The 56,436-nt window shown below is 68.8% G+C and carries 53 protein-coding genes, 5 pseudogenes and 1 riboswitch (1 of these 59 only partly in view); of the genes and pseudogenes, 27 read left to right on the forward strand and 31 right to left on the reverse strand.

The genetic code is table 11. From position 1 onward, the window contains the following. Positions 1–204: hypothetical protein (locus DMP23_RS46815; protein WP_337825140.1), on the reverse strand; the 204-nt coding region annotated here is incomplete at its 3' end. A 786-nt stretch (positions 205–990) separates the two neighbouring features. On the opposite strand from DMP23_RS46815, the gene DMP23_RS46820 reads away from it, so the two are divergent. The 7 genes from DMP23_RS46820 (at position 991) to DMP23_RS46850 (ending at position 10,211) form a co-directional block, all read left to right on the forward strand. Continuing rightward, positions 991–1,248 (forward strand): hypothetical protein, encoded by a 258-nt coding sequence (locus DMP23_RS46820; RefSeq protein ID WP_051729097.1) that lies wholly within the window; start codon positions 991–993, stop codon positions 1,246–1,248. Then, positions 1,245–2,891, forward strand: coding sequence for a (2,3-dihydroxybenzoyl)adenylate synthase (locus tag DMP23_RS46825; protein WP_337820785.1), 1,647 nt, complete (start codon positions 1,245–1,247; stop codon positions 2,889–2,891). Before DMP23_RS46820 ends, DMP23_RS46825 begins: the two co-directional genes overlap by 4 nt. Further along, entirely contained in the window at positions 2,888–4,825 is a 1,938-nt protein-coding gene (locus DMP23_RS46830) for an FAD-dependent oxidoreductase (protein ID WP_337825141.1), read from the forward strand. Before DMP23_RS46825 ends, DMP23_RS46830 begins: the two co-directional genes overlap by 4 nt. Next, positions 4,822–7,731, forward strand: a complete 2,910-nt coding sequence (locus tag DMP23_RS46835; RefSeq protein WP_337820782.1) for a type I polyketide synthase — start codon at positions 4,822–4,824, stop codon at positions 7,729–7,731. The genes DMP23_RS46830 and DMP23_RS46835 overlap by 4 nt, the downstream gene beginning before the upstream one ends. Before the next feature lie 8 nt (positions 7,732–7,739). Beyond that, positions 7,740–8,750, forward strand: coding sequence for a pyridoxal-phosphate dependent enzyme (locus DMP23_RS46840; RefSeq protein WP_337820781.1), 1,011 nt, complete (start codon positions 7,740–7,742; stop codon positions 8,748–8,750). A 96-nt stretch (positions 8,751–8,846) separates the two neighbouring features. Further along, a complete protein-coding gene (epsC, locus tag DMP23_RS46845) occupies positions 8,847–9,356 on the forward strand; it encodes a serine O-acetyltransferase EpsC (protein ID WP_337820780.1) in 510 nt (169 codons plus the stop codon). Between the two features lie 324 nt (positions 9,357–9,680). Then, complete coding sequence (locus DMP23_RS46850) at positions 9,681–10,211, forward strand: hypothetical protein (RefSeq protein WP_337825142.1); 531 nt, start codon at positions 9,681–9,683, stop codon at positions 10,209–10,211. A gap of 22 nt (positions 10,212–10,233) precedes the next feature. Here the strand turns inward: DMP23_RS46850 and DMP23_RS46855 are convergent, their stop codons facing one another. Both DMP23_RS46855 and DMP23_RS46860 read right to left on the reverse strand, forming a co-directional pair. After that, positions 10,234–11,205 carry a FecCD family ABC transporter permease gene (locus DMP23_RS46855; protein ID WP_337825143.1) on the reverse strand — a complete coding sequence of 324 codons (972 nt, stop codon included), beginning with the start codon at positions 11,203–11,205 and terminating at the stop codon, positions 10,234–10,236. A 367-nt stretch (positions 11,206–11,572) separates the two neighbouring features. Beyond that, complete coding sequence (locus tag DMP23_RS46860; RefSeq protein ID WP_337825144.1) at positions 11,573–12,520, reverse strand: FecCD family ABC transporter permease; 948 nt, start codon at positions 12,518–12,520, stop codon at positions 11,573–11,575. Positions 12,521–12,737: 217 nt separating this feature from the next. Here DMP23_RS46860 and DMP23_RS46865 point away from each other — a divergent pair, with 217 nt between their 5' ends. Both DMP23_RS46865 and DMP23_RS46870 read left to right on the forward strand, forming a co-directional pair. Continuing rightward, positions 12,738–13,706: an ABC transporter substrate-binding protein gene (locus DMP23_RS46865; protein WP_337825145.1), complete on the forward strand. Its 969-nt coding sequence runs from the start codon at positions 12,738–12,740 to the stop codon at positions 13,704–13,706. Between the two features lie 89 nt (positions 13,707–13,795). Continuing rightward, positions 13,796–14,818, forward strand: coding sequence for a pyridoxal-phosphate dependent enzyme (locus DMP23_RS46870; RefSeq protein WP_337825146.1), 1,023 nt, complete (start codon positions 13,796–13,798; stop codon positions 14,816–14,818). Between the two features lie 47 nt (positions 14,819–14,865). On the opposite strand, the gene DMP23_RS46875 is transcribed toward DMP23_RS46870, so the two are convergent. The 6 genes from DMP23_RS46875 to DMP23_RS46900 all read right to left on the reverse strand — a co-directional run bounded on the left by DMP23_RS46875 (position 14,866) and on the right by DMP23_RS46900 (position 20,050). Next, complete coding sequence (locus tag DMP23_RS46875; RefSeq protein WP_337825147.1) at positions 14,866–15,258, reverse strand: hypothetical protein; 393 nt, start codon at positions 15,256–15,258, stop codon at positions 14,866–14,868. A 119-nt stretch (positions 15,259–15,377) separates the two neighbouring features. Beyond that, a riboswitch (cobalamin riboswitch) is annotated at positions 15,378–15,612 on the reverse strand. Positions 15,613–15,659: 47 nt separating this feature from the next. Further along, a complete protein-coding gene (locus DMP23_RS46880; protein ID WP_337825148.1) occupies positions 15,660–15,911 on the reverse strand; it encodes a citrate/2-methylcitrate synthase in 252 nt (83 codons plus the stop codon). After that, positions 15,815–16,777, reverse strand: coding sequence for a citrate/2-methylcitrate synthase (locus tag DMP23_RS46885; protein ID WP_337825149.1), 963 nt, complete (start codon positions 16,775–16,777; stop codon positions 15,815–15,817). The genes DMP23_RS46880 and DMP23_RS46885 overlap by 97 nt, the downstream gene beginning before the upstream one ends. A gap of 38 nt (positions 16,778–16,815) precedes the next feature. Next, a complete protein-coding gene (gene prpB / locus DMP23_RS46890; protein ID WP_337825150.1) occupies positions 16,816–17,700 on the reverse strand; it encodes a methylisocitrate lyase in 885 nt (294 codons plus the stop codon). After that, entirely contained in the window at positions 17,700–19,181 is a 1,482-nt protein-coding gene (locus DMP23_RS46895) for an MmgE/PrpD family protein (protein WP_337825151.1), read from the reverse strand. Before DMP23_RS46895 ends, prpB begins: the two co-directional genes overlap by 1 nt. Then, a complete protein-coding gene (locus DMP23_RS46900; RefSeq protein WP_337825152.1) occupies positions 19,178–20,050 on the reverse strand; it encodes a 3-hydroxybutyryl-CoA dehydrogenase in 873 nt (290 codons plus the stop codon). The genes DMP23_RS46895 and DMP23_RS46900 overlap by 4 nt, the downstream gene beginning before the upstream one ends. 134 nt (positions 20,051–20,184) lie before the next feature. On the opposite strand from DMP23_RS46900, the pseudogene DMP23_RS46905 reads away from it, so the two are divergent. Next, positions 20,185–20,971, forward strand: a pseudogene (locus tag DMP23_RS46905) (short-chain fatty acyl-CoA regulator family protein). 332 nt (positions 20,972–21,303) lie between these two features. On the opposite strand, the gene DMP23_RS46910 reads toward DMP23_RS46905, so the two are convergent. The 6 genes and pseudogenes from DMP23_RS46910 to DMP23_RS46935 form a co-directional block, all read right to left on the reverse strand. Beyond that, on the reverse strand, positions 21,304–22,269 hold the full coding sequence (locus tag DMP23_RS46910; protein ID WP_337825153.1) for a hypothetical protein: 966 nt from the start codon (positions 22,267–22,269) through the stop codon (positions 21,304–21,306). Positions 22,270–22,403: 134 nt separating this feature from the next. Continuing rightward, a complete protein-coding gene (locus tag DMP23_RS46915) occupies positions 22,404–22,625 on the reverse strand; it encodes a helix-turn-helix domain-containing protein (RefSeq protein ID WP_337825198.1) in 222 nt (73 codons plus the stop codon). After that, the gene (locus DMP23_RS46920) at positions 22,625–23,539 is read right to left on the reverse strand and encodes a DNA-methyltransferase (RefSeq protein WP_337825154.1); all 915 of its coding nucleotides are present in this window, start codon (positions 23,537–23,539) and stop codon (positions 22,625–22,627) included. Before DMP23_RS46920 ends, DMP23_RS46915 begins: the two co-directional genes overlap by 1 nt. After that, on the reverse strand, positions 23,536–24,420 hold the full coding sequence (locus tag DMP23_RS46925; RefSeq protein ID WP_337825155.1) for a DNA-methyltransferase: 885 nt from the start codon (positions 24,418–24,420) through the stop codon (positions 23,536–23,538). The genes DMP23_RS46920 and DMP23_RS46925 overlap by 4 nt, the downstream gene beginning before the upstream one ends. A 44-nt stretch (positions 24,421–24,464) precedes the next feature. Then, positions 24,465–24,908, reverse strand: coding sequence for a site-specific DNA-methyltransferase (locus DMP23_RS46930; RefSeq protein WP_337825156.1), 444 nt, complete (start codon positions 24,906–24,908; stop codon positions 24,465–24,467). Positions 24,909–24,936: 28 nt separating this feature from the next. Next, a pseudogene (locus DMP23_RS46935) lies at positions 24,937–25,749 on the reverse strand (DNA-methyltransferase); the annotation flags it as partial. 406 nt (positions 25,750–26,155) lie between these two features. Here DMP23_RS46935 and DMP23_RS46940 point away from each other — a divergent pair. Then, a pseudogene (locus DMP23_RS46940) lies at positions 26,156–27,130 on the forward strand (VirB4 family type IV secretion system protein); the annotation flags it as partial. A gap of 377 nt (positions 27,131–27,507) precedes the next feature. Here the strand turns inward: DMP23_RS46940 and DMP23_RS46945 are convergent. From DMP23_RS46945 to DMP23_RS46995, 11 genes are all read right to left on the reverse strand, one after another. Further along, a complete protein-coding gene (locus DMP23_RS46945) occupies positions 27,508–27,693 on the reverse strand; it encodes a hypothetical protein (protein ID WP_337825157.1) in 186 nt (61 codons plus the stop codon). A gap of 145 nt (positions 27,694–27,838) precedes the next feature. Continuing rightward, positions 27,839–29,053 (reverse strand): 2-oxo acid dehydrogenase subunit E2, encoded by a 1,215-nt coding sequence (locus DMP23_RS46950; RefSeq protein ID WP_337825158.1) that lies wholly within the window; start codon positions 29,051–29,053, stop codon positions 27,839–27,841. A gap of 14 nt (positions 29,054–29,067) precedes the next feature. Next, entirely contained in the window at positions 29,068–29,811 is a 744-nt protein-coding gene (locus DMP23_RS46955) for an SDR family NAD(P)-dependent oxidoreductase (RefSeq protein WP_337825159.1), read from the reverse strand. After that, a complete protein-coding gene (locus tag DMP23_RS46960) occupies positions 29,808–31,313 on the reverse strand; it encodes an acyl-CoA synthetase (RefSeq protein WP_337825160.1) in 1,506 nt (501 codons plus the stop codon). Before DMP23_RS46960 ends, DMP23_RS46955 begins: the two co-directional genes overlap by 4 nt. Beyond that, positions 31,313–32,098, reverse strand: a complete 786-nt coding sequence (locus tag DMP23_RS46965) for an SDR family NAD(P)-dependent oxidoreductase (protein ID WP_337825161.1) — start codon at positions 32,096–32,098, stop codon at positions 31,313–31,315. The genes DMP23_RS46960 and DMP23_RS46965 overlap by 1 nt, the downstream gene beginning before the upstream one ends. 25 nt (positions 32,099–32,123) lie before the next feature. Then, complete coding sequence (locus DMP23_RS46970; protein WP_443111385.1) at positions 32,124–32,372, reverse strand: SDR family NAD(P)-dependent oxidoreductase; 249 nt, start codon at positions 32,370–32,372, stop codon at positions 32,124–32,126. Next, the gene (locus DMP23_RS46975) at positions 32,357–32,881 is read right to left on the reverse strand and encodes an SDR family NAD(P)-dependent oxidoreductase (protein WP_337825163.1); all 525 of its coding nucleotides are present in this window, start codon (positions 32,879–32,881) and stop codon (positions 32,357–32,359) included. The genes DMP23_RS46970 and DMP23_RS46975 overlap by 16 nt, the downstream gene beginning before the upstream one ends. Next, complete coding sequence (locus DMP23_RS46980; RefSeq protein WP_337825164.1) at positions 32,878–33,276, reverse strand: carboxymuconolactone decarboxylase family protein; 399 nt, start codon at positions 33,274–33,276, stop codon at positions 32,878–32,880. The genes DMP23_RS46975 and DMP23_RS46980 overlap by 4 nt, the downstream gene beginning before the upstream one ends. A 10-nt stretch (positions 33,277–33,286) precedes the next feature. Beyond that, a complete protein-coding gene (locus DMP23_RS46985) occupies positions 33,287–35,215 on the reverse strand; it encodes a hydantoinase B/oxoprolinase family protein (protein ID WP_337825165.1) in 1,929 nt (642 codons plus the stop codon). Between the two features lie 3 nt (positions 35,216–35,218). Next, a complete protein-coding gene (locus DMP23_RS46990; protein ID WP_337825166.1) occupies positions 35,219–37,249 on the reverse strand; it encodes a hydantoinase/oxoprolinase family protein in 2,031 nt (676 codons plus the stop codon). Between the two features lie 28 nt (positions 37,250–37,277). After that, positions 37,278–37,544 (reverse strand): hypothetical protein, encoded by a 267-nt coding sequence (locus DMP23_RS46995; RefSeq protein ID WP_337825167.1) that lies wholly within the window; start codon positions 37,542–37,544, stop codon positions 37,278–37,280. 135 nt (positions 37,545–37,679) lie between these two features. On the opposite strand from DMP23_RS46995, the gene DMP23_RS47000 reads away from it, so the two are divergent. Beyond that, the gene (locus tag DMP23_RS47000) at positions 37,680–38,456 is read left to right on the forward strand and encodes an enoyl-CoA hydratase/isomerase family protein (protein ID WP_337825168.1); all 777 of its coding nucleotides are present in this window, start codon (positions 37,680–37,682) and stop codon (positions 38,454–38,456) included. Between the two features lie 32 nt (positions 38,457–38,488). Continuing rightward, positions 38,489–39,148, forward strand: a complete 660-nt coding sequence (locus tag DMP23_RS47005; protein WP_275295726.1) for a TetR/AcrR family transcriptional regulator — start codon at positions 38,489–38,491, stop codon at positions 39,146–39,148. 13 nt (positions 39,149–39,161) lie between these two features. Here the strand turns inward: DMP23_RS47005 and DMP23_RS47010 are convergent, their stop codons facing one another. Then, positions 39,162–41,150 (reverse strand): alpha-ketoacid dehydrogenase subunit alpha/beta, encoded by a 1,989-nt coding sequence (locus tag DMP23_RS47010; protein ID WP_337825169.1) that lies wholly within the window; start codon positions 41,148–41,150, stop codon positions 39,162–39,164. A gap of 116 nt (positions 41,151–41,266) precedes the next feature. On the opposite strand from DMP23_RS47010, the gene DMP23_RS47015 reads away from it, so the two are divergent. From DMP23_RS47015 to DMP23_RS48210, 4 genes and pseudogenes are all read left to right on the forward strand, one after another. Then, complete coding sequence (locus DMP23_RS47015) at positions 41,267–42,325, forward strand: alcohol dehydrogenase catalytic domain-containing protein (protein ID WP_337825170.1); 1,059 nt, start codon at positions 41,267–41,269, stop codon at positions 42,323–42,325. Positions 42,326–42,389: 64 nt separating this feature from the next. After that, positions 42,390–43,568: an acyl-CoA dehydrogenase family protein gene (locus DMP23_RS47020; protein WP_337825171.1), complete on the forward strand. Its 1,179-nt coding sequence runs from the start codon at positions 42,390–42,392 to the stop codon at positions 43,566–43,568. A 906-nt stretch (positions 43,569–44,474) separates the two neighbouring features. Then, positions 44,475–44,708: a hypothetical protein gene (locus DMP23_RS47025; protein WP_337825172.1), complete on the forward strand. Its 234-nt coding sequence runs from the start codon at positions 44,475–44,477 to the stop codon at positions 44,706–44,708. Positions 44,709–44,806: 98 nt separating this feature from the next. Next, positions 44,807–44,863: pseudogene (locus DMP23_RS48210) on the forward strand (hypothetical protein); the annotation flags it as partial. A gap of 43 nt (positions 44,864–44,906) precedes the next feature. Here the strand turns inward: DMP23_RS48210 and DMP23_RS47030 are convergent. After that, positions 44,907–45,233, reverse strand: a complete 327-nt coding sequence (locus DMP23_RS47030) for a hypothetical protein (RefSeq protein WP_337825173.1) — start codon at positions 45,231–45,233, stop codon at positions 44,907–44,909. Between the two features lie 106 nt (positions 45,234–45,339). Further along, positions 45,340–46,101: a hypothetical protein gene (locus DMP23_RS47035; RefSeq protein WP_337825174.1), complete on the reverse strand. Its 762-nt coding sequence runs from the start codon at positions 46,099–46,101 to the stop codon at positions 45,340–45,342. A gap of 120 nt (positions 46,102–46,221) precedes the next feature. Here DMP23_RS47035 and DMP23_RS48215 point away from each other — a divergent pair. The 3 genes and pseudogenes from DMP23_RS48215 to DMP23_RS47045 all read left to right on the forward strand — a co-directional run. After that, positions 46,222–46,473 (forward strand): annotated as a pseudogene (locus DMP23_RS48215) (GP88 family protein); the annotation flags it as partial. Positions 46,474–46,922: 449 nt separating this feature from the next. Beyond that, positions 46,923–48,530 (forward strand): helicase HerA domain-containing protein, encoded by a 1,608-nt coding sequence (locus DMP23_RS47040; protein ID WP_443111386.1) that lies wholly within the window; start codon positions 46,923–46,925, stop codon positions 48,528–48,530. Between the two features lie 37 nt (positions 48,531–48,567). Next, positions 48,568–49,230 carry an iron chelate uptake ABC transporter family permease subunit gene (locus DMP23_RS47045; protein WP_337825176.1) on the forward strand — a complete coding sequence of 221 codons (663 nt, stop codon included), beginning with the start codon at positions 48,568–48,570 and terminating at the stop codon, positions 49,228–49,230. Here the strand turns inward: DMP23_RS47045 and DMP23_RS47050 are convergent. Further along, positions 49,169–50,011: an MFS transporter gene (locus DMP23_RS47050; protein ID WP_337825177.1), complete on the reverse strand. Its 843-nt coding sequence runs from the start codon at positions 50,009–50,011 to the stop codon at positions 49,169–49,171. The genes DMP23_RS47045 and DMP23_RS47050 overlap by 62 nt on opposite strands. 300 nt (positions 50,012–50,311) lie before the next feature. Beyond that, positions 50,312–51,004: a TetR/AcrR family transcriptional regulator gene (locus DMP23_RS47055; RefSeq protein ID WP_337825178.1), complete on the reverse strand. Its 693-nt coding sequence runs from the start codon at positions 51,002–51,004 to the stop codon at positions 50,312–50,314. Between the two features lie 156 nt (positions 51,005–51,160). On the opposite strand from DMP23_RS47055, the gene DMP23_RS47060 reads away from it, so the two are divergent. From DMP23_RS47060 to DMP23_RS47090, 7 genes are all read left to right on the forward strand, one after another. After that, complete coding sequence (locus DMP23_RS47060) at positions 51,161–52,432, forward strand: IS256 family transposase (RefSeq protein ID WP_337825179.1); 1,272 nt, start codon at positions 51,161–51,163, stop codon at positions 52,430–52,432. A gap of 569 nt (positions 52,433–53,001) precedes the next feature. Continuing rightward, complete coding sequence (locus DMP23_RS47065) at positions 53,002–53,229, forward strand: hypothetical protein (protein ID WP_337822036.1); 228 nt, start codon at positions 53,002–53,004, stop codon at positions 53,227–53,229. Between the two features lie 66 nt (positions 53,230–53,295). Beyond that, positions 53,296–53,700 carry a hypothetical protein gene (locus tag DMP23_RS47070; RefSeq protein ID WP_337822037.1) on the forward strand — a complete coding sequence of 135 codons (405 nt, stop codon included), beginning with the start codon at positions 53,296–53,298 and terminating at the stop codon, positions 53,698–53,700. A gap of 507 nt (positions 53,701–54,207) precedes the next feature. Continuing rightward, positions 54,208–54,345: a hypothetical protein gene (locus tag DMP23_RS47075; protein WP_337825180.1), complete on the forward strand. Its 138-nt coding sequence runs from the start codon at positions 54,208–54,210 to the stop codon at positions 54,343–54,345. A gap of 449 nt (positions 54,346–54,794) precedes the next feature. Continuing rightward, the gene (locus tag DMP23_RS47080) at positions 54,795–55,748 is read left to right on the forward strand and encodes a tyrosine-type recombinase/integrase (RefSeq protein WP_337825181.1); all 954 of its coding nucleotides are present in this window, start codon (positions 54,795–54,797) and stop codon (positions 55,746–55,748) included. Further along, positions 55,745–56,077: a helix-turn-helix domain-containing protein gene (locus tag DMP23_RS47085; protein WP_337825182.1), complete on the forward strand. Its 333-nt coding sequence runs from the start codon at positions 55,745–55,747 to the stop codon at positions 56,075–56,077. Before DMP23_RS47080 ends, DMP23_RS47085 begins: the two co-directional genes overlap by 4 nt. Continuing rightward, positions 56,074–56,436 carry the 5' end (the start) of a hypothetical protein gene (locus tag DMP23_RS47090; protein ID WP_337825183.1) on the forward strand. 594 nt of this gene lie beyond the right edge of the window, so only the first 363 of its 957 coding nucleotides appear in the window; it begins with the start codon at positions 56,074–56,076; its stop codon lies beyond the right edge, outside the window. Before DMP23_RS47085 ends, DMP23_RS47090 begins: the two co-directional genes overlap by 4 nt.

Here is a 56,436-nt window from a genome sequence, read left to right on the forward strand (position 1 = left end):
AACCTCGTGCTCGGCGGTTCGCCGCGGGTGGACGGCCCGGTCGCCGAACACGTCCGGATGCTGACCGGCCGCGATCCCGCGGTGCTGCCGCCGATCGTCGTGCAGCGCGACACGTTGCGCGTGATCGACGGCGAACACCGCGTGCGGGCGGGCGGTGCTGCGCGAGGACGAGCGGATCCGCGCGCGGGTGCTGTGCGAAGGCACCGAATCCGAGTGTTTCCTCTACGCGGTGCGGTCGAACATCGCGCACGGCCTTCCGCTGTCGCTGGAGAGCAGGCGGGCCGCGGCGGTGCGGATCGTGCGGGAATTCCCGGGCTGGTCGGACCACGTGGTAGCGGATCTGGCCGGGCTCTCGGACAAGACGGTGGGCGCGCTGCGGCGTTCGACCGCGGAAATTCCGGGGTCGAACACCGCGCGGGTCGGCCGCGACGGACGGGCGCGCCCGTTGTCCGCGGGCCGAGGGACGCCGCCAGGCCGGTGCGCTGCTGGCCGAGGAGCCCGGCCTGTCCCTGCGCGAGGTCGCCCGCCGCGCCGGGATCTCGCTCGGCACCGCGCACGACGTGCGGCGGCGGCTGGATTCCGGCCAGGATCCGGTTCCGGACCAGCGGCGTCCGCGCGCCGAGACCGTGCCGGAAGCCCCGCCGCGGGTGGATGCGGCGCTGTTGTTGCGCCAGCTCCGCACGGACCCGGCGCTGCGTTCGAGCGAACCCGGGCGAGTGCTGCTGCACCTGCTCAACCTGACCGGACAGGCGCTCGGGCGCCGGTCGGACATCCTCGGCGCGGTGCCGCCGCACTGCCTGCCCGCCGTGGCCGCGATGGCCGAGGCCTACGCGCGGGACCTGTCCGGGCTCGCCGAGCAGATCCGCGCGCGCTGCCGGATCCGCACTGAATGCCTTGCTGTGCCCCGCCGTCCGGAAAACCCCGGACAGCCCCTTCCGAACTCCCGCGGCGCCCGGACGCGGGACAAGACCGTGAAAGGTATGGAGAGCTGTGCCATCCTCGCACCCGGCCCCGGCCGCGGAAGAGATCTTCGACCTGCTGACCGAAATCGGCATCGACGCCGAAACCCTGGCCGAGGCGGACTCCTCGACCCGGCTCCGCGCGGACCTCGCGCTCAGCTCGGTCGAGACGACTGACCTGCAACTGGAGCTCACCGCCCGGTTCGGGCTCGCGGTGAACCTGTGGGACACCGAGGACTACACCCTCGGCCGGCTCGCCGAACTGGCCGGTGCGGCGGTGCCCCGATGACCGGGGTGACCGGAGAACGCGCGCGGCGGTACCGGGAATCCGGGCTGTGGAACGACGAACTCGTGGTGACGCCGATCCGCCGGCAGTTCGCCGAAGCGGCGGGCCGGTGTGCCGTGGTCGACGGTGCGCGCCGCCTCGGCTACGCGGAACTCGGCGACGCGGTGGGCGTCGCGCGGGACCGGCTCGCCGGGTTGGGCGTGCGTCCTGGCGATCGGATCGCGGTCGCGCTGACCAACTGCGCCGAGTACGTCGTGCTCGTGCTGGCGGCGCTTGAACTCGGTGCCGCGCCGGTGCTGATCCTGCCTGCCTTCCGGGAACACGAGCTGGACCACGTCGTCGCGGTGACCGGGCCGGTGCTGCTGGCGGTGGACGCGTCCGGCCGGCGCAAGGAAGCGCTGACTGTCGCCCGCCGGCTGCGAGAACGCCATGCCGGGCTGAAAAACCTGCTCGTGCGCGGTGCTGAGACCACCGGGGACGAGGTGGATCTCGCGCTGTTGTGCGAACCCGGCGAGGAGACGCCGAGCGCGTGGAAGCCCGCGGCGGCCCCGTCCGACCCGGCGGTGTTCCTGCTTTCCGGCGGCACCACCGGTCTGCCCAAGGCGATCGCGCGGACGCACGAGGGTTACGGCTGCATGATCCGGCACGCGATCACCGTGAACGCGATGACCCGGGACGCGGTGAACCTGGTCGTGATGCCCGCCGAACACGGCTTCGTGATGAACTGCCCGGGCATTCTCGGTGCGTTGTCCGTCGGGGCGACCGTGGTCCTGAGTTCGCCCGAATCTCCTTCGGGTGCTTTCGAAATCATCGAACGAGAGCGGGTCACGCACAGCACGCTGGTGCCCTCGGTCGCGCTGCGCTGGAGTGCCGAAGCGAAGCGGACCAGCCGCGAGCTGTCGTCCCTCCGCGTACTGCTGGTCGGCGGTTCCCGGCTCGCGCCAGGGACGGCTGACGAACTCCGCGCCGCACTCGGCGGCACCGTTCAGCAGTGCTACGGGATGAGCGAGGGGTTGCTCTGCTACACCCGCCTGGACGACCCGGACGACGTCATCCGCGACACCCAGGGAAGGCCGTTGCTGCCCGAGGATGAGATCCGGGTGGTCGCCGCCGACGGTTCGGACGTCGAGCCCGGCGAGGAAGGGGAACTGCTCACTCGCGGGCCCTACACCGTCGCCGGGTACTACGCCAATCCCGAAGCGACCGCCGAAGCGTTCACGCCGGACGGCTTCTACCGCACCGGCGATCTCGTGCGCGTCGATCCCGGCGGAAACCTGGAGATTCTCGGGCGGCTGCGGGACGTGATCAACCGCGGCGGCGAGAAGATCTCCGCGGAGGAACTGGAAGCGATGGTGCTGCGGCATCCCTCGATCGCCCAAGCGGCCGGGGTCGCCGTGCCGCACGAGATCCACGGCGAGACGGTCTGCCTCTGCGTGGTGCCCGCACCCGGCGCCGAGCGGCCCGGGCTGCGCGAGGTGCGGAAGTTCCTGGACGCCCAGGGCCTTGCCCGGTACAAGTTCCCCGAACACCTCGTCGTGCTCGACGCCCTTCCGCTGACCGGCACCGGCAAGGTCGACAAAGTGGCACTGCGCCGGGACGCGGCCGGGTTGCGCGACGCCGCGATGCTGAGCGGGGCGCGAGGATGACCGGTTCCGCGTGGATCAAACGGATTCCCGGCGAGGGCCCGGTCCGGCAGCAACTGGTCTGCCTTCCGCACGCCGGGGGCGGCGCGTCGGCGTTCCGGCCGTGGCGGCCGCTGCTTCCGCCGGAGGTCGAACTGCTGGCCGTGCAGTACCCGGGCCGGGAGGACCGGACCGGCGAGCCCGCGCTGACCGATCTGGCGGAACTGGCCGAAGCCGCGGCCGACGCGCTGGCCGAGGTGCTCGACGCGCCGTACACCGTGTTCGGCCACAGCATGGGCGCGCTGGTCGGGTACGAGCTGCTGAATGTGGTGCGGCAGAACGGTTTTCCGGCACCGCGCCGGCTGATCGTGTCCAGCCAGTTCCCACCCGGGCTGCTGCCGGACCGGGGCGTCCGCGATTTCGGGGACGAGGCCGTGCTGGACCTCGTCGACTGGCTGGCCGGCGGGGACCTCCGGCATCCGGGCCGATTCGCGGCTCAGCGCGTTCGTGGCCGGGCTCGTCCGCGCCGACTACGAGGCGGTCGAGACCTATCGGCCCGCGGCGGCGGAAATCACCGTCCCGGTCAATGCCTTCTGCGGGGCCGAGGATCCGGCGGTGAGCCCGGACGAGGTCGCGGGCTGGGCCGCGTGGTGCCGGGCCGGATTCGACCGGACTGTCTTTCCGGGCGGCCATTTCTACCTGCGCGAAGCGGCGGCGGAGACGGTCGCCGCGATCACCGGGATTCTTCGACGAGAGGACGTACTGGCATGAGTGCCGAGGAGCGGTTCGACGTGATCGTGATCGGCGGCGGTCCGATCGGCCTGTCCGCCGCGTGGCGGTCGGCGGTCGGCGGCGCGCGCGTGCTCGTCACCGACCGGTTCGGCTTCCTGAACGAGAGCTGCGGATCCAGCGGCGGCGAACGGCATTGGCGGGTGCAGTACACCCAGCCGGACATCTTCCGGCTCACGCTGGCGACCGCGCCGCTGTGGAAGGAACTGGAGGCCGACACCGGGCGCACGCTGGTGCACGAACTGGGCAGCCTGTGGTTCGGCGACACCCACGTGCCCACCAACGAGGGCCACATCGCCGACACCGCAGCGGCGATGGACGAGCTGTCCGTGCCCTACGAATGGTTGTCCGGCAAGGAAATCGAGCGCCGCTACGGATTCCGCAACCTGCCCGCCCATTTCGAGGGCTTCCTGCAGCCGAGCGGGGGAGCCATCGACGTGCGCGGCACGCTGGCCGCGCTGGTGCAGCAATGTCACCTGGGCGGCGTGCGGATGCAGTCGCCGGAACGGATTCTCGCGGTGGAGCCGGGGCCGGACGGCGTCGTGGTGCGCAGCGACCGGGCGACCTACCGCGCGGACAAAGTGGTGCTGGCGTCGAACGCGCACGTCAACGAGCTGATCCGGCCGTGGGGCGCGGGAGAACTGGACCTGCACACCTACGAGATGGCGCTGGTGACCTTGCGCGACCGGGGCGACGGCGTGCGCAGGCCGTTCTGGTTCGCCTTCCAGGAGCCGACCGCCGAGGACACCAACCTGTTCTACGGTTTCCCGCCCAATCCGTGGGCGAACGACGGGCTCGCCCGGCTCGGCCCGGACTTCGAGGTGGACGCGCTGGCCGACCCCGACCTCGCCACCGGCCGTCCGCAACCCGCGCACGTCGAGCGGGTGTCCGGCTGGGTGCGCGCGCATCTTCCCTGGCTGGACCCGGAACCGGTGTCGACCGGCACCTGTCTCGCGGTGCTGCCGGGCGATCCGCAGCGGCAGTTCTACCTCGGCACCGCCGAGGGCCTGGTCGACGGCGGCGAGAACGTCGTGGTCGCCGCGGGCGGCTGGGCGTTCAAGCTGGTCCCGCTGTTCGGCCGGATCTGCGCCGACCTGCTCTCCGACGACAAGACCGGGCACGACATCGCCCGGCACGCGTTGACCGGCCTCCGGGCCGCCGTCCAGTGAGTGCGGACCGGCGGATCGCCGTCGTCGGCATGGCGGGCCGGTTCCCCGGCGCGTCCAGCACGGCGGCGTTCTGGCGCAACCTTCGCGACGGGGTCGAATCCGTCGCGCCGCTCAGCGAAACCGAACTGCTCTCCGAAGGCGTGCCCGCCGACGAGATCGCGCACCCGGATTACGTGCCGGTGGCCGCGACGCTGGCGGAGCACGATCTGTTCGACGCCCGCTTCTTCGGCTTCGGCGCGCGCGAGGCGGCGCTACTGGACCCGCAGCACCGGGTGTTCCTCGAATGCGCCTGGCACGCGATGGAGGACGCGGGGATCCGGCCCGGCGACGCGACCGGCGGCGGAGTGTTCGCCTCGGCGGGAATGCCCGCGTACCTGATGTCGAACCTGCTCGACGGACGTCCGGTCGTGCTCGGCTCGGAGATCTTCGAACTGCAGATCCACAACGACAAGGACTACCTCGCCACCCGCATCGCGCACCGGCTCGGCCTGACCGGACCGGCGGTGAGCGTGCAGACCGCGTGCTCCGGCTCGCTCGTCGCGGTGCACCAGGCGGTGCGGGCGCTGCGCGCGGGCGAGTGCGAAATCGCGCTCGCCGGCGGGGTGTGCGTGCGGGTTCCGCACCGGGTCGGCTACCGCTGGGAACGCGGCATAGTGTTCTCGCGGGACGGGCACTGCCGTCCGTTCGACGCGGCGGCCTCCGGGACGGTGTTCGGGAACGGCGTCGGTGCCGTGGTGCTCAAACGGCTCGACGACGCGGTCGCGGCCGGGGACCGGGTGCTCGCGGTGCTCGCCGGATCGGCGGCGAACAACGACGGCGCGGGCAAGGTCGGCTTCACCGCGCCGAGCGCCGCCGGCCAGGAGGCAGTGGTGCGCGCCGCGCTGTCGGACGCGGACTTCGCACCGGACACGATCACCGCGGTGGAGGCGCACGGCACCGCGACCCCGATCGGCGACCCGATCGAAATCACCGCGCTGAGCCGGGCTTTCCGCACCTCGCGCACCGGGTTCTGCACGGTCGGCTCGGTGAAGGGCAACGTCGGGCACCTGGAGTCCGCGGCCGGGATCGCCGGGCTGATCAAGGCGATTCTCCAGCTCCAGCACGGGGTGCTGGCCCCGACGGCGCACTTCGCCGAGCCGAATCCGGCGATCGACTTCGCGAGCACGCCGTTCGTGGTGCGGACCGAGGCCCGGGAATGGGAGACCGGCGGGTCGCCGCGGCGGATCGGGGTCAGCGCGTTCGGCATCGGCGGGACCAACGCGCACGTCCTGCTCGAAGAAGCGGCCCGGCCGACGCCGACGCCGCCGGTTCGCCGTCCGCAAGTGCTGGTGCTGTCCGCGAAAACGAAGGAAGCGCTGGAGACGATGACCGGCGACCTGGCCGCGGTGCTTCGGGAACCAGACGCACCGGCTTTCGCGGACGTCGCTGCGACGTTGCGTCGTGGCCGCGAAACCTGGCGGTACCGGCGGGCGGTGGTGGTGACCGATTCGGCTGCCGCTCTCGCCGCGCCAGCGGCCGCGGCGTCGGCGAACAAGCCCCGCGTCGTGTGGATGTTCCCCGGGCAAGGCGCGCAGTATCCCGGCATGGGAGCGGAGTTCTATCGCGAACTGCCCGGTTATGCCGAGACTGTCGACGAATGCGTCCGGGAATTGACGCCGCGTCTCGGTGTCGACCTGCGGGAGCTGATGTTCTCGCCGGACACCGATCCGGCACGGCTGCGGGCGACTGAACTCGCGCAACCAGCGTTGTTCGTGACCTCCTACGCGCTCGCCAGCCAGCTGCTCGATTGGGATTGCCGCGCCGACGCCATGGTCGGCCACAGCCTGGGCGAACTGGTGGCAGCCTGCTTGTCGGGGGTGCTGTCGCTGCCGGACGCGCTGCGGTTCGTCGCGGAGCGAGGCCGGTTGATGGCGGAGCAGCCGCCGGGAGTGATGCTCGCCGTTTCCGCGGCGGAGGAGCGGATCAGCGGGTTGCTGTCCGGCGAAGTCACGGTCGCCGCGGTCAACGCGCCGGAGCTGTGCGTGCTGAGCGGGCCCGCGAAAGCGATCGAGAAATGCGCTGAAGTCCTTGCTGGGCAAGTGATCCAGCACAAACCGCTGCACACGTCGCACGCCTTCCACTCGGCGATGATGGACGGGGTCGTGCCGCGGCTGGCCGAATTCCTCGGCACGGCGCGGCTCAGCGAACCCGAGGTGCCGGTGTTCTCCGCGGTCACCGGTGCCTTGCTCACCGGCGAGCAGGCCGTCGATCCCGGGTATTGGGCGGCGCACGCGAGGGAACCGGTGCGCTTCGCCTCGGCTCTCGCCGGCGCGGCGGGCGGGCTGGTGCTGGAAGTCGGCCCCGGAGCCACGCTCGGCACGCTGGCGCGGGCGACGCTCGGCGACCGGGTCGCCGTGGCGCGCACTATGCCGCGCCCGAACGAAAACCGGCCCGAGCTGGAGGTGCTGCTGGGCGCGGTCAGCGCGCTCTGGCAGCGGGGCTGTCCGGTCGATCTGGAGGCGGTGCACGACGGGGCTGGTCAGACGGTCGCGTTGCCGGGGTACGCGTTCGCCCGGCAGCGGTACTGGATCGGGCGGCAGCCGGGCACGCCGGAACCGGCCGCAGTCCCGGCGGACGAAGCCGTTTCCCGGCCTGCCGAACTGAGCGGGAGCTTCGCCGCGCCGGACACCGAACTGCTCCGCCGGATCGTCGCGGTGTGGGAGGACGTCCTGCAGTACCGGCCGATCGGCGTGCACGACGATTTCTTCGAATTGGGCGGCCATTCGCTGCTCGCCGCGAAGCTGAGCGCCGGTCTCGCCGCCGCGCTCGGCCAAGAGATCTCGTTGCCGGACGTGATGGCGCGGCCCACCCCGGCCGCGTTCGCCGAGGCGCTGGAAAAGACCGTGCCCGCTGAGCCGAAGGAGTGAAGAGCGTGGTGCCCACGCGACGGTTCCCGAACTGGACCGCCCTGCCCGAACCGCACGGTTCGCTGTTCCGGGAAAGCGTTCCGCTCTCCCGGTTTCCCCGGCTGCGCGCCTTCCGGGCGGGGCTCGGCCTGACCCGGCTCGCCGAAGTGCCCGGACCGCCGGGCGAGGCCCGGGTGCTGGCCAAACACGAATACGAGAACCCGACCGGATCGGACGCGGACCGGGTGGCGTACGCGCTGGCCTGCCAGGCGATCGGGGCCTCCCCGGACGAACCGCGGTTCGTCGCCGCGGCCGGACCGGAGCTGGCTCGCGCGCTGAGCCACCTCTGCTCGCTGATCGGCGTGCCGCTGCGGCTGGCGCTCGCCGAGGAAGTGCCGCTCGGGCCGGACGGGGCCGTCGTGCGGGTCGACCGGGCCGATCCGGAAGGCGGGCCGCTCGCCGCGATCGCGCTGGCCGGGGAGATCGCGGAAGCCGAACCGGAGTGGATTCTCCTGGACGCGCATCGTGATCCGGTGTGCGTGGCGATGCACGAGTTCGTGACCGGACGCGAGATCATCGGCCAGCTCGACGGTCTCGTCCCGGCCGCGTGGGTGTGCGGCGCCGGCGCCGGCGGCTGCCTCGCCGGGGTGACCAGGGCGTTGCGCGCGGCGGGTGCGGACCCGGTCGTCACCGGGGTGACCGCCGCGGAGCTGCCGTACGGGTCGGCGGCCGCGCCGCGGTCCGGGCTGCCGGGATGGGCCGGGCTCGGCCACGGCTACCGGCAGCCGCTCGTGGAGGGCGAATTGCCGGACTTGGCAACGGAAAGCGTGAGTGCGGGCGAGGCCCGCGCCGGGGTCCGGGAATTCCGTGCCGCGACGGGTCGCGAGATCGGCCCGGCCTCGGCGGCGAACTGGCTCGTCGCCCGCGCGGTCGCCGCGAAGCTGCCGCCGGAGGACGTCGTCGTCACGATTTTTCCGGACGGCCCGCACGAGGTCACCGCAGTAGTCGACATCTGGGAAAAGACGAAGGGGAAGGGCTGAACGATGGTCACTGTCCGGTCCGTCAGCCCGGCGCCGCCGCGTCGTGCCGAGTCCGGGGCCGCCGCGGATTCGGGTCGCCTCGGGGCATTCGCACGGATGCGCGAAGACCTCCGCACGATCGTCGAACGGGATCCGTCGATCGACACTCTCGCCGAGGCGCTGGCCCATTCCACGCTGCCCGCGGTCTGGATCCATCGCGTCGCGCACGCGCTTTACCGGCGCGGGCACCGGATCGCCGCACGGCTGCTGACCAATCTCGCGCGGGTGCTCACCGGCGTCGAGATCCATCCCGGCGCGGTGATCGGCCGCCGGTTGTTCATCGACCACGGCACCGGGGTGATCATCGGGGAGACCGCGGTAGTCGGCCAAGACGTGACGCTGTACCAGCACGTGACACTCGGCGCGGTCGGCTGGTGGCGCGACAACAGAAGGGACGCGGGCGAACGACGGCATCCGGCGGTCGGCGACCGGGTCACCTTCGGGGCCGGTGCCACGGTGCTCGGCCCGGTCGAGGTCGGCGACGATTCGTTCGTGGGCGCGACCGCGCTCGTGGTCTCCGACGTGCCCGAGGGAAGCAAAGTGCTCGCCGTTCCGCGGACCGCGTAAGGAAGGCGACAAGAATCGGGCACCGGAAAAAAACCGCCGCGAAGGAATGTTCGCGCCACTCGTGAGGCAGCTCACCGGCGATGGTCAATTGTCGCGGCGCGGCCGGTCCGTTAGGATCGAGGCAAGACGTCGCGATCCGGCGGATGTGGGGGATTTCGTGCAGGCACGGTATCCGATACGGGTGGGCCATGTACCCGGTCCGGAAGGCAATGCGCTTATTCCCGCACGTGCGGGACGGGCGGGCCCGGTCGCCGCTCCGTCGGGTTCGCCGCGGCCGGGTTCCCGGCCGTCGGTTTCGCCTGCGGCCAAAGGAGTTCTCGGCGCGTGCCTGCGGCGGCTTTCCTGGTCGCCGGACCGGCTCGCCCGCGAGATCAACCGCAGGCTCGGATCGGGCACGATCAGCGCCAAGGCCCCTACCATTGGCTGCGCGGGGTCACGCCGCGCGATCCGCTGCCCGCGGTGGTCGCCACGATCCTTTCCGCTGAGCTGGGCGAGGAAATCGGACTCGCGAAGCTGTGGCCGGCGCTGGCGGCCCGCGACGTCCGCCCACCCGCCTCGGCTCCGGTCACGGTCGACCCGCTGATGATTCGGGCGCTGCGGGCGAGGGTCGACCAGTTGCTGGCCCTGGACGGCAAGCTGGACGACCGCGCGCTGCTTTCTTGGGCGGCGCAGGATTTGAGCTGGATCCGTCAGCTGAGCGAGGGGTCCGCCGCCCCGCCCGCCGAACGGGAACTGCGCCGGATGGCCGCCGACCTTTCCCGGGTGATCGGAAACGTTTCCCTGCGAATCGACGATTGCGCCGACGGATGCGATTTCCTGCTGGCCTCGATCGAAGAGTGCGAAGCCATCGTGTGAACGGTTTTTGAAGGCAATTCCTTCACCGCGTTCCCCGGCCGACGAGCAAGAACAGCAGATACGCCCCGCCGACGATCCCGGTCACCACTCCGACCGGGATTTCCGCGGCCGAACTCAGCGAACGCGCCAGCAGATCGGCCAGCATCAGCAACGCCGACCCCGTCAACGCCGACGCGGCGAGCGACGGCTCCCGGCTGCCAGCCAGCAGCCGGGCCAACGCCGGAGCAGTAAGTGCCACGAAGGCGACGGGCCCCACCGCCGCTGTGGCGGCCGACGCGAGCACCGTGGCCGCGACCGTCAGGAAGAAGCGAGTCTTTCCCACCGCGACACCGAGCGAGCGGGCGAGGTCGTCGCCGTGCCCGAGAAGCGCCAGCGGCCGCGCAAACGGCACCACGGCCAACGCGGCCGGAATCGTGAACCACAGCAACGACCCGAGTTCCGGCCAGGACCGGCCGTCGAGCGTCCCGGTGAGCCACACCAGCGCCGCCTGCGCCTGGGTCGCCTCGCCGACGGTCAGAAGCCAAGACACTCCGCCCGCCAGCAACGCCGCGATCGCGACGCCGATCAGGACGAGATTCCGCCCCCGCGCGACGGCCAGCAGGTGCACCACCCCGGCGGTGACCAGCCCGCCGACCAGCGCCGCCCCCGACACGGCCGCCCCCGTCCAGCCGAGCAGCAGCAACGCGGACACCGCGCCCGCGGCGGCCCCGGAGGTCGTGCCGAGCACGTCCGGACTGGCGAGCGGATTGCGGACGAGGGATTGCGCGATCGCACCCGCCAACCCGAAAGCCGCACCGGTCGTGAGGGCAAGCAGCAGCCGAGGAAGCCGGACGTCGAGGACGAAGAAAGAGGCCCGCGGCTCGGCGGTTCCGGTGAGCGCACGGAGGACGGACGAGGGAGGGACTGGGAAGTCGCCGTAGAGGAGTCCTGCGGTGAGGAGGCCGCCGACGAGGATGACGAGGGCTGGGAGGACGAGGCGGGTGGTTCGGTTCATGTCAGGTTCGTCGTGGGGTCGGTGCGCGGGGATCGCGCGCGGTGGATGGGCGGGGAGGTTGTGGTTGCGAAGCTTGGCGACGCGGTCGGGTGCGGTGCGCGGTGGATGGGTGGGGAGGTCGTGGTTTGCGGCGCCCGTTGGCGGCGGGGCGGGTGCGGCGCATGTCAGGTTTGTCGTGAGGTCGGAGCGCCGGAACCGCGCACGGTGGAAGGGCGGGGAGGTCGTGGTTGCGGTGCCTGCCGACAGCGACGCGGCCGGGTGCGGTGCACGGTCGATGGGTGGAGAAGTCGTGGTTGCGAGGCCTGGCCACCGCGAGGCGTGTAGCGCGGCGGGCGGTCCCTCATTGGCGTGATCGGCTCGACGCAGCTCAAACCGGCGAAAGCTTCCTGCGCCGGGCCAGCACGATCAGCACCGGCGTCCCGAGCACCGCGGTCACCACGCCCGCGGGCAGTTCGGCCGGTCCCGCCGCGAACCGGCCGAGGAGGTCGGCGAGCACCAGCAGCAGCGGGCCCAGCAGCACCGAATAGCGCAGCACCCAGCGCTGGTCCGGTCCCGTGATCAGCCGCGCCAGATGCGGCACCAGCAGTCCGAGGAAACCGATCGGCCCGGCGATCGCGGTGGAAACTCCGGACAGCACCACGACCACCGCGCCGGACAGCAGTTTCGCCGGGGCGGCTCGCTGCCCGAGCGAAATCGCGAGGTCCTCGCCCAGCGACTGCACGTTGAGCGCCCTGCCCAGCAGCAGGCCGCATCCGAGCGCGGGCACGAGCAGCGCCGTGCTGGCGAGGAGCACCGGGACCGGCCGTCCGGTCAGGGAACCGACCTGCCAGAACCGGAATTGGGCGAACGTGCCGCCGTCGGTCAGCAATACGGCGCTGATCGCGGAGGTGAGGATCGCGGTGAGTGCGGTTCCGGCGAGCAACAACGTCACCGGGCCGCGCGATCGGCGGGCGAGCAGGTGCACCACGGCCGCTGCGGTCGCTGCGCCGGCCAGGGCGAGCCCGGCGGTGGACGCTCCGGTCAGCGAACCCATCGTGGTCAAGCCGAGGACGATCGCCAGTGCCGCTCCGGCGTTGATGCCCAGGATTCCCGGATCTGCCAACGGGTTTCGCACCGAAGATTGCAGGATCGCGCCAGCCAGGCCGAGTCCCGCACCGGCAGCGAGTCCGACGAGCGTGCGCGGTAGCCGAAGCGTCCGCACCGCGAGTTCGTCCAGCCGTGCTGGGTCGTAGTGCAGCAGCGCGTCCAGGACCGTGCCGGGGAAAACAAAGGTGGCCCCGACGCAGACGCTGACCAGGGTGACGACCGCCAGCACTGCGAGTGCACCGAGCCATCCAGCGCCGAGCCGGGCCGTGCGGCTTCCGCGGTGCCGGTGTGGAGCGGGTATTCGCTGAGCTTGCGCCATGTTCATCCCCGGAGAAAGCGAGCGGCTTCTCCGTTCGCAGGAGCCGGATTATGGTTAGGAAACCTAATTCCGGCAAGTGTCCGACTGGGACGGGCGAACACTTTCTCCCTGCGGCACAGGAGGTTCGATGGCGAAGGGTGCGGGAAAGGCCGCCCGGCGGACCGTGCTCTTCGGCGGGTTCGCCGCGACAGCCGCAGTGGTCGCACCGCGGCTGATGCACGGTTCCGCGGATGCCGGTCCGGTCCGGCAGGTGCCTCCGGGGCCGTGGACGGTTACCGACGACGCCGGGCTGCGGCTGGAATTTCCTTCGGTGCCAAGAAGAATCATCGCCTACGTCACAGTGGCCAGCACGCTGCGCGACTACGGCCTCGACGTGGCCGGAGTCTATGGCGGAGTTCTGGCGCAGGGCCGCAAACTCGACCGCGCGATCCTGGGACATGTCGACCGCGCTGAGGTGGTGGGCTCCGCGTGGGGCCAGCTGAACGTGGAGCGAGCGGGCGCGCTCCACCCGGACCTGGTGCTGGACTCCTTGCAGTACGGGCTTTCCCAGCTCGAGCCGGGAGTGGGGGCGCAGGTGCGGAAGTTCTGTCCGGTGGCGTCCTTCGAAAGTTATGGGGCTGAGCTGCCGGATTCTCTGCGCAGGTTCGGCGAGCTGGCCGCTTCGCTCGGCGCGTCCGGGGTCGCGTCGCACCGGGCGCAGTACCTGCGGGCGAGGGCTGAACTGCGGGCGGTGGCGCGGCAAGCTCCTCGGGTGTTGTTCGTTTCGATCGACCCGGATGGGATCCGGATCGCCCGCACGGGATGGCCGTTGCTGCGGGAGTACCTCGCGCTCGGAGTGCCCGCGGTGCTGCCGCCCGGCGGCAAATACGCGCTGAAACTGTCCTGGGAGAACTCGTTGCGCTACCCGGCGGACGTGCTCATGGTGGACGCCCGCACCACGAGCCTGCAGCTCGCGGACGTCGCCGGGCATCCGTTCTGGCAGCGGCAGGAAGCCGTGCGGGCGGGACGGGTGCATGCGTGGCAACCGGAACCGCCGCTGAGCTACCGCGCGGCGGCTGTGCAGCTGGCGGGACTGACCCGCGCTCTCGTGCGCTGAAGTGTTCAGCCTTGGCAGTGGGAAAACGTTGATACGCAGGGGAAAACGGCTACAGTTCGACGCGGTTTCCGAGGCGAGAAAGAGGAGTCATGACGAACGCCTACCAGGACGTGATCGACCTGACGATCGGCGAGCCGCTGGACGAGATGTTCGACGAGCGGCTGGCCCTGGAACAGTTCCCGGCGTTGAAGGAATTCCGGGACCGGCTCGGGCATTCCCGGCTCGTCGAGGTCCCCGGGCCGGACGGCGGAGCGAAGATCTTCGCCAAGTACGAGTTCGAGAACCCGTTCGGCTCGGTCAAGGACCGCACCGCGTACTCGCTGCTGTGCGGTGCCGTGAACGCCAACGCCGACCGCCTGGACGGACTGCGCATCGTCGCCGGTTCGGGCGGCAACATGGCGCGGGCGCTGGCGCACCTCGGGAAACTGGCCGGAATCCCGATCAAGGTCGTGCTGCCGAGTTCGATGGCCGAGAGCGTCGTCGAGGAGATCCGCGGCACCGGAGCCTCGGTCGAGTTCTCCCGCGGTTCGGAGTTCGTGCTGGGATTCCTCAAGCTCTCCAAGGAAATCGCCGACGCCGACCCGCGCTGGACGATGGTCGCGCAGCACCGCGACGCACACAACTTCGCGGTGAACCAGTTCCTCACCGGCCAGGAAATCATCACCCAGCTAGCCGGACGCCGCCCGTCCGCGTGGACAGCCGCGGTCGGCAGCGGCGCCACCCTGGGCGGAGTCGCCCGCGCACTGCGCAAGGAGTACGGCGAACTCGACGTCGTCGCGGTGACCCCGGCGGAACTCCCCTTCGGCACCACGAGCCCGCCGAACGAAATCTCCAAGTTCCCGGGCGCCGGCGGCCTAGGCTACGGCATGCACCAGCGCTTCGTCAGCGGTCTGATCCCGGGAGTCCGGCACCAGACCGTCTCCTACCCCGAGGTCCTCCGCAGCATGCGCGACTTCCGCGACGCCACCGGCACCGCAATCGGCGGCTCCGCGGCGGCCAACTGGCTCACCGCCCGCCGCTTGGCCGCTACCCGCACCCCGGACGAAACCGTGGTGACGTTGTTCGCCGACTCCGGCACCGCGGAGGACTGGAAGAACGCCAACCGCCTTTGAGGTTTGCCGATCCCGGTCTTGCGGTGGTGCTGTCCTTGGACCCGCGTTCAGCTGCGTCGTTGCAGGGCGTGGGCCCTAAGCCTCGATCCGCAGATCCACTGTGGCAGTGATCCTTGGCTCGAGTTGATCAAGAAGCGCGGTCTGGCGGTGTGCGAGAGTCGCTGGTCTGTCCAGCTCTTCCACTGATCGGGGAGTGTGGCCGGGTGTCGGCGGGGGTGGGTCAGGCCGCGGCGGGCGGGCCGTTCCTGGTGGCGTGCCCGACGGTGTGGTCCCACAGCCGCAGCCATGCGGGCGCCCAGGTCACGGGCGGCCGCGAACAGGGCATCGGCGTCGCTGCGCCCGCTCCAGTAGGACTCGATCGCTTTCTTCAGCTCCCGCTGGGCACCCTGGCGGGGATAGCCGTACACGGCGGCACGGCTGGTCGGAGTGGTCTGGGTCACGGGGGCTCTCCTTCGCGAGTCCGCGTGAACCTGCGGGAGGGCATCCGAACCGGTGACCGGCAACCGGCCCCGATTCCGGCGACGACCCAACCCGCGAGGTCACGGCCTGCACCCCGCGGTTGCCGAGTGCACAGCGGGCAGGTCTTCGGACTCGCGGGCATTCCGGCGTGCGCCAGGTCCCTACTGGCCGTCGCTTCCCAAGCCCGACCGGGCTCAGTGCTGTCTCCGGGGAGACTGACAGCGGTCGTTCCTGCTCACCGCTGCGGGGCAGTCCCGGATTCGCACCGGGTTCCCTCTTGCCTCGATCCCCGCCATGGCACTCACGGGGATCGAACCAGCTGCGTCACCACTCTAGCCGCCCACATTCTCCCTTTCCTCCCCGCGTGCCATTGCCCGCGCGATCACGAGCGGGCAATGGCACGCTGCGGTTTGCCGTTGTAGGTGCTCGACGGGCGGATCAGGCTGTTGGCGGCGAGCTGTTCGGTGATGTGCGCGGTCCAGCCGGTGATCCGCGCGGCGACGAAGATCGGCGTGAACACCGGGGTATCGAATCCCATCAAGTGGTACGCAGGGCCCGCCGGGTAATCCAGGTTCGGGTGCAGCCCCTTCGCCGTGTACATCGCCTGAGCGAGTGCTTCGTAGAGGTCGAGCATGCGTGTCCATCGCGGTGTTCCGAGACCTCCTGCAAGGCCTGGCGCATGGTCGGGACGCGTGAATCGCCCTTCTTATACACGCGGTGGCCGAAGCCCATGATCTTGCGTTTGTCGGCGAGTGCCTGTGCCAGCCAGGCTTCCGCGTTGCCTGCGGTACCGATCTCCTCGAACGTCGCCATCACGGCTTCGTTCGCGCCGCCGTGCAACGGTCCCTTCACCGCACCGATCGCCGCGGTCACCGCGCTGTAGAGATCCGACAGCGTCGAGGTGACCACCCGCGACGTAAACGTGGAGGCGTTGAAGCTGTGCTCGGCGTAGAGAATCAGGGACGTCTCGAAAGCCCGCACGAGCACCGGCTCGGGAACCTGGCCGAGGGTCAGGTACAGGAAGTTCTCCGCGTAGCCGAGGTCCTCTCGGGGAGGAAGCGGCAGCAGACCGTGCCGGCGGCGCTGGGTCATCGCGACGACCGAGGGCAGCACCGCGAACAACCTCAGTGCCTTGGCACGGTTGGCTTCAGGCGAGTTGTCGTCCTCGGCCGGATCGTTCGCGCCGAGGATGCTGACGGCCGTGCGCAGGGTGTCCATCGGATGCGCAGTTTCGGGCAGGCTGAGCAACGTCATCACCAGGTCGGCCGGCAGGCCGCGCTGCGCCCGTTCGGCTTCGTTCTGCGCGGCCAGTTCGGCCGGGGTGGGCAACTCGCCGTGCCAGAGCAGGTAGGCGACCTCCTCGAAGCTGCAGTGCGCGGCGAGGTCCTGGACCGGATAACCGCGGTAGGTCAGCGAGTTGGTGTCGGGGTTGACCATAGACACCTCGGTGGTGTCGACGACGACTCCGGCGAGTCCTTTGTGGATGGTTGGTGCGGACATCGGCGTCCTCCCGGTGCTCGTGTGCGTCCCGGCCGGGGTCACACGGAAAAAGTGAAGATGTTCTGGTCGAACGTGGCGTAAGACTGGTAATCGAGCAGGTCGTAGAGGTCGCGGCGGTGCTGCATGCGGTCCAGCAGCCCCTCCTGGGTGCCTTCCCCGGCGATCTCGCGCAGCGCCGCTCCGGCGGCGTGCATCGCGATCCGCAGCAAGGTGACCGGGTAGATGACCAGGTTCACTCCGAGCGATTCCAGCGTCGGGGCATCCAGCAGCTTGCTTTTGCCGAACTCGGTCATGTTGGCGAGAATCGGGACGTCGACGGCGGCGCGCATCTTCTCGAAGTCGGCTGGACCGGTCATGGCCCCGGGGAAGATGAGGTCCGCACCCGCGTCGGCGAAGGCCTTGGCCCGCTCGATCGCGTCGTCCAGGCCGTTGACCCCGGCCGCGTCGGTGCGGGCGGCGACGACGAAGTCCGGGTCACGGCGGGCGGACACCGCGGCCGAAATGCGGCGGACCGCTGCGGCCATCTCGACGACGTCCTTGCCGTCGAGATGGCCGCAGCGTTTCGGGTTGACCTGGTCCTCCAGATGCATCCCGGCCACACCCGCGTCTTCCAGGAGCTGGACCGTGCGGGCGGCGTTCATCGGCTCGCCGAAGCCGGTGTCGGCGTCGACCAGCGCGGTCACCCGGGCGACCTGCTGGGCCCGGTCGGAAACCTCGGCAATGGTGGTCAGACCGATATCGGGAAGGCCGAGGTCCGCGGACAGCACAGCGCCGGAGATGTAGACGCCTTCGAAACCCTGGCGTTCGATGAGGTTGGCGCTCAGCGGGTTGAACGCGCCCGGGAACCGTTGCAGCGTCCCGGAGTTCAGCCCGGCGCGGAACGCGGCTCGTTTCTCGGCGGCGGCGGGAGTGGCGTGCAGCATCAGAAAATCCCCTTCGTGGCCAGGTTCGCGTCGATCGCCGCGGGCAGGGCAAGCTCGCGCACCTCGGCGGCGTCGAGTTGCGGCAGCCGGGTCACCGTCTCCAGGAAACGATCCTGATCCGCCTTCGCGACAACGCCGTCCGCGAGGGTGCGGAACTTCGCGACGTACTGCTCCCGGGCGAACGGCCTCGCCCCGGCGGGGTGCGCGTCGGCGACGGCGATTTCGTCGGTCACCACAGTGCCGTCGGCCAGGGTGACCTCCACGTGCCCGCCGAACGCCGGCTCCGGCGCGTGATAACGGCGAGTCCATTCCGGATCCTCGACGGTGGTGATCTTCTGCCACAGCTCGACAGTGTCCGGCCGGGCCGCGCGTGCGGCGGCGTAGGACGCTTCGTGGTGCCAGCTGCCGTCCTGCAGCGCGACCGCGAAGATGTAGGGGATCGAGTGGTCCAGGGTTTCCCGGCTGGCCCGCGGGTCGTACTTCTGCGGGTCGTTCGCCCCGGAGCCGATGACGTAGTGCGTGTGGTGACTGGTGTGGATCACGACCCGTTCCACCTTGCCCAGCTCCCCGATCCGCGGGCCGAGCCGACGGGCCAGGTCGATCAGCGCCTGGCTCTGGTACTCCGCGGAATGTTCCTTGGTGTAAGTGTCCAAAATGGACCGCTTTGGCTCGCCCGGACCGGGCAGCGGCACGACGTAGCTCACCTCCGGCCCGCTCAGCAGCCACGCGATGAAGCCGTCCTCGCCTTCGTAGATCGGGCTCGGCGCCCCCTCGCCGCGCATGGCCCGGTCGACCGCCTCGATCGCGGCCTTCCCGGCGAACGCCGGTGCGTAGGCCTTCCACGACGAGATCTCGCCCTTGCGGGACTGCCTGGTCGTGGTCGTGGTGTGCAGCGCCTGCCCGATCGCCTGGTATACGACCGCGGTGTCCAGCCCGAGCAGCGCGCCGAGACCACCGGCGACGGACGGGCCGAGGTGGGCGATGTGGTCGATCTTGTGCTCGTGCAGGCAGATCCCGCGGACGAGGTCGACCTGCAACTCGTACCCGGCCGCGATCCCGCGCACCAGATCGGCACCGGTACGCCCGGCGTGCTGCGCGACCGCGAGGACCGGCGGGATGTTGTCCCCGGGATGCGAGTAGTCCGCGGCAAGGAACGTGTCGTGGTAATCGAGTTCGCGCACCGCGACGCCGTTAGCCCAGGCCGCCCATTCCGGGGAAAACCGGCCCGGAACGCCGAACACCGTCGCGCCCGGCGCGGCCGGGTGCGCCAGCGCCTGGTCCCTGGCCGCGGACACCGGACGCCGCGTCAGCGAAGCCGCGGCCACGGCGGCGTTGTCGATCACGCGGTTGATCACCATCTCGGTGACCTCGGGCGTGACCGGCACCGGATCGGTGGCGACGGCGGCGAGTTTCCAGGCCAGCTGCTCCTCCCGGGGGAGCGCTTCGGCAGAACGGTAGCTACGGACGGTGTGCTCGATCATCGATTTCCCTCGTGGACGTAGAACCCGCGGCCGGACTTCTTGCCGAGCAGGCCGGCGTCGACCATGCGCAGCAACAGCGGCGGCGGTGCGTACAAAGCTTCCTTGAACTCCGCGTACAGCGATTCGGCGATCGCGGCGACAGTGTCGAGGCCGATCAGGTCGGTCAACCGCAGCGGCCCCATCGGGTGCGCGGTGCCCAGCTCCATCCCCCGGTCTACGTCGACGGCCGAGGCGAACCCGGATTCGACCATCCGGATCGCCGAGAGCAAGTACGGCACGAGCAACGCGTTGACCACGAACCCGGCGCGGTCGGCGGCACGGATCGCGGTCTTGCCCAGTACCCCGGTGGCGAACCGCTCGGCCCGGTCCACGGTGTCCGCGGCGGTCAGCAGCGAGCCGACGACCTCGACCAGCGGCAGCACCGGCACCGGGTTGAAGAAGTGCAGGCCGACCACCTGGGCGGCACGGCCGGTCGCCATGCCCAGCCGCATGATCGGGATCGAGGAGGTGTTCGAGGCCAGGATCGCGGACGGGTCGGTGACCACCTTGTCCAGCGTCGCGAACAGCTCGGTCTTGACTGCCTCGTCCTCGGCCACCGCCTCGAGCACCAGCTGCCGGTCGGCCAGGTCGCCGAGGTCGGTGCTGAACCGCAGCCGCCAGGCCGCCCGTTCAGCCGCCGGCCGGTCCAGCTTTCCCGCCCGCACCGCCCGGTCCAGAGACGCGAGAATCCGCGCCCGGCCGGCCTCGGCCGAGGCCGCGTCCCGCTCGCAGACCAGCACGTCCAGCCCGGCGCGGGCGCAGACCTCGGCGATACCGGCGCCCATCTGCCCGGCGCCGACCACCGCGACCCGGGCGATCTCGATGCTCATTGGTGGCCCTCCTGTGAACCTTGTGGCTCTCTTCCTCAGCGTGGCACCCCGCACATAACCGGGTCGATACTGCGGCTCTGTCAAATTCTGTGAACGTTCGCGACATCCTTGTGAAATTTGTTAATGTGTCTGGTGTGGAGAAGACGTACGCCGGGGCTCGATTGCGGCAGCTGCGCGAGGACCGGTCGATGTCCCAGTCCGAGCTGGCCCGGCTGCTGGAGATCTCGCCGAGCTACGTCAACCAGCTCGAGCACAACGGCCGCCCGCTCACTGCCGGTGTTGCTCCGGCTCACCGAGCAGTTCGGGATCGACGCCGAGTTCTTCGCCGCGCAGGACACCGCCCGGCTGGTCGCGGACGTGCGGGAAGTATTCGCCGACGACACCCTCGAGGGCACCTTCTCCGCCGGTCAGGTCGACGAACTGACCACCCAGCTGCCCGAGGTCGCCCGCACTCTGGTCTCCCTGCACCGCAGGTACCGGGAGTCGATCGAGACCATCGTGGCACTGGTGTCCGAGCAGGGCCTGGACCGCACTGCGGCCCAGCAGTCGCACGAGGAGATCCGCGATTGGTTCTACCGGCACCGCAACCACGTTGCCGAGCTGGACGTACCGGCCGAAAACCTCGCCGCCCAGCTGCGGCTCGTGCCCGGCGAGGTGCGCGCGGGCCTGGCCGCGGGTCTGCACGGCGACCCGGGCAAGACCTTCGCGATCGGCCTGGGCTGCGAACTGCGCCACGCCCGGCGGCTGATCTACTCCAACGGCCTCGCTCTCGGTGCCGACGCCGCGGTCACCCCGATCGGCATGGGCTGCAAAGTGTGCGAGCGCCCAGCCTGCCCGCAACGAGCGTTCCCCGCGATCGGCAAGACACTGCGGGTGGACGAGCACACGAGCAGCCTGCTCCCCTACCCGCCGCTCGGTTGAGCACCCGCCGGGTCACCGGCTTCCACGATGTCAGCGCGCTCCGGTGAGCGGCACCTTGAGGGGACCTGCCCCGGATCCGCCGATCGCGAAGGCTTCGCATGAGGTAGGCCGCAGAGGGATGCAGCGGGATGCCGCCCCATTGCGTGAAGGCCAGGTCATGTTCGTTCCACTGCACCCCCAGCGCCCGGTCCGCGTCCTGCGCCGCCAGATGCTGCGCGAGCACCATGGCGTTGTCCTGGTCGATCGCGACCGCGTTCACCGACTCGTCCGTCTTCGGCGACGTCTCCCCCGTCTCCCAACCCCACTGCACGATCTGGTTCGACACCCGCACCTCACCGACTGCGAGATCGATCTCGGACCGCCGCAACCCGCACGCCTCGCCGCGGCGCAACCCGATGTGCGCGATCAAATGAAACAACGGGTACAGCGGATGATTGACCGCGACGTCGAGAAAACGACCAGTCTGCTCGAGCGTCCAGACCATCACCGGGCACGGGATCTTCCCCCGTCCGCTGCCACTGCAACACCCGCTCCGGCGTCCACACCAACGGCGTCCACCGCGCCCTCGCAGGAAGCTCGACCAGAGACGCCACATTGACCACAAACAGGCCCTGCTTGACCGGACCGTTCAGGCACGTCTTCAACGTCCCGTTGATCCGGTGGATCGAGGACGGCCCGACCGGACGCTGCCACTTCACCGCAGCGATCTTCCGCGGGTCACCGCTCTCGCGGTAGACCGCGATCAGCTCGTTGTGCTCCTCGATGGCGTCGTACATCGCGTCCAGATGCCGCACCCGCAGCTTCCGCCGCCGCACCCGCCCCAGACGCGGCCCCAGATACAACCGCACATGGGACTCGTAGGAGCGATAGGTGTTGCGTGAGACCTTCCGTTTCTTCGCCGCGAGGAATCCCGCGAACTCGTCGGCCATCAGCGGGTCGTCGGTCACGTCCGCGCCCGCGCGCACCAGGCGTCGCATCTCGTCGATGTCCGGGAACTTCTCCCGCTGGGCGAACGCCAGGGCGATCACGTCGCCGATGTCGCGCCGCAACTCCTCGTCGTCCTCGTCCGCGATTGCCAGCAACCCGCGCACATGCTCCAACTCATCCTGCGCTGCAGTGGCCGAGTCGAACCCGCGGCGCCGTCGTGGACGCCGCTGCCCCGCCGCGTCCGGCGGAAGCTCGACCCGGAAACCCCACTGGCCGTGCTTGTAATTCGTCAGCTTCGGACACGCGCTCCCGAGCAGTTTTCTGTTCTCGTCCCGACAATTGCACGTCCGATACACCGACCCCTCGGTCACCGCACACCATCCCCTCGCCTTGTGGAACCAGCGGATCCGACCGCTGGGGAAGACATGCTCGCGCCGCGACCACCGCTCGGAGAAGCCCGAGTTGCAGCACGATCACCCGATCCGGCGAACCAGGCCGAACCCCGCTACCCCGTCTGCGTTTCCAGCCCGAGCACCCGCAACAGCCCCGCAGTCGGGACGCGATACCCGCCGCCCACGCGCACAACCGGGCACGGGAAAGCGCCCTCACGCGCCAGCGCGTACGCCGTCGTCCGCCCGATCCGCAACGCCCGCGCCGCCGTCATCAGATCCACCACCGCCGGCAACGCAGCGACCTCGGCAACGGTCATGACGTCCATCGCTTCCATCACGACACCGCCTCAGCCAACCGACGATGCGCCAAGTCCCGACAAGCGGGGTCCACGTCGACGCCGACGAACGAGCACTTGTGCTCCAGCGCGGCGACTCCGGTCGTTCCGCTCCCGCAGAACGGATCCAACACCACTCCCCCACGAGGACAGCCGAGACGAATACAGCGCCGAGCGATCTCCAGCGTTCCTGCAGCAGGATGCCCGGTGCCCGAACGCCCAGACGACACCCTCCACACATCCGAATGATCGGTCCCCCGCCCTGACGGCGGAGCAAACCAGTGTCCCGGCGACCGGGCCAACAGCAACACCGTCTCGTAACGCTGGGAGAGACGGTCCCGCACGCTCTCCGGCCGCGCGTTCGGCTTCTCCCACACCACCGCGTTCCGCAGCAGCCAACCGTGTTCCTGCAACGACAACGCCACCCGCCACGGCACGCCCACCAGATCCTTGCGCCGAAACGCCGACTGCGGCGGCCGATGCACCCCGTAACGACCCGCCGCGCGCACCGACGCCGTCCGCGCCGCCGAACCCCGCGCGACGTAATTTCCCCACGAACCACCGAAGCAATCCCCCAGATTCAGCCACACCGTCCCGCCCGGCCGCAGAACCCGCGACACCTCATGAAAAACCCCGACCAGATTCGCAACGTAAGAATCCACACTGGACTCCGCGCCGTACTGGCCCGCGACACGGTAATCCCGCAAGCCCCAATACGGCGGCGACGTCACCACACAATCCACCGACCCCGGCGACATCCCCGCTACGACCTCCGCCGCGTCCCCCACCAGCAACCGAACTGAACCGAATACACGCTTGTCCCTTGTGAGGCAAGCAAACTCGCAGCTATCAGCAGGTGCACCTCGGACAAGGCCGTCAACATGACGAACCATCGACACGGCGTCGTTGGTCATCTCGTTCCTCCCTCGGCCCGCGCAATGCGCTGGAAGGCGAAGGCGTGATAGGCGGGATTGGTGTCGATGCCGGTGAAGCGCCGACCGAGCGCACGGGCCGCGACGCCAGTGGTACCGCTGCCGCTGAACGGGTCGAGCACGTGCCCACCCGGCGGACATCCAGCGGCCACGCAACGGAACGGGATCTCCAGCGGCGAAACGGCAGGATGCCCGATGCGGGCGCGGTTGGGAAGGATGCTCCACACGACGCCCGGGTCACCGCCCAACTGTCGGATCGAGTCGCAGTCGAAATGGTGATCCGGCTGCGCGACGAGCAGGAAGATCATCTCGTGGCGGGTGGCGAGGCGGTCACGGATCCGTGTGGGTGTGGAGTGGGGTTTGCACCAGACGATCGCCGATCGCAGGATCCATCCGTCGTCTTGAAGCACGAAGGCCAAGCGCCAGGGCATGCCGAGCAGGTTCTTGTGCGGCACGTCCGCTCGTGGCCGGTAGTGCGGTTGTCCAGTTTGGCCGGGAACGGTGCACCAGTAGCCGTCGGAGTTGGTGGAGTAGCTGTCGCCCAGGTTGACCCACACCGTCGCCCGCGGAGTGAGCACACGCCGAGCCTCGGCGAAGACCGCACGCAAGGTTGCGATGTAGTCGTCGGCGGTCGGTTCCAGTCCGGTCTGCGGGTGCTCGCGGCGGGCACCGCAATCCCGGCACCGCCATCGGCCCGGGCCTTCGTCGCTGCGGCCGGCCGGGCGGTGGCGGCAGTCTGACTGGCCGCCGGTCCAGACGTCGGGGGCGTAGTCGCGCAGCCGCCAGTAGGGCGGGCTGGTGACCAGACAGTCCACGGAGTTCTCCGGCAAGCTGCGGATCCCGGCCTCCGCGTCGGCGGTCATCAGCGTGACACCATCCGATCCTCGAATTCCCGCAGCAGCGGTACTCACGCTGCCCTCCCCGTGTCGTGCTGGCTGAGGCCCAGGCGGCGGAGACCGATGTCGTGGAACTGCGGATTGAGGTCGATGCCGACATAGGGACGGCCGAGTTGGCGGGCTGCCAGACCGGTCGTGGCGGCACCGCTGAACGGGTCGAGCACGACGCCGCCGTCCGGGCAGCCCGCGGCGATGCAGCGCAGCGGGAGGTCAACCGGGAACGCGGCAAAGTGTGCTTCCCGCAGCGGCCGGGTGGTGATGGACCAGACGTCCCCGGGGTTCTTGCCCCGTAGATGCGCGGCATCGTGCTTGGTCCCGGTGGGCCGCATCGCGTCCCCCGGCGTCTTCGCGGCGAAGGGGGCCGTATCCCGGTATTTGCCGTAGACGCTGTGCCCGCGGCGACGCGCGGTCGCACCGACCCCACCCTGGCGGCCCTTGTTCGCGCCGCCGATCACGAGGCCCCTCCCTGACCGCCTCCGGACGAGCCAGGGGTTCGCGGATCGGGTCGAGGTCGAAAAAGTACTTCTGCCGTTTGGTCAGCAGGAACACCATCTCGTACCGGTTCGAGAGCCGGTCGCGCACGGATTCGGGCATGGCATTGGGCTTGTGCCACACAATCGCGTTCCGCAGAATCCATCCGTCGGTCTGCAACGCGAACGCGACCCGCCACGGCATCCCGACCAAGTTCTTCCGCGGCAGCGGAACAGCGTGACGCGCCGTCGTCCGCGGCGATGCCGACGCCGCGCGGCCAGGCAGTTCGGAGGAGTAGGAATCGCCCAGGTTCAGCCACACGGTCCCGGTGTCAACGAGGACACGGTGCAGTTGCGCAAAGACCGCTTGGAGCCGGTCCACGTACGCCTCCGGAGTGGGCTCCAGACCGTGCTGGCGGTCCTCGCGCTGCGCACCGCAGCGACGGCAGCGCTGCGGCGTGCCACCTCGGTGCGCCGCAGACTCCGGGTAGGCAAGGTGCGGGTGTTTGGAATGGCGAACGTTGCCGCCGCGTCCAGTACCGACCACGTGCGCGCAGCCGGAATCGCCGCCGACCCAGGTTCCGGTGCCGTAGTCGCGCAGCCCCCAATACGGCGGGCTGGTGACCACACAGTCCACCGAGTTGTCCGCCAGATCGGCAAGCGTGACCGCGGCGTCGCCGGTGTAGAGCGTGACCGTCTCGTCGTGGTAGTGCACGGTGCTGTCGGAGCAGCGGGTCATGGCGTCGTCCTGTCTCATGCTCGGCGAAGTCGTCGGTTCCGGGGTCGGGGAACGGCGGGCGAGAGAGCGCCGCATGCACGCGGTCATGCTGCTTGCAGTCGGCCGGAATCGCCGACGCCAATGACGGACCGAAGAACCCGGTGTTCCCGCGGGCGCGCAGCAACGGCCACCGGCGGAGCTGCGCTTGCGCTCTCGTCGGCGATTCCGAACACAAGCGCCTCGATGTGCGCGTGAAGGGCAGCTGGTGCTCCGGCAACGTCCGCTCGGGCAGCAGCGCGGCGTTGGCCGAGCGGCGCATGCGTGAGCAGTCTGTTGCCGCGGAGTTCGGCGGTGAGCGCGATGCAACGCTCGATGGGTTCAAGCCTCGCCGCGGTCGCCGCGGCAACGATCGGAGTAGTCAGGTCGGCCAGCGCACCGTTCGGGTGGCGGCGCGGCCGGGCGAAGACGACGACGCGTCCGCCGGGGCGCAACAGGGACTCGCAGTAATGCAAGGGAACAGGTCCGCGTCAACCCGATGGATCTGCCCATCCACACCCGGCCTGACGGACGCCGCACCGCACCCCGGGACGCGCTGATCCGTCGATCCCTTTTCCTGCACACTGTCGTCGCGGTCCTGCTCGGCACGGAACTGACTGGAGTCGAACGCGCGGTGCTCGACCGGGCGATCACCACGACGTACCAGCGCGGAGATATCACCTCCGTTCCCCGGACCTGGACCCGTCCGGCACCGCTGCTGGCCGATCTCACCGACGTCCTCGCCGCGGACGACGAGCAAGCTGGCACTGAACTCGCCGCGCAGCTGCGCTCGTACGTCACCGGCGCGTTCTCCGGCCTGTTCTCCGGCCCCACGACGACGCGGCCTGAAGGACACCTGGTAGTGCACTCCCTCCGGGACCTGTCGGACGAACTCAAACCCGTCGGCACCCTGCTGACACTCGACACGATCTGGCGGCAGGTGTCCAACCCGGCCATCCGCAAACCTCGGCTGGTCGAGGTCGACGAGGCCTTGCTCTTGATGAAAATCCCTGCTGGTGCCGAGTTTCTGTTCCGCATGGCCAAAGCCTCCCGGAAGCACTGGGCCGGGCTGGGCATCTCGACACAGGACACCGCAGATCTGCTCGGCTCGGATGTCGGCAAAGCTATCGTCGCCAACGCGGCGACGCAGATCTTGCTCCGGCAAGCCCCGCAAGCGATTGACGAGATCACGCGCGCCTTCGACCTGTCCATGGGCGAGCGGCAATACCTGCTCTCGGCCGACCGCGGTCAGGGCCTGCTCAGCACCGGCATGCAGCGAGTCGCGTTCCAGTCCATCGCATCACCGGTCGAGCACCAGCTGGTCACGTCCGATCCTGCCGAGACCGCAGAATTCTCCGACGCAGCACAGGCAACCGACGACACCCACGTCGAAGTTAGCGAAGACTCGCTCGAGGACAGCGAGGCATCGCAGATCGAACTCGACGGGGCCTAACGTTCCAACGCCCTCACGGCACCACCACCGATGTCGCGCCAGCACGATCGGCGTCGAGCACCTCGCCATCCACGACTCCCGCCGGCGCATCCACCTCAAGTTCTTGCGCACCCGAGCCTTCCTCCTGCGCGCAAAGTCCTGATCCGCAGAGAGATCGACCAGGCGACACCACCCTCGACCGTGACCACGGGAAGAACCAATGACCACCGCGTCTGACCGCACTCTCACCGAAGATGGCGCCACCGCAGACCGCCCGAGCGCTGCGAACGGCCACGCACCGCTTTCTCACCGGAGCCGCGCGACCGTTTCTCAGCGCAGCACCGCAGACCCCGAGGCAGCCCCACCGCGAGGACAAGATCCGGAAACTTCGGCTCAAACTAGCTGCTCAGAAACGCGCATGCACCGATCTCCAGCGCCACCTCGGTGCCGCAGCCACCGCGATCGCCGCACTGCACCACGGCAACATGCTGCTGAGTGAGGATCTCTCGGACGACACCCACCAGGGTCGTCGCCCTGGAGATTCCGACGTTTCCGCACAGCAGACAAATATCGGGCTTCTGCACTTCCGCTACGTACCTCGTTCGGCGCTGCCACGACCGCCGACGCCATCGTCGTTGAACAGGTCGAGGGAGCGCTTCTACAACAGTCACGCTGAGGCGCTCAGGCTGGATCCGGGTGGAACCATCCTTTCCGCTCGATGCAAGACGACTACAGCCCGACTTCGCTCTCGAAACGACCTTCTTCGAGTCGGGCTTTGATGGTGGTCAGGAACCGGCCCGCGTCGGCGCCGTCGACGAGGCGATGGTCGTAGATCAGTGCGAGGTAGACCATCGAGCGGATCGCGACGGCTTCCTGGCCGTCCTCACCGATCACCACGACAGGGCGTCTCACGACCGCGCCGACACCCAGGATCCCGGACTGCGGCTGGTTGATGATCGGAGTGTCGAACAGCGCGCCGTTGCTGCCGAGGTTCGTCACCGAAAAGGTGCCGCCGGACAGCTCGCCCGGCTTGAGCTTCCCGGTACGCGCCCGAACGGCCAAGTCCGCGGTCGCCCGGGCCAGACCGGCGAGGTTCAGCTCGCCCGCGTTGTGGATGACCGGAGACATCAGGCCGTCCTCCGTATCCACCGCGACGGACAGATGCTCCTGACCGAAATAGGTGATCTCGCTGGTCTCTTCGTTCAGATACGCGACGTCGACCTCGAACACCTGGGTCAGCTGAGCCGAGGCCTGCAAAGATTCGCGGGTGCGCTTGGCGATGACCTGGCGGATCCGGCCCGCTTTCTGCACGGTTCCGGGCGTTGCCCGGACGGGCGTCCGGCCCGCAGGAGCTGGCGTGCTCGGCGTCTGCGCAGCGGGAGCCGATGCCGCTGGCCGAGCGGCGGGAGCCGACGGCGCGGCGACGGCTTTCCCCTGGTACTGGCCGTCGATGGCGGCGAGCACGTCCTGCTTGCGGATTCGGCCGCCCGCGCCGCTGCCCGTCAGCTTCGACAGGTCGATGTCGTGCTCGGCGGCGAGCCTGCGAATCAACGGCGTGGCTATGCGCGGCTTCTGGTCGTCCTCCGAGTCGGCTGCCGGTGGCACAGAGGATGACGCGGCAGGAGGCGGCGCGGACGGCTCCGGGACTTTCTGAGCTACCGAGGCCGGCTCGGGCTCGGTAGCCTCGGCGTCGCGGGCCGAGTCAGTCCCGTCGTCGAGCACAGCGAGCTGGGCGCCGACCTCGACGGTCTCGTCCTCTTGGACCACGATGCGCTGCAGGGTGCCCGCGGCGGGCGAGGGGACCTCGGTGTCGACCTTGTCGGTCGAGATCTCGAGCAACGGCTCGTCGACCTCGACGACGTCGCCCACCTGCTTGAGCCACCGGGTCACGGTGCTTTCGGTGACGCTCTCCCCGAGTTCCGGCAATATGACGGAGTAGGCCATCTTTCGCTGACTCCTCAGGCAGTCCAGCCGCCGTCGACGGTGAGGGTGCTTCCGGTGGTGTAGGCGGCTGAATCCGAGGCCAAGTAGACCGCGGCGCCGCCCAGCTCCGGCGGGCTCGCGACCCGGTTCTGCGGGATGTGGGCCAGGATCCGCTCTCCCCACTTGCTCGTCACCAGCCCTTCGGACAGGTCGGTGTGGAAATAGCCCGGGGCGAGGACGTTCACCCGGACGCCGCGAGGAGCCCATTCGACGGCGAGGACGCGGCTGAGCGCTTCGACGCCGCCCTTGCTGGCGGCGTAGGCGGCGATCCGGTCGAACCCGGTTCGCGCGTGCACCGACGAGACCGTGATGATCGAACCGGTGCCTTGCTCGATCATTCGCCGCCCGGCTGCCCGCGCGCAGTAGTAGGTGCTGGAGAGGTTCACGTCGAGCACCTGGGCCCAGTCGCGGTCGGCGCTGTCCTCGCTGCGACGGAACGACGGGCTGATGCCCGCGGCTGTGACGGCGACGTCGAGCCGGCCGAAGCGTTCGACGATCGCCTCCACACAACTGTCGGCGAAGCCGGGCTCGGACACCGAGCCGGGCAGGACCATGGCGGAACCGACGTCGGCGGCGAGCTTGTCGAGGTCTTCGCGGGTGCGGGAGGTGACGGCGAGGGTCGCGCCTGCCCCGGCGAGGGCTTCGGCGATGGCTCGGCCGAGGCCCTTGCCCGCGCCGGTGACCCAGGCGACTTTCCCGGTGAGGTCGAACACGGTCATGAACGCAGATTCCGTTTCAGTACTTTGCCGGATGGTGTTCGGGGCAGGACGTCGAGGAACACCAGGTCGGCGGGGACTTTGAACTTGGCGAGCCGGGCCCGGCAGAACTCGATCAGGGCATCGCGGTCGGCCGGGGCTCCGGGGCGCAGAACCACGAACGCTTGCGGGACTTCTCCCCACCGCGGGTGGCCCATGCCGACGACGGCTGCCTCGACCACGTCCGGGTGCTCGTAGAGGACGCGTTCTACCTCCGGAGTCGCGATGTTCTCTCCGCCGGAGACGATCATGTCCTTCTTGCGGTCTTCGATGTAGAGGTAGCCGTCTTCGTCGATGCGGCCGAGGTCGCCGGTGTGGAACCAGCCGTCGCGGAAGGCTTTGGCAGTGGCCTCGTCGTCGTGCCAGTATCCGGTGCTGACTTTGGGGCCGCGGAGGGTGATCTCGCCCAGCTCGTTCGGTGGAACGGGCATGCCGGCGTCGTCGACGATGCGGACTTCGAGGTGGACGACGGGGCGGCCGACGGAGCCGACCTTGGCCAGCATGTGCTCGTAGTCGTTGAACGTGTCTCCGGAGACGGTCTCGGTGAGTCCGTACGCGTCGGCGAACCACGCGTTGGGGAACGCGGCGAGGATCCGTTCGACCAGCGGGACGGGCATCTTCTCGCCGCCGCCGATGATGAACCGGATCGAGGACGTATCCCGCCCGGCGAGGTTCGGGAGCTGCAAGATCGCGTTCATCATCGCGGGTGCGAGCCAGATGTTCGTCGGGCGCTCGCGTTCGATGGTCGCCACGACCTCCTCCGCGTCGAACTTGCGGAGCACGATGAGCGAACCCCCGGCGTGCAGCGTCCCGATGCCGGGCAGGTCGAATCCGCCGACGTGATAGAGCGGCCCGCACACGAGCGTCGTGTCGGCGGCGGTGATGCCGAACTCGACGATGTGCGCCAGGTTTTTCCACGCCAGGTTGCCGTGCGTGATCCGCACGCCCTTGGGGCGGGAAGTCGTGCCGGAGGTGTACATCAGCCGCTGAAGCTCGTCCGGGGCGACCGGCGCGGGGACGACCGATTTTCCTTCGTTGGCAGCGAGCAGATCGGTGTAGCCGGTCCAGCCGTGGGCGGTGCCGTCCAGCAGCAGCCGGTGTTTGAGGGCCGGCAGGGAGAGCCGCTCGACCGCGGGCCGGAACTCCGACTCGGTCAACAGCGCCACGGCGCCGGAGTGGTCGAGGATGTAGCGCCATTCCTCCGGGGAGAGGCGGTAGTTCAGCGGCAGAAAAGCGGCACCGACCCGGTTGACCGCGAAAGCAGTCTCGAGGAACTCGAGGTGGTTGTAGAGCAGGATGGCGACGACGTCGCCTCGGCCGACACCGAGTTCGGCGAGCCCGGCGGCGACCGCGTCGACGCGGTCGAGCAGCTCGCGGTTGGTGAGCGCGCGGTCGCCCTGTCTCAGCACAATCCGGCCCGGGTTGCGACCGGTGTTGTGGTCAAGGATTGTCGCGAAGTTCGACATCAGTGCTCCTGGGTGTGGAAGCTGTGCAGCTCGCCGCCGGCCGGACCCCAGTGGATCGTGCTGATCATTCCGCCATCGGCGACCAGGTCGGTGCCGGTGATATAGGCGGCGTCGGGGCTCGCGAGGAAGGCGACCGCGCGTGCGATGTCGTCTGGCTCTCCGATGCGCCCGAGCGGCGTGTTGGCCACGGTGGCCGCATGGATGGCGTTGTTGGAGAGCGTGTCGCGGTTGAGTCCGCTGTGGACCACGCCCGGGCTCACGGAGTTGATCCGGATGCCGTCCTTCGCCAGTTCCGCGGCCAACTGACGGGTCAGCGCGAGCACCCCACCCTTCGCGGCGGTGTAAGAGGAGAAGCCGTAGCCGGTGTGCCCGGCGATCGAGGCGATCTGGACGACGCTTCCGCCGCCATCTGCTGCCATCAGCGGAATGACCTGTCGGAGCATGATGAAGTAGCCAGTCAGGTTGACGTCCAGAACTCGGCGCCATTCCTCGACGCTCGACTCCAGCAGCGTCTTGCGCACGATGATGCCGGCCGCGTTGACGAGAATCTTCGGCGCGCCGAAGCGCCGGGCGGCCTCGAGCACAGCGTCGGCGACCGAGGGTTCGTCGGTGACGTCGACGCTGAATGCGGCGGCGGTGGGCAATTCGGCCGCTGTCTTGTCGGCGGCTTCGCCGTCCGCGTCGAACAGGGCGAGGGCAAGTCCGGATTCCGCGAGCCGCTTGGCGCAGGCGCGGCCGATCCCGGAACCCGCGCCGGTGACGACCGCGCATCCCGCTGTATCCACTGCAGTTCTCCTGTTCTCCCGGGCCTCAGCCCATCGCATAGCCACCGTTGACGTCCACGACCGTGCCGGTCATGTAGCTGGCTGCCGGGGAGGCGAGGAACGCCGCGACGCGAGCGATCTCCCCGGGCCTGGCCAGCCGACCCAGTGGGTTGTAGTTCTCGGAATACCCCTTGTCGCGGACCATCTCGGTGTCGACGACGCCCGGGGCGACGGCATTGGCGAGGATGCCGTTGCAGGCTTCGGTCTTGGCGAGCCACTTCACGACCGCGTGCACTGCCCCTTTGCTGGCCACGTAATGCGGGCCGGCCAGCACGCCCCGACTTTGCCCGCGACCGAGCCGATGCACACTACGCGCGAGTTGTGTCCGCGCAGGAACGGCAGCGCGCCGTTGATGCACCACAGCGTTCCCTTGACGTTCACACCGAGCACGAAGTCCACTTCGGACTCGGGGAGCTCGTCGATCGCGACAGTGTCGCCGTAGACCGCGGCGCAAGTCACCAGTGCGTCGAGCCGCTGCTGCGGCCCGGCCGCCTCGGCGATCGCGGCGGCAATGCCGGCGCGGTCGGTGATGTCGGCCCGCCGACCGGCTGCGCTGCCGCCCTGTTCGACGATCTCGGCCACCGTCTCGGCCGGGTCTCGCACGTCGAGCACTGTCACATGGGCACCGGCGAGTGCGAGTTCGACCGCGATCCGGCTGCCGATCCCGCGCGCGGCCCCGGTGACAACCGCGCGCTGCCCGGCCAGGGAGGCCGGGCCGCGTCGGTCGAGTACGCCGGAGGTCACGTCGACTTCTGCTGTTCGTGGGCAGCCAGCTCCTCCATCAGCACGGGCACGCCGAGGGTGCAGGTGTGGATGCCGAGCACGCTCGTCAGCTCCAGCACCTCCATGATCTCCTCTTTGGTGGCGCCGTAGCCGAGCGCGTTGCGGATGTGCTGGCGCAGCCCCGGCTCGTAGAGGTGCGTGGTCGAGGCGTCGATGGCGGTGTAGATCAGTTCCTTGATCTTCGGTTCGAGCACGCCCTTGCGCCATGGCACGGCTGAGAACTCGAGGTAGGCGTTGAAGAACTCGGGATCGAGGCTCAGCAGCCCTTCCCAAAAGGGGTTCCAGTAGCCGCGTTCTTTGATGAACGCGTCGCGCAAAGCGTTCTGGCGGGCGACGTCTGTTCCGTTGTCGGACAACGGTTCCTCCTTACTTCGCGGCCAGCTCGGCGCGGCGCCGGGCAGTCGCGTCCTCGTCGATCTGCAGGCCTTCCGGGTCTCCGTGCGGGTCGCCGGTGATGACGACGCCGTAGTCTCGGTAAGCGCCCTCGATCGTCACGTACTCGTCGCGCACGTCCCGGCAAACGCGTTCAGGACTGCGCTGCAGCGGCGATCCCCAGCCGCCGCCCCCGTTGGTGAGGTAGCGGAACACCGCGTTCGGTTTGGTGTGCCAGACCGGGGTGCTGGCGAAGTAGAAGTATTCGCCGTCCGGGTCGACCGTCTTGGTCCGCGGGTCCAGCATGCCCGCCACGGGCGTCGAGCCGGCGTAGACTTCGGGACCGGTGCCGATGAGGTCCTTGTCCTTCGGCACGTTCTTGTAGTCCGGATCGAAGACCCAGGTCGCGCCGAGCGCACCCTCCTGCCCGCCGTAGACGCCGACGCCGCTGGCGGACTTGGTGTGCAACGGGCTCGACCAGTGCTCTGCCGCCGTCAGGTACAGAGTGTCCTTGAGCACCGCCGCGCCTCCGCGGTTCTCGCCGGCACCGGAGCTGTCGGGCGCGTACTCCTTGCGCAGCACGACGGCGGGCAGCTCCGACTCGATGGCTTCGGTCGCCGGGTCGAGGTTGTTGGCCTGATAGACGACCGAGTAGCTGTCGGCGTCGCCGGCTTCGGTCGCACCCCACGGGCCGTGTTCGCCGCCGCACTGGGCGGTGGTGACCCACGGGGTGCCGTCGGCGAGCACTCCGTTGGCGTTGTGGATGTTCAGCGAGCCGTAGTCGCCGCCGACCGCCTTGCGTCCCAGCGCTTTCTCGAGCGCGCGGAACACCGCCAGCAGCACCGGGCCGGTACTCTCCCAGTACAGGAACACCGCGCCGTCGGGAGGAGTGGCACTGATGAACGTGCCGGCGGGCAGGACGATGTCGATCGGCCGATACGCCCCGGAGGTGAACGGGGTGGCCGGGTCGATGAGGAACTTCAGCGCGACCCCGACCGCGGTCTTGGTGTCGAGGATGCCCGCGTTGATGCTGGTGCGCGCTTGCGGGGACGTGCCGCTGAAGTCGAGTTCCATCCGGTCGGCGGCCTTGGTGATCTTCAGCCGGATCCGGTACTCGATCGAGTCGTCGACGCCGTCGCAGTCGATGCCTTCCTCGGCCTCGTAGACACCGTCTGGAAGTTCAGCCAATGCGGTCTGCATCGACTCAGCGGAGACGTCAGTGGCGTATCGGATGGCACCGAGATAGGCATCGACGCCGTAGCGCTGCACGCTTTCCGTGATCAACTGCTCGCCGAGCAGGAGGTTCTGGTAGATCGTCTTGATGTCCGGCAGGAGCAGCGCGCAGAAGCGGGCGTTGTCGAAGATGAGGTTGAACGCGGACTTGACCGGCTTGTTGTTGCGGTACAACAGGGTCGGCGCGACCACGAGGCCGTTCTCGTAGACGTTGCGCTTCGTGCCGCTGAACCCGGCCGGGACCACGCCGCCCATGTCGAGCTGGTGCGCCCGCAGGGTCACGAAGGAGATCAGCTTGCCCTCGTGGAACACCGGCCGGATGAAGCAGATGTCGTTGACGTGGTTTCCGGCGCGGTACGGGTCGTTGCAAATGATCACATCGCCCGGTTCGACGTTCTCCGGCCCGTACTCCTCGATGGTGTTGCGCACGGCTTCGGACATGGTGCCGAGGAACATCGCGAGGCTGTTGCTCACCGAGGACATGGGGTAGTTCTGCTCCGGCGGGCCGGAAATCGTGGCGGCGAAGTCGTACCAGTCGCGCAGGATGAGGGAGAACGCGTTGTTCAGCAGGCCGGTGCACATGTGCTGCACGATGTAGCGCATCCGGCTCGCCAGCACCGACGCGGTGAACCGGTCGGAGCCGTAGAGCTCGGCGAACTGCGCGTCGTCGAGGTCTTTCAGAGAGGTCATGGTTCACGCTTTCCGGATGCGCAGCTCGCCGTGAGCCCCGACGGTGGCGACCTGGCCGGGGACGAGGAAAGTGGTGGACAGCGGTTCGCGGATCACCGCGGGGCCGGGGATCCGGTCCCCGGCTCGAAGGTCGGTCCGCTGGTACTCCCCGGCATCGAGCACCTCGTCGGTGAGGTAGCGGATCTGCAGGGTGCGAGTCGGTTCGGCGGACTCGCTGGCCGGCCGCTCGGGCAGTGTCGGGTACTCGACCTTGTCGGCCTTCACGACCGCCTGGACCCGGTAAGTGACGCCCTGCACCGGCAGCGCCTCGAAGCGGTTGCCGGAACGTTCGGCGTAGGCGTCGTGGAAGTTGGCGACCATCGTCGTGATCGCGTCGGCGTCGATCTCGCCGTCAGGCACGCCGACGAACGGCGTCTCCCAGGTCTGGCCGGCGAGGCGACCGTCGAAGCTGCGGACGAAGGTGACGTTGCCGCGGTCCTTCTCCTGCAGCCGTTCGCGCAGCCGCTCCTCCATCGAGTGATAGACCTTGTCGACCTGTTCGGCTGCCTCGGCGGTCAGCAGCGCGTAGGCGCTGCGGCTGTCGGCATAGACCAGGTCGGAGCTGACCAGGCCGAGGGCCGAGAACAGGCCGGGGTGCGGCGGCACGATGACCTCGGCCGCGTGCACCAGGTCGAGCACCGCGGGCAGCAGCATCGGCCCGGCCGCGCCGAACGCGACGAGGCTGTAGTCGCGAGGGTCGACGCCGTGCTGGATGGCGATGTTGACGACGCCCTCGGCGATGTTGTTGATGCCGATGTTGAACGCGTAGCTGACCCGTTGCTCGAACGACAGCTTGGAGTCCAGCGCGTCGAACGCCTGCCGGGACAGGTCCGGGTCGAGCTTCATCCGGCCGCCGGCGAACCCGTCCGGGTCGATGATTCCCATCAGCAGGCAGGTGTCGGTGGTGGTGGGCTGGATGCCGCCGAGGCCGTAGCAGGCCGGGCCCGGGTCGGCGCCGGCGCTGCCCGGGCCCACCTTCAGCTCGCCCGCGGCGTTGATCGTGACGAGGCTGCCGCCGCCGGCGCCGATGCTGGAGATCTCGTTCGAGAGCGCGTTCACGATGAGGTCGTGCTCGAGTTCGAACGTGGTGTTCACGAATGGCCGCCCTTCGGTGACCATGCTGATGTCGCAGGAGGTGCCGCCGACGTCGGCGCACAGCAGGTTGCCCGCGCCGATCAGATCGCCGAAGTGGGCGCTGGACACCGTTCCGGCCGCCGGGCCGGCGAACACGATGCGGAAGGGGTGCTCCATCGCCACGTCGGAGCGCACCAGTTGGGCGGCGCAGTCGGCGAAGTTGAGGTCGCCTTCGAAGCCCAGCTCCCGCAGGCCGGAGTCGAGCCGGCGGGTGTACTCGTCGTAGGTCAGCCGCATGAACACGTCGACCACGGTGGTCGAGGCGCGGGCGAATTCCTTCGCCAGCGGGGAAACTTCGCTGGAGATGGAGACCGGGATGTCGCCCAGCTCTTCGTGCGCGAGCTGCCGGAGGCGCTCTTCGTGGTGGTGGTTGACGTAGGCGTTGATGAGGCAGATGGCCACGCCCTCAACCCCGCACTTGCGCAGGATCCGCAGCTCTTCGCGAGCGTGGTCCTCGTCGAGCTGGATGAGCACACCGCCGTCCGCGGTGAGCCGTTCCCGGATGCCGCGGCGCAGGTACCGCGGCACGAGAGGCCGGTTCGCGTCGCCGTAGGAGCGCCGCCAGGCCGGATTCGTCAGGCCTTCCACCGGCCGCCAGGTACGGCCGATGTCGAGGATGTCCCGGTGTCCCAGGGTGGTCAGGAACGCGATCTTCGGCAGCCGACGCGTGATGATCGCGTTCAGGCCGTGCGTGCTCGCATGGTTGAAGACAGCGGAGTCGGCCACGCCGATCTCCTCGGCACCGCGCAGAACACCGCGTTCGGTGGTGCGCACGTCCGTGGACACCTTGACGGTGCGGATCTCTCCGTCTGCGATCGCCACCACGTCCGTGAACGTGCCGCCGACGTCTACTCCGATCATGAATCATCCCGCCTTTCGCGAATCGCGGTCAGTTGACGTCGAGGCCGTCGGAGGTGAGCACGATCGGGCCGAGCAGCGGCCCGCGTTCGCGGCTCACCGATTCGAGCGTCTTCTGGTGTTTGACGACGGTGAACCAGCCGCCTTCGGTCAGTACGGGGTAACGGCGGAAGTCGGCCGCCGCGGAACCCGGGAAATCACGGGCGAGATCGACGCCGAGCGCTGCCAGCTCTTCCGCCGTGACTTCCTCTCGCGCGACCGAGAGTCCCTCGGGGACAGGTGATTCGACTGCATCCATGGGCCATCACTCCGGTGTGTTGTGCCGCTGCCGAGTTTCGTGTACCAATCGGTCTAAGAAACCGTGATGGAGAGCACTGTAGGTCTCCGGCAGCGACCTGACAAGCCCGGACCGGGTGAGGAGAGGAGCTTCGGCATGACGGCACGGGTACGGCTCGAGATCTCCGGCCGCGTGGCGACCGTCCGCCTGGACGCGCCGCCGCTGAACGCGTTCGACACCGGGATGCGGCGCGATCTGGCCGACGCAGCCGACGCGCTGGCGGCGGATCCCGGCGTCCGCGCGGCGGTGCTGTACGGCGGTCCGCGGTGCTTCGCGGCGGGCGCGGACATCAAGCAGCTGGCGGAATTCGGGTTCGAGGAGATCTCCGGCTGGAACCGCGAGCTGCAGCAGACGTTCACCCGATTCGCCGAGCTGCCGGTCCCGGTCGTCGCGGCCGTCGCCGGCTACGCGCTGGGCGGCGGAATGGAACTCGCCCTCGCCGCCGACTTCCGGATCGCCGCCTGCGACGCCGTCCTCGGGCTGCCCGAGGTGCTGCTGGGGATCATCCCCGGCTCCGGCGGGACGCAACGCCTGCCCCGGCTCGTCGGACGGGCCAAGGCGAAGGAGCTGATGATGACCGGGCGGCGGGTGCCCGCGCGGGAAGCCGCGGCCTTGGGCATCGTCGACCGTCTCGCCGAGGATCCCTTTGAGGCCGCGTTGAGCTTCGCGCAGGAGCTCGCGGCCGGCCCGCGGTTCGCGATCCAGGCGATCAAGGAGGCGGTCGACCGGGGAGCCGACCTGCCGGTCGCGGGCGGGCTGGCGCTGGAACGGTCCTTGATCGCCGGTCTGTTCGCGACAGCGGACCGGGACACCGGCATGGCGTCGTTCCTGCGGCACGGACCGGGCAAGGCGACGTTCGGCGAGCCCGCCTAAAGTGAACGGACCGCTGCGTACTGGAGGGAACGATGCCGAGACCACCGGGGCACGGGCCCGGCTACGAGGTCAAGCGCCAGGAGATCATCGACCAGGCGGCCGCCCTGTTCGCCAAACAGGGCTACGCCGCCACCGGCATCGCCGAACTGGGCCAGGTCGCCGGGCTCGCCAAGGGCGCGCTGTACTACTACATCGGCTCGAAGGAAAACCTGCTCGTCGAGATCCAGGACCGGGTGCTGGGCCCGCTGCTGACCGCGGCCCGCCGGATCGCCGCGCTCGACGAGGACCCGGTGCTGCGGCTGCGGCTGCTGTCGGAGACGCTGCTCGGGAACATCCTCGCCCGGCTCGACCACATCTGGGTCTACGAGCACGACTACCGGCACCTGCGCGGAGCCAACCGCACCCGGCTGCTGCGCCAGCGGCGGGAGTTCGAGAAGATCGTGCTGGACCTGCTGGCGGAGGCCATGGAGACCGGCGCGTTCCGCCGTCTCGACCCCAGGCTGGCGATGCTGCAGTTCCTGAACCTGCACAACCACACCTACCAGTGGGCCCACCGCAACGGGCCGTGGGACGCGGAATTCCTGTCGCGCGAGTACTGCGCGACGCTCATGTCGGGCTTCTGCAGCGCCGGCTACGACGTGGCCGGGCTGGAGAAGCGGCTCGCGGAATACCGCGACCGCTCCTCCGCCTGAGGTCCGCGCCCGCTCAGGCGGCGGCGGCCTCCCGCACCGCCGCGGCGATCGTCTCCTTCGAGGGCAGCCACACGCGCTCCAGCGACGGGCTGTAGGGCGCGGGGGTCCGCTCGGCGCCGAGCCGGATGACCGGGGCGTCCAGCGTCCAGAACCCCTCGCGAACGGCCACCGCGGCCAGTTCCGCGCCGACGCCGAACTCGCCCACCGCCTGGTGGGCCACGACCAGCCGCCCGGTCTTGGCCAGCGAGCGCAGCACCGTTTCGGTGTCCAGCGGCGCGATCGTCCGCAGGTCTATCAGCTCGACGCTGATGCCCTCGGCGGCCAGCTCCTCGGCCACGTCGGCGCAGTCGTGCACCAGCTTCGAGTACGAGACCAGGGTGACGTCGGTGCCGGTCCGGCGGACCGCCGCCTTGCCCAGCGGGACCAGGTGCGAGGCGGGCGGCTGCGGACCCTTGCGCCCGTACATCAGGCGGTTCTCGACGAACACAACCGGATTCGGATCGCGGATCGCGGCACGCAGCAGCCCGTAAGTGTCGGCCGGCGTCGAGGGCATCACGACGGTGAGGCCGGGGATGTGTGCGAGCAGCGCTTCGAGGCTCTGCGAATGCTGGCTGCCCGAGGATTTCCCTGCGCCGAACTGGGTGCGCACCACCATCGGGAGGCTCACCGCGCCGCCGGTCATGAACCGCAGCTTGGCCGCCTGGTTCATCAGCTGGTCGAGGCAGACGCCGATGAAGTCGAAGTACATGACCTCCACGATCGGACGCAGCCCGGCCATGGCGGCGCCGACCGCCGCGCCGATGACGGCGCTTTCCGAGATGGGGGTGTCGCGGACCCGGCCCGGGTACTTCCCGGCCAGGCCCCGAGTCAGGCCGAACACATTGCCGCCGGCCCCGACGTCGATCCCGGCGAGGAACACCGAGTCGTCAGTCTCGAGTTCGTGCTCGATCGCGCGGTGCACCGCGTCCATCGTGCGGAAGGCCTCGCCGGCGGCGTCGGCCGGCTCGGGCACCGGCTCGCGCGGGACGCCGACGAAGTGGTGCAACGTCTCCGGAGAGGGCTGCGACGCGGCGCGGGCCTTCTGCACGGCGGCGTCGATCTCGGCCTCGACGGACTCGTCGACCGCTGCCGGGTCCTCGCCCAGCTCGCGCAGCCGGCCGGCCAGCCGGATCAGCGGGTCGCGCTCCTTCCACTCGGCCAGCTCGCCGGGGTCCCGGTACTTCAGCGGGTCGCCCTCGTAGTGGCCGTGCCAACGGTAAGTCTCTGCCTCGACCAGCACCGGTCCGGCTCCCGCGCGCAGGTCGCCGGCCAGGCGCGCGACGAGGTCGGCGACGGCGACGACGTCGTTGCCGTCGACCTGGTGGAAATCCATCGCGTAACCGGGCGCCCGGTCGGCGAGCGAAGCCCGCGTCTGCGTCGCGCTCGGCGAGAACTCGGCGTATTTGTTGTTCTCGCAGAAGAAAATCACCGGAAGCTGCCACACCGAGGCCAGGTTGGCCGCCTCGTGGAACATGCCCTGGGCCACGGCACCGTCGCCGAAGAAGGCCAGAGCGACGCCGCCGTCGCCGCGCAGCTGGGCCGCGGTCGCGGCGCCCACCGCGATCGGCACGCCCGCCGCGACGATGCCGTTGGTGCCGAACACGCCGCGGCGCGGATCGGCGATGTGCATCGATCCTCCGCGTCCGCGGCACGTCCCGGTCTCTTTGCCCATGAGTTCGGCGAACATGCCCTCGACGTCGATCCCCTTGGCGATGCAGTGCCCGTGCCCGCGATGGGTGGAAGTGATCACGTCACGATCGTCGAGCGGCCAGCAGGCTCCGACCGCCGAGGCCTCCTGCCCGATCGACAGATGCAGGAAGCCGGGGATCTCGTTGTTCCGGTACAGCCGGGACGCCCGGTCCTCGAACTGCCGGATCAGCCGCATCCGCCGGTACATCCCCACCAGTGTGTCCGGCTCGCTCTCGAAAGCCGTTGCCAGGTCGCTCACCCGGGTGGAAGTCATTGCGCTCCTGCCCTTGCCGTCCATCGATTTCCGCCCGGCCTCTTGACATCGCGCCGGGAAGGACGATTCTTGTACCGATTGTTCGAAAAAACAACTCCCAGTCGGAGGTGATCGGCGTGCACGCACTGCGCTGGCACGCGAAAGACGAGCTGCGCCTGGACGAAGTGGGCGCACCGGCGACGCCACGGCCAGGCCAGGCGGTCATCGCCGTGTCGTACTGCGGGATCTGCGGAACGGACCTGCACGAGGTAGCCCACGGACCCAACCTCATCCGGCCCGGCGCACATCCGCTCACCGGGACGAAACCGCCGATCACCCTCGGGCACGAGATGAGCGGCACCGTCCTCGCGCTCGGCTCTCCGGCACCCGGGATCGAGGTCGGCACCCGGGTCGCGGTCGATCCCTGCCTGCGCTGCGGCGTCTGCCGCTGGTGCCGCCGCGGCGAGTACCACATCTGCGCGAAGGGCGGCTCGGTCGGCCTGGCCTCCGATGGCGGCTTCGCCTCGCACGCCACCGTCCCCGCCGAGGGCCTCGTCCCGATCCCTGACGGAGTCTCCGACGAGCACGCCGCCCTGGCCGAGCCTTTGGCGGTCGGCCTGCACGCCGTCCGGCGAGCCGCCGTCCAGCCCGGCGACAACGTGCTGCTGCTCGGCGCCGGCCCGATCGGCGTCGCCGCACTGCTGGCCGCCAAGCTCGCCGGCGCCGCCGGGATCTACGTCAGCGAGCCAGTCCCGGCCCGCGCCCGGACCGCAGCGGAACTCGGTGCCACGGAGGTCTACGACCCGGCCGCCGCCGACGTCCGGCGCGAGGTGTTCCTGCGCACCGGCCGCATCGGACCGGACGTCGTGGTCGAGGCCACGGGCCGCCCCGAGCTTGTCCGGCTGGCGGTGACGACCGTCCGCCGCGGCGGACGGGCCGTGCTCTGCGGGATCAGCGGCGCCGAGGCGTCCCTGCCGATCACCCAGATCGTCCCGTTCGAACGCACCGTCGTGGGCTCGCTCGGCTACAACTACGACATCCCCCGAGTCCTGGACCTCATGGCCGCCGGACGGCTCGACGCCGCCCCGCTGCTCACCGGGGTGCGCCCGCTCTCGGCAGGCGTGGACGCATTCGCCGAGCTGGCCGCCGATCGAGGCAGCCACCTCAAGATCCTCCTCGAACCCGGGCGGCCCTGATGCCGCACGACACGACCGCCACTGCGCAGCCCTCCAGGGCCGCACGACACCACACGGAGCACTGATGGACTTCGATCTGCCCGAAGAGACCGTCGCACTCAAGCAGCTCTGCCGGGACTTCGCCGCCAAGGAAATCGCCCCCTTCGCCGCCGAGTGGTCCGAGCGCTGCGAGTTCCCGACCGCGGTGTTCCGCCGGCTCGGCGAACTCGGGCTGATGGGCATGCTGGTGGACGAGAAGCACGGCGGCGCGGACGCCGGGTTCGTCTCCTACGTGGCCGCGATGGAGGAGTTCGGCGCGGCCGACCAGTCGGTTGCCTCCGCTTGGAACGCGCACTCCACCATCGCCGTGCTCCCGCTGGCGACGTTTGGCACTCACGAGCAGAAGGAACGCTGGCTGCGCCCGCTCGCGGAAGGCGAAGCACTCGGCGCGTTCGGCCTGACCGAACCGACCGCGGGCTCCGACGCGGCGGGCATCCGCACCCGGGCGTGCAGAGCCGACGACGGCTGGGTGCTGGACGGCACCAAGATGTTCATCAGCAACGCCGGCACTGAGATGAGCCTCGGCGTGACGGTCCTTGCCGTCACCGGCGAGAACGAGAACGGTTCGAAGCGCTTCGGCACCTTCTTCGTTCCCGACGGCACCGACGGTTACACGAAGGGGCAGCCGCTGAAGAAGCTGGGCTGGCACGCGCTTGATACTCGCGAACTGGTCTTCACCAACTGCTGGGTCAGCGACGACCACCTGATCGGCGAAGAAGGCAACGGACTCCGCCAGTTTCTCGAAGTCCTCGACGGGGGCCGGATCAGCGTCGCCGCCCTGTCGCTCTCCCTCGCTCAGAAGGCCCTCGACCTAGCCGTCCGCCACGCGAACGAACGCGAGCAGTTCGGCCGGCCGCTGCACCGCTTCCAAGCCGTCGGCCACAAACTCGCCGACATGGCGACCGAGATCGCCGCGGCCCGCTGGCTCGTCTACAACGCCGCGTGGCTCGCCGACCAAGGCCGCCCCTTCGGCACTGCCGCGGCGATGGCGAAGCTATACGCGTCCGAAGTCGCGAACCGCGCGGCGAGCGAAAGCCTCCAGATCCACGGCGGCTACGGCTTCATCCGCGAATCCACCATCTCCCGGTTCTACGCCGACGCCAAAATCCTCGAGATCGGCGAGGGTACGAGCGAAGTCCAGCGCAATGTAATCGCCCGCGCCCTCACTCAAACCACGAACTGGCCCATTTCAACCGGGCGATAATTTCGTAGTGCCGGAGGAGGTAGACAGCTTTAGCCTGGACCCTCGCTTGGGATTCCGTGTCGGCTCGCAATTTGGCACGGTTTACCAGCCCTTTCCGGCCGCAGGGCAGTCGATGGTCTGCTGGCGGTGCGGAGCGACGGCGTTGAGCCACGATCGAAGCTGAGACGTGGCTCAGGGCCGGAGCAGACACGGCCCGGGCGATGATAATGCGGCGACGCAGGGTGCCGCCTCTGGGCCGCAGCACGGAGCCCGGTTCGCGTTCACCGCCTGGCCAGCCCCGACGCACACCCAACGACCGACACCGCACGCTGCACCGCTGCCGCTCAATCTTGGGATCGGCTGCGCCCCAAGCTCACCCGCACCGGTGGCTAGGCCCGCCACGACAACCAACTGCCGAGCGTCGAGGGCACCGTGATCCGGCTGCAGGTCGAGCGACTGCCCGGTACCGGAAACTCGAAACCGTTTGCGGCTTTGGCATTCTGCCGTCACGAGCACGTCCGAACGGGTGTACCGGTTATGGCAGATGTTCTTGCGGCGCTTCGACCTGGAACAACCTTTTCTGGTTCCGCAAACAGACCCTGGGGTGGATCGCGCCCCGCCTGCGGACTCCCAAGACGCCCGATCGGTGCATCTGACTGATGCTGGGCACGCATACCCCGCTTCGACTGGCGCGCGGCATCGCCGAGGATGTCCGGCACTCCTGGGGAGCGCTCGGCACCGACACCCGCCCGGTTGTCACCGGCACGCATCCGGCCGGGATTTCGACGCGTCGGACCGGCCGCTGGGTCCCCCGCGAACCCGCCGACGGCGTCGTCCAGGTTCAGTTGACGCCCACCGGCCTGTCGTCGTTCCGCATCGACCGGGCCGCGCGCGAGCAGTGGCGCTCCATCGCCGAACGGGCGCCGGATGACGCCACCCGCCGACTACCTCCACCAGGTCTTCGAACCCACCGGACGCGCGATCGAGGGGCTGGAGAAAGCGTTGGCGGGTATGGGGCTGCTCGACGAAGCGTTCGCTCTCGACCTGCGTCGTCCCCAGGACTACTTCCACCGCATCTGGAGCCTGTCCTTCCGAGCGACCGAGCTCGCAGGCGGCTCCTTCCCCGTCAGCAACGACGATTCTTCGGAGCCTCAGCCGTGAACAGCCCTCACTGCTCGTCTCGCACGGCTGCGGCAACGGCGGCCCGACAAGAACGTACTGCTGCGGCAATCCAGCGCGTTCACGACGCCGTCGCGCGGATGCGCCGGGAGAAGACTCCGATCACCGCCGCTGGCGTCGCACGACGAGCTGGCGTCTCCCGAACTTTCCTCTACGAGAACCCCGACGCGCGAACTGCGCTCAGTACGACCAGAACGGCCGCAGCAACCCGACCGCGCAGCCACGGATGCTCGGCACGAAGCCGAAATCGAGGCCTCGTGGCGAGAACGAGCGCTCAACGCAGAGGCCACGCTGAAGACTGCCCACGAGGAGATTGTCAAGCAGCGCAAACACATCGGCGACTTGATGGGTCAGATTCGCGACATGGAGACCGAATGCACCGAAGATTCGATCCTCCGTATCACAACCGAGAACATCACGCTCGAACAACAGGTTCACCAGCTCACCGACGGCAACCAGAAACTTGATGACCGGCTGAAGGCTGCACGCTCGAACGTCCGATTCCATGAGCGGCGAATCGCCGAACTCGAAGTACAGCTACTCGATTCCACCGATCGGAGTTGACATGCAACCCCGTCCACACAGGTCCGACACAGTTCGTCGGCCAACCGGCTCAACCGTCAGAGGCCGTCATCGCCTCAACCACCGGATCATTGGCGCGCCAAGTCACCCACGCTTCTTCAGCCAGCTGTCGCTGATCGGCGCGAACTTGTTGATATCGAACATGATGCTTGACCAGCAGACTGTCGATAGTCTTCCAGATCCGCCGAAGGTGAAGGCCCAGGTCGATCGACAGCTCGGCTGCCGAGATAGGCCACGACCGACGCATCGGGTCCAGCTTTTCCAGAAGCCTGGCACCCTTGGGCACCGGATGACCGCCAGTATCGCAGTGGCCCCAGTACTCCTCGTTCGAGAACTTGCCGGTGAGCGTCCGCATCTGCTTCGGACTGAAGGAGTTTCGGATCTCGGCCGGAGTGCTCTGGCCCCACCGTCGCGCGTGATCGAGATCCTCGTCGAACAGCACAAGCAGATACTCGCACTCGATGAGCTGGCGAATCACCGCGCCCACAGCGTAGTAGCGGCGCTTCGCCACCATCGCTACTCCCGCGTCCGCCAGTTCAGTGCTCATGCTCGCGACCGTCGCTACCGCCCAAAGCAGCACAGCCTTTGCGGGGTCCGGCTTTTCGCCACGATCAGGCTGCACTGCCTTGCGGGCCGTGATCCACGAATCGATTGCGAACCAGTCTTCAATGTTGACCAATATGCCCAAGATCGTCGAAAGGAACTGCATTCGCGCAGCACCGTAACTCTCGTCGAGCAACGCCCGCCGAAAGTCATCACGGGCTTCGTCATCGAGTTCGTCACTGGTCGCCATGCCAGCAACGTAGTCACCCCGACACGTCGGTGCACACATCGGTCGCCGCATCGTGGCGAACATGTAAGCTTCGAATTAGCGCAGGTCACCGGTGTCGCACGGGTCGCCATGGTTGGTAAAACCAAAGAAGTCGCCGGATTCCGTCGTCTCGTCGTGCCGAGCCCGCCCGCGAACGGCAGAAACCAGGACTCTGCCCCGAATCCGGAAGTATATTGGGTGGCCGACGTTTCCCTGACGAAAGCCCTCCATCGCCGCAGCCGGTTGGACCTCGCAGGAGGACAACGATCTGACCGCAGTGCTCGGGCCGTACCTCGTCGCGTTTCTGCCTATCGGGTTCCCCGGTATCTCAAGCGCATGGCCGGTCGTCGGTTCTTCGCACAGCCCGTCAGAACCACCGTCAATTTCGCTCCGCAGCCAATCGCAAGCGGTCATCGGACGAAGACCGCTTCGCCGTCGCACGATCTCGTATCGACGAAGCAGACCGAGCATCGCCGAGCGGCGTGAGCCGTTAGTCGGTTCACGCTTCCATATCCAGCGGCTTCCTCAGGAGACTCCCGATGCCTTGGCCCATACTTTCCGCCCTGATGACCGGTGATTGCTGTCCACCGACAATTGTGCTTACCTCGCCATTTGGCGACTACCTACGCGACCCGCTTAGCATGTTCCAGAGCGTTGCCTCTTACCTGCGAGACCTAGTCCTGACGTTAGGACCATTCGGAGCGCCGGTCCTCGCCGTCGCCATCGCCGCGGCGTCGGCCGCGCGACTGCGGTGGCGACGCCGCTACCAGGAAAGGCTGGCCGCTGACGCACGTCTCGTAACTGTGCAGGCACCGCTGACGGTCGACCCAACCGGCGCGATCACGGTTTGGTCCAATCTGGTCGGGCTGCTTCGGCCCGGCTGGCTCCGCCGCTTCAGCGGGCAACCCCACGTCGGGTTCGAGCTGACATTCACCCCCGACGCCGTGCGCATCCGGTTCTGGGTACCCGGCCTCGTACCTCCCGGCATGGTCGAGCGCGCCATCGAAGCAGCCTGGCCAGGCGCCCACACCCGCACCTCTCCGGCCAGGCCGCCAATCCCGCGCACCGCAACCGGCCGCCGTGTCGAAGCCGTGGGAGGTGAGCTGCGGTTGGGCCGCTCGGAAGCGCTGCCCATCCGCACCGAGCACACGGTCGGCCCGATCCGGGCGCTGCTCGGCGCACCGGTAGGGCTCGGACCGCACGAACGCGCGTGCGTCCAAGTGCTGGCACGCCCCGTCGCCGGCCGCCGGGTGGGCAAAGCTCGGCGAGCGGCGCGCCGGGTGAACGCGGGCAGCTCCGCCAGCCTCACCAGCCGGCTGCTCGACCTCCTCGCCGACGTCATCTCGCCAGGGAAGACCTCCAGTGCCTCGACCAGCACGCGAAAACCGCAGCTGGATCGCCAGACCAGTCTCGAGTACGCCGCCCAAGACCGCGCTGTCGTGGACAAGCTGCGCGCCAACCAATTCGAAACCCTCATACGCTACGCCGTCGCGACCACCGTGCCCGCAGGTGCCACGTCAGCCGAAACTCAGCCCGTGCGCGAGGTGCTCAGCGGCCGCACGCATGCCATCGCGTCCGCGTTCGCCGCGTACTCCGAGCACAACTACTACCGCCGGGTCCGACTCCGCCGCCCGATCTCCGCACTGGCCAGCCGCCGGCTCAGCAAAGGAGACCTGCTCTCCATTCCCGAGCTGGCCGCCATCGCCCACCTGCCCACCGACGATGCCGCCCCGGGCTTGCAACGAGCAGGAGCGAAGGCCGTGTCGCCGCCTCCCGGCATCCCCACCACCGGCGATCGTGTCAAGACTCTCGGCGAGTCCGACTCCGGTCACCCGCGTCCCGTCGGCCTCTACGTCGCCGACGCCCGCCACCACATGCACGTCATCGGAGCCACCGGCTCAGGCAAGTCCGAACTGATGGCGCGAATGGCCCTCGACGACGCCGACGCCGACCGCGGCAGCGTCGTGATCGACCCAAAGGGCGACCTCGTCCAGGACATCCTGATGCGGCTACCCAAAAGACTCGGCGAAAAGGTCGTGCTCTTCGACGCAGACTCCCGCGCACGGCCGCCAGTGCTCAACCCTCTGGAAGGAACAGACAAGGCTCGCGCGGTCGACAACCTCGTCAGCATCTTCTCCCGGATCTACGCATCCTCCTGGGGCCCGCGCACCGACGACATCATGCGCGCCGGGTTGCTCACCCTCACCGCGATGCCGGGCACACCGACTCTAGTCGACCTGCCGAAACTGCTCACAGTTCCAGCGTTCCGGCAGCGCGTTTGCGACCAAATCGACGACGACGTGCTCAAAGGCTTCTGGACCGCCTACGAACGGATGTCGGAAGCCGGCCGCAGCCAGGATGCGACGGCGCGGCCGCGTGGCGGTCGGGTGGGGCACGGCGACTCCTTCTGATTATCGAAAACGATTGTCATGCCATACTATAGTGGTGATGGTCTCTCCACCTAGCCGGCTGTTCTCGTGGCGCATGCTGCGGGCCGCGTTGCTGCTTCTGGCGGTGCTGGTTGCCGTGTTGCTCTCGGTGGCGCTGGGACCACCGTGGATGTCGTTGTCCGCGCTGGTGGACGGCGCGCATTCGGCGGGCTCGGCCGATGCGTCGGTGGTGGTGTGGCAGTTGCGGGTGCCCCGGGCGGCCGTCGCGGTGGTCGCTGGGGGCGGGCTGGGCGTCGTGGGCCTGTTGATGCAGGACACGTTTCGCAATCCGCTCGCGGGTCCTGATCTGCTCGGGGCGGGTCCGGGTGCCGCATTGATGATGGCGCTGACGGTGGTGACCGGGTTGGGTGGTGCGTTCGTGGTCGGCCCGCTCCTGACGTTCGCGGGCGCTCTCGGCGGTTCCCTCCTCGTCCTGCTGCTGTCGTCGCGACAGCGCGACCCGGTGCGGTTCGCGGTCGTGGGTGCGGCCGTCTCGGCCGGGTTGACGGCGCCGACGATCGCGGTGATCAGTGTCGGTGCGCCGATGGCGACGGACGTGTTGTTCCGTTATGTCCTCGGGATGCTCGCCGGTCGGACGTGGACGATGGCCGTTCCCGTGTTCATCGGCGTCGGCGTGCTCGCGGTGTGTTCATGGTCAACGCTGCGGCCAGCCCGCCGGTGAAGGTCGGTACCCGCAGCAGCGAGAGGTCGAACATCGGGTGCGTCACCCGCGCCTCGATCAGGACGAACACGGCCAGGAGCACGAGCCCGGCGATCAGGGCACCCAGGGCAAGACCGTCGCCCCAGGAGGTTTCCCCGGCGCGGGTGATGCCGTAGACCAGGCCGAGCAGCCCAAGGGTGAAGGTGACGAAGCCGGGCCAGTCGACCCGCCGGCCGATGTCCGCCGGGCGGTCTGCCGGAACACCCCACAGGGCAACCAGAATCGCGGCGACGCCGACGGGGACGTTGATCAGTAGCACCGCCCGCCAGCCGATGCCGGACGTCAGCGCACCCCCGACGCTCGGACCGAGTCCGGTGGCCACCCCGGTGACCGCGCCCCACGCGCCGAACGCGGTGCCGCGCTCCTTGCCGTGGAAGTTGTGTGCGAGCAGCGACAGCGAGGTCGCGTACATCATCGCCCCGCCCACACCCTGCACGGCCCGGAACCCGATCAGCATCCCCGGCCCGCTCGCCAGCCCGCCACCGAGGGACGCTGCGGTGAACACGACCAGCCCGATCACGAAGACGCGCCGGTGCCCGAACAGATCCGCCAGCGCCCCCGAGGTCAGCAGCGTCGCGGACATCGCCAGCAGGTAAGCGTCGATCACCCACTGCGCCGCACCGAACCCCGCACCGAGATCGTGCTCGATCTGCGGCAGCGCGGTGATGACCTTCGTGACGTCCAGCAGCAGGAGGAACGTCCCTACACAGGACGCCACCAGCGCCCACCACTTGCGATCCATGAACCCACTCCCGCCCTTCTTCCGCTCCCCTCATGAGGGTGCCGAACGAGCACGCGGCGCGCGGACACAGTCGACAACGATTCCCGTTATCACCACTATAACGGAGAGACTTTCTCCATTAAAGGTGTGGCCGTACGAGTCGAGGTCACGCATCGGCATCGTCTCCCACGACGCCATTACGTCGCCCGAGGGAAAGGACGTCATCGCTCACGTAGCCCCGTGGGCGGCACGCACACGCTGGACAGGGAAGGCTCTACTCCTGTGCGGCGGCGAGCGTCGACAAAGATGGCGACAATCGACTCAGCCAGGGCGTCGACCGATAGCACGGCGCCGACCGACATCGCGCATCGCCGCCGCGATCTCGGCCTTCGACAACGCCCGCCCCGGAAGGCGCAGCTGCTCCGGTCTCGACCGCAGGCCTTCCAGCACCAAGGCCATACAACGACGCCACTGCTCAGCGTCCACATTCACGGTGTAGTCACGCACGGCGTCAACCATGACGTCGATGAGGAAGAGATCCGAACGCCCGACATCTTGTCGCAAGTACCCGTCCTCCTTCGCCCGGGCGATCAGCCGTTCCACCCCAGGCGACCTCCGCACCCGTCCTGCCGCGAAGTCCTCAGCACCCTCCGGCATGGTCATCACCACCGCGCGCAAGCCACGATCTGCGTCGATGAACGTATTCATCCGCTCCAGATACAGCACCAGTCCCTCCCAGGAGTCCTCCTGGGCCAGCGCCTCATCCACGATCCGGTCAAGCTGCTCAGCACGGTCCCGATACACCGCGTCGATCAACTCAACCCGGGACGAGAAGTTGCGATACATCGTCGCCACCCCGACCCCGGCATGACGCGCGATCTCGTCCAGCGTGACGTTCAGCCCGCGCTCGACGAACACCTCGCGCGCCGCCGCCAACAAACGCGCCTGGTTCTCCACCGCGTCCCGCCGCCGACGACGGGGAGGCGCAGAACCAGCGGAATCGGATATCGCCATGCCCCTCATTCTCCCTTGCAGACGACAACGGCACGGCACCAAGGCCACTGGCACCGCACGGAAGAGGCCACCGACGAAGCAGGGGGACTGTTCCAAGATCGGTGTTTCCGGCCCGACACGCCGGGCTGAGGTCCGGCGGGATGGGCACTGTGAGTGATGACATCGGACCTTGTGAGTCCACGCAAGCGTGACGAGAAGGCGGCGCGACTGTCGCCGGAGCAGGCTGCTGCGGCGGCGATGGTGGCCGAGGCCAAAGCGCGGGGGCTGGCGTTGACCGGCCCGGACGGCCTGCTGAAGCTGTTCACCAAGAACGTGCTGGAAACGGCACTGAACGAGGAAATGACCGAGCACCTCGGCCATGAGAAGAATCAGGCGGTGTCGGATCGGGAATCGACCAACGTGCGGAACGGAACTCGGTCGAAGACGGTGATCTCCGACGCTGCCGGCGAGGTGCGGGTCGAGGTTCCCCGGGATCGGGAAAGCACGTTCGAGCCCCAAATCGTCAAGAAGCGGCAGCGTCGGCTTGCCGACGTGGACGAGATCGTATTGTCGTTGCATGCGAAAGGGATGACTGCCGGCGAGATCTCCGCGCACTTCGGTGAGATCTACGGTGCGTCGGTAAGTAAGGAGACGATCTCACGGATCACCGACAAGGTTGTCGCCGAGATGCAGGAATGGGCCAGCCGCCCACTCGACGCGATCTACGCTGCAGTGTTCATCGACGCTATCCACGTCAAGGTGCGGGACGGCCAGGTCGCCAACCGGCCGGTCTATGCGGCCATCGGCGTGACCGTGGACGGGCAGAAGGACGTGCTCGGCCTGTGGATGGGTGTCGGTGGCGAGGGCGCGAAGTTCTGGATGAGCGTCCTGGTCGATCTGAAGAACCGCGGGGTTCGCGACGTGTTCTTCCTCGTCTGCGACGGCCTCAAAGGTCTGCCGGAGACCGTTGCGAACGTGTGGCCACAGACCATTGTTCAGACGTGCATCGTTCATTTGATCCGCAATACGTTCCGGTTGGCAGCGCGGCAGAACTGGGACGAGATCAAGCGGGACATCAAACCTATCTACACGGCGCCGAATCCTGACGCTGCACTCTCCGCACTGGACGAACTCGAGGAGAAATGGGGCAAGAAATATAGTGCGATGGTCCGGCTGCGGCGCAACGCGTGGGAAGAATTCGTGCCGTTCCTCGATTACGATGTTGAAATCCGAGGCATGATCTGCTCGACGAACGCAATCGAATCACTGAACGCCCGGTATCGGCGGGCGATCCGCGCGCGTGGACATTTCCCCACCGAACAAGCAGCCATGAAGTGTCTGTACCTTGTGACTCGCAGCCTGGACCCGACCGGGACCGGCCGCGCCCGATGGACGATGCGTTGGACGCCAGTCATCAACGCGTTCGCCATCACATTCGGTGACCGCTGACCGGGAGCCGAAACCTACTAACCGAACCGCCGGAAACACCGATCACGGGATAGACCCCCGCGACCGGCAGCATGTCTCGAACGGGCCCTGGTGGACGGCGGCGAGGCCGGGTTTGACGTAGCGCTGGACGCTGCGGCGGTCGTAGCCGAGCCTGATCCGGCCGGTTTCGGGGCGGATGCTGCGGGTTGTTCCGCCGGCTAGCGCGGCATGCCCGCCCGCACCGCAAAATCCTATATCGCCCAAATAGAGCCTTGTCGACATTCCCGGCTCGGCGCGACGATACACCTGATGCGGCGGGGGAATTCGCGGAGGTCTCGAGGAGGGCGCGGTCGCCGGATCGAGGACGGGGATCTTGTGCGGAAGGTGTCGGCCCGACGGGCTGGAACCTCGGATGCGCGGTAATTTCCGCGAGATTCTCAGGATGCAGATAAAGGTCGTGCAGATAAAGGCGCCGGAGGGAAGCGGGGCGTAATCATGATTTCCAGAATGGTGGCGGCGAAGGCAGCCGCGGCGGCGCTAAGTTCGCGCGAGCATGCGCGGTAGCGGGAATCGTCGCGTCGGCAGTGGCGGTGTCGGGCGGGACGGCCGGCGCGGAGAGTCTCGGTCGGCAGGCGGAGGCCGGTCCGGCGAGAGTCCTGTCGTATTTCGAGTACGGCCGGTATTCCACCGTGGACGAGTGCGTCGCCTACGGGCAGGGCTACGTGAACGCGCACCCCGGGTCGTCCGGTTTCTCCTGCATCGCCGACGGCCCGTCGAACTCGTGGATCCTGTACGTCGACGACGGGATCACCGACTGACCGGAGAGCCCCGCCCGGCGTCCTCGCCGTCGCAGCCCGCCGGATCGCAGGATACGGTGCCGGTCCATGCCCGTTGAGAACAGGCTCAGCCTGGAGCGTCTCCGCGAGATCCTGGACCGGCTCGGCCGCTACCTGCCGCCGGCCGAGGACGACGCCCAGCCTCACCTCGGCAGCGTGGTGGAGATCGTCGGCGCGGTCGCCTCCAGCGAGCCCGGGTTCGACGAGGCCCACCGCGCAGCAGGGCTCCCCACCGCGAGCGAGGTCACCGCCGCCGACGTCGCTGCCGCGCTGATGCTCGTCCCGGAGGTGCGCGCAGACCTCGACGCCGCCGAGCGGCGACTGATCGACGCGGGCCTCGACCGGGGCGAGTCGTTCGCGACGCTCGCCCGCGCGCGCGGGATGTCCCGGGAGGGCATGCACCGGCACTACCTCCGACTGGGCAGGACTCGCCCGAAGACAGAAAACACGTGAACCCGCCCAGAGCCCGAGCAACCCCGGGAGCGCAATCACCGACGCGTTCCAGGCCCGCACCAGCTCCTCCAGCGCCACGTCGATCAGATCGGCCGGCGCGGGCCGGCAGTCCACGCCCGCCCTCCTTCCATTTTCGTCCTAAATTCGATTCGTCCTCAATTCGATGGGAGTTGCGCCAGCGTTTCTGACGCCGCGCTGAGTCCATGTCCCACAACGGTTTCCCGAACCAGGTGCGCACCTGTTCCAGGTGTCCGACGTCCGAGCCGATAATGCCGTCGGCTAGCCCGGCCGAGGCGCGGGCGAGCACGAACCCGGCCAGCACGTCGGTCTCCAGCCGCGCCAGCTCGTCCGGGTTCGCCGAAGGCCGCAGCTCGCGCAAGTCCTGAACCACCGCCAGACTCAACCGCGTCTCCTCGTCTTCAGTCCAGATGCGTGATGCTCGACCTATCCGAGGTAGGATCACCCAGGCTGAAGTTGAGTCAGAACGACAGATGATCACCCAAAGGAGTGGGAACGCACTGGTCCTGGGCGGAACGGGCCAACAGGTGGGTCTTCGCAGACCCGACCCCCTTCGACGAGCCGATCCCCGGCCGCGGACCGCTCGGCCTGTACTGGCTGCCCGCCGACTGGCGGATCATGGACTGACCTGCCGACCCTGGCTTAGCGCCAACCGCTGTACCGCTGCTACTTCTGCCGCCAATTGCAGCAGATGCGAATTCGCGACAGTTTGCGAACCAGCTGCACGGTGGACGTCGAAGTAGCCGCCTGACCAGCGGTAAGATCCCTGGAGTACGGCGACCATACCGCCCCGCCTCCCGGGCGATGAGACCAGCGGCTGTCACTCGTCCGGTTGGTTGTCCTGCGATTTTCCGGGCAACTCGCATCGGATGCGGTTTTATCGCGTTCAACGCGAGTGACGGAGGGTGGTGGCCGGTGAGGCCAATCGGTGTGGCTCCGGGTGCGGCGAGCCTGCACCTGGTGGACGGGGTGTCGCTGCTGCGGCCCGAGGACCAGGTCTTCGATGCGATGTTGTTGGGCTTCGCGAACCAGCAGTTGGCGCGGAACTTGGCCCGGTCGACGGTCGAGAGAACACGGTGCGCGCGTTCGCCCACTACGTGAACGCGTTCCCGTGGCAGTGTTCGGCGGCGATGGTCGACGAGTGGCTCGGCGATCTGCGGTCGCTGCGGGAGTTGAAGCGCTCGACGATCCGCTCGTACTCCGAGGCTGTCCGGGCGTTCTGCCACTTCTCCACCGACCCGGCCTACGAGTGGTCGCAAACCTGTGAGCAGCGGTTCGGCACGCACCCGATCCAGGTGGTGCACGAGTGGAACACCGCTGCGCACGTCCAGGTCAACGAGGCGGACCCGAAGAAACGGGCCTTCACCAAGAACGAGCTGAACGACTTCTTCGCCCTCTGCGACGATCAGGTGGCCCGCATCCGTGCGTTCGGCCGGAAGGGCTGGCTGCCCGCGTTCCGCGACGCAACGCTATTCAAGACCGCGTACGCCTTTGGCTTGCGGCGCTACGAAACCAGGATGCTGGACGCCTTCGACTTCGCTCGCAGCGTCGATGGGCCGGAGTTCGGCGAGTACGGGTTGTGCCGTGTCCGGTTCGGCAAGGCGAAGAAGGGATCGCCGCCCAAGCAGCGCAGCGTCATGACGGTCTGGAAGTGGACGCCGGACATCCTCGAGGAGTGGTTCACCGAGATCCGGCCGCTGTTCGGCATCGACGGCAACCCGGCCGCCTGGCCGTCCGAGCGCGGGATGCGCGTCGGCCGCCAGCGGCTCAACTCCCGATTCGTGGCCTACCGCAAGGAACTCGGTCTGGACGACGGAGTCGATTTCCATTCGCTGCGGAGGGCTTACGTGACGCATCTGATCGAGGCCGGGTGGGACCCGCGGTTCGTGCAGGAGCAGGTCGGTCACGAGCACGCGAGCACAACTTCCATATACACCTGCGTTTCCTCGGACTTCCGCCGCCGCACCCTGCGGCGTCACCTCGACGCGACAGTCGCCGAGGCACTGGGCGGACAGGAAACCCAGGCATGAAGCGGAAAATCGGCTATTCCTGGCGGCTGCGGGAAGTGATGGCCACCCGCAAGATCTACACCGCCACCGAACTCGTCCCGCTGCTGAAAGACCGCGGCATCGGCCTGTCCGCCTCCCAAGTCCACCGGCTGGTCTCCGGCACCCCCGAGCGGCTCTCGCTGCAAGTGCTGTCGGCGTTCTGCGACATCCTCGGCTGCACCCCGGCCGACCTGGTCACCACCACCGCCGAGAACGCCGGCGTCCGCAAGACCGCCACCGACGACCAGCCAGCACCGCCCTCGACCGTCGCCAAGCTGCGGCCCCGGCCAGCCCGAATCCTCGACGAATGAGCCGCGCCTACGCCACGGACGAGCAGTACGAACGCTGGTTCATCACCAACTGCTGTCACTGCGGTCGCCGTCGACACAAAGCCGGAAGCTGGCCCGACGGCCACGTCTGCCGCACCTGCCTTGATCGGGCGCTGCGCGTCCGCGGACGGTGTCCCGGCTGCGGCGACGAACGCGTGCTCCCCGGCCTGCGCGACGACGGCCTCGCGATCTGCACCGACTGCGCCGGGTTCACCGCCTCGTTCCGATGCAGCCGCTGCCCCGAAGAGGGCAAGCTGCACCGCGGACGGTTGTGCACCCGCTGCGCCCTGCACGATCGGCTCGTCGATCTCCTCGGCGATGGCTCCGGCGAGATCTGTCCC

It is taken from the genome of Amycolatopsis sp. A1MSW2902, assembly GCF_017312175.1.
Lineage (GTDB): Bacteria > Actinomycetota > Actinomycetes > Mycobacteriales > Pseudonocardiaceae > Amycolatopsis > Amycolatopsis nivea.

Excerpts from the sequence above, each read along its gene's own strand:
- DMP23_RS46900 (WP_337825152.1), bottom strand. The coding sequence starts at position 20,050 with ATGAGCATCGAGATCGCCCGGGTCGCGGTGGTCGGCGCCGGGCAGATG.
- DMP23_RS46885 (WP_337825149.1), bottom strand. The coding sequence starts at position 16,777 with ATGTCCGCACCAACCATCCACAAAGGACTCGCCGGAGTCGTCGTCGAC.
- DMP23_RS47060 (WP_337825179.1), top strand. The coding sequence starts at position 51,161 with ATGACATCGGACCTTGTGAGTCCACGCAAGCGTGACGAGAAGGCGGCG.
- DMP23_RS46950 (WP_337825158.1), bottom strand. The coding sequence starts at position 29,053 with ATGGCCTACTCCGTCATATTGCCGGAACTCGGGGAGAGCGTCACCGAA.
- DMP23_RS47045 (WP_337825176.1), top strand. The coding sequence starts at position 48,568 with ATGGTCTCTCCACCTAGCCGGCTGTTCTCGTGGCGCATGCTGCGGGCC.
- DMP23_RS46870 (WP_337825146.1), top strand. The coding sequence starts at position 13,796 with ATGACGAACGCCTACCAGGACGTGATCGACCTGACGATCGGCGAGCCG.
- DMP23_RS47070 (WP_337822037.1), top strand. The coding sequence starts at position 53,296 with ATGCCCGTTGAGAACAGGCTCAGCCTGGAGCGTCTCCGCGAGATCCTG.
- DMP23_RS46985 (WP_337825165.1), bottom strand. The coding sequence starts at position 35,215 with ATGACCTCTCTGAAAGACCTCGACGACGCGCAGTTCGCCGAGCTCTAC.
- DMP23_RS46915 (WP_337825198.1), bottom strand. The coding sequence starts at position 22,625 with ATGGAAGCGATGGACGTCATGACCGTTGCCGAGGTCGCTGCGTTGCCG.
- DMP23_RS46880 (WP_337825148.1), bottom strand. The coding sequence starts at position 15,911 with ATGCTCGACCTCTACGAAGCACTCGCTCAGGCGATGTACACGGCGAAG.
- DMP23_RS47055 (WP_337825178.1), bottom strand. The coding sequence starts at position 51,004 with ATGGCGATATCCGATTCCGCTGGTTCTGCGCCTCCCCGTCGTCGGCGG.
- DMP23_RS46920 (WP_337825154.1), bottom strand. The coding sequence starts at position 23,539 with ATGACCAACGACGCCGTGTCGATGGTTCGTCATGTTGACGGCCTTGTC.
- DMP23_RS46955 (WP_337825159.1), bottom strand. The coding sequence starts at position 29,811 with ATGACCGTGTTCGACCTCACCGGGAAAGTCGCCTGGGTCACCGGCGCG.
- DMP23_RS46925 (WP_337825155.1), bottom strand. The coding sequence starts at position 24,420 with ATGACCGCCGACGCGGAGGCCGGGATCCGCAGCTTGCCGGAGAACTCC.
- DMP23_RS46895 (WP_337825151.1), bottom strand. The coding sequence starts at position 19,181 with ATGATCGAGCACACCGTCCGTAGCTACCGTTCTGCCGAAGCGCTCCCC.
- prpB (WP_337825150.1), bottom strand. The coding sequence starts at position 17,700 with ATGCTGCACGCCACTCCCGCCGCCGCCGAGAAACGAGCCGCGTTCCGC.
- DMP23_RS46830 (WP_337825141.1), top strand. The coding sequence starts at position 2,888 with ATGACCGGTTCCGCGTGGATCAAACGGATTCCCGGCGAGGGCCCGGTC.
- DMP23_RS47050 (WP_337825177.1), bottom strand. The coding sequence starts at position 50,011 with ATGGATCGCAAGTGGTGGGCGCTGGTGGCGTCCTGTGTAGGGACGTTC.
- DMP23_RS47025 (WP_337825172.1), top strand. The coding sequence starts at position 44,475 with ATGACGCCACCCGCCGACTACCTCCACCAGGTCTTCGAACCCACCGGA.
- DMP23_RS47085 (WP_337825182.1), top strand. The coding sequence starts at position 55,745 with ATGAAGCGGAAAATCGGCTATTCCTGGCGGCTGCGGGAAGTGATGGCC.
- DMP23_RS46995 (WP_337825167.1), bottom strand. The coding sequence starts at position 37,544 with ATGGATGCAGTCGAATCACCTGTCCCCGAGGGACTCTCGGTCGCGCGA.
- DMP23_RS47020 (WP_337825171.1), top strand. The coding sequence starts at position 42,390 with ATGGACTTCGATCTGCCCGAAGAGACCGTCGCACTCAAGCAGCTCTGC.
- DMP23_RS46865 (WP_337825145.1), top strand. The coding sequence starts at position 12,738 with ATGGCGAAGGGTGCGGGAAAGGCCGCCCGGCGGACCGTGCTCTTCGGC.
- DMP23_RS47030 (WP_337825173.1), bottom strand. The coding sequence starts at position 45,233 with ATGGAATCGGACGTTCGAGCGTGCAGCCTTCAGCCGGTCATCAAGTTT.
- epsC (WP_337820780.1), top strand. The coding sequence starts at position 8,847 with ATGCGCGAAGACCTCCGCACGATCGTCGAACGGGATCCGTCGATCGAC.
- DMP23_RS46960 (WP_337825160.1), bottom strand. The coding sequence starts at position 31,313 with ATGTCGAACTTCGCGACAATCCTTGACCACAACACCGGTCGCAACCCG.
- DMP23_RS46855 (WP_337825143.1), bottom strand. The coding sequence starts at position 11,205 with ATGAACCGAACCACCCGCCTCGTCCTCCCAGCCCTCGTCATCCTCGTC.
- DMP23_RS46990 (WP_337825166.1), bottom strand. The coding sequence starts at position 37,249 with ATGATCGGAGTAGACGTCGGCGGCACGTTCACGGACGTGGTGGCGATC.
- DMP23_RS47010 (WP_337825169.1), bottom strand. The coding sequence starts at position 41,150 with ATGACTTCCACCCGGGTGAGCGACCTGGCAACGGCTTTCGAGAGCGAG.
- DMP23_RS47005 (WP_275295726.1), top strand. The coding sequence starts at position 38,489 with ATGCCGAGACCACCGGGGCACGGGCCCGGCTACGAGGTCAAGCGCCAG.
- DMP23_RS47035 (WP_337825174.1), bottom strand. The coding sequence starts at position 46,101 with ATGGCGACCAGTGACGAACTCGATGACGAAGCCCGTGATGACTTTCGG.
- DMP23_RS46825 (WP_337820785.1), top strand. The coding sequence starts at position 1,245 with ATGACCGGGGTGACCGGAGAACGCGCGCGGCGGTACCGGGAATCCGGG.
- DMP23_RS47000 (WP_337825168.1), top strand. The coding sequence starts at position 37,680 with ATGACGGCACGGGTACGGCTCGAGATCTCCGGCCGCGTGGCGACCGTC.